Source organism: Mesorhizobium sp. WSM2561, assembly GCF_000513915.1.
GTDB lineage: Bacteria > Pseudomonadota > Alphaproteobacteria > Rhizobiales > Rhizobiaceae > Mesorhizobium > Mesorhizobium muleiense.
Map to the genome: position 1 here is coordinate 113,571 of NZ_AZUX01000017.1, position 50,603 is coordinate 164,173.

Annotated in this window: 42 protein-coding genes and 2 pseudogenes (1 of these 44 only partly in view); 14 read left to right on the top strand and 30 right to left on the bottom strand. The window is 59.9% G+C overall.

What is annotated here, in order from left to right; translation table 11 throughout:
• Positions 1–421, bottom strand: partial view of a group III truncated hemoglobin gene (locus tag M727_RS0116365; RefSeq protein WP_036262401.1) — the 5' portion only. Its footprint begins 44 nt before the window's first position; only the first 421 of its 465 coding nucleotides appear in the window; the start codon lies at positions 419–421; the stop codon falls past the left edge of the window.
• A gap of 107 nt (positions 422–528) precedes the next feature.
• Here M727_RS0116365 and M727_RS0116370 point away from each other — a divergent pair, with 107 nt between their 5' ends.
• Complete coding sequence (locus tag M727_RS0116370) at positions 529–1,044, top strand: potassium channel family protein (RefSeq protein WP_245268671.1); 516 nt, start codon at positions 529–531, stop codon at positions 1,042–1,044.
• Between the two features lie 72 nt (positions 1,045–1,116).
• On the opposite strand, the gene M727_RS0116375 is transcribed toward M727_RS0116370, so the two are convergent.
• The 13 genes from M727_RS0116375 to M727_RS36595 form a co-directional block, all read right to left on the bottom strand.
• Positions 1,117–3,213 carry a 3'-5' exonuclease gene (locus M727_RS0116375; RefSeq protein WP_027153576.1) on the bottom strand — a complete coding sequence of 699 codons (2,097 nt, stop codon included), beginning with the start codon at positions 3,211–3,213 and terminating at the stop codon, positions 1,117–1,119.
• Position 3,214: 1 nt separating this feature from the next.
• Positions 3,215–3,649, bottom strand: a complete 435-nt coding sequence (locus M727_RS0116380; protein WP_027153577.1) for a type II toxin-antitoxin system VapC family toxin — start codon at positions 3,647–3,649, stop codon at positions 3,215–3,217.
• Positions 3,646–3,891 carry a type II toxin-antitoxin system Phd/YefM family antitoxin gene (locus M727_RS0116385; RefSeq protein WP_027153578.1) on the bottom strand — a complete coding sequence of 82 codons (246 nt, stop codon included), beginning with the start codon at positions 3,889–3,891 and terminating at the stop codon, positions 3,646–3,648. Before M727_RS0116385 ends, M727_RS0116380 begins: the two co-directional genes overlap by 4 nt.
• Positions 3,892–4,973: 1,082 nt before the next feature.
• Entirely contained in the window at positions 4,974–6,755 is a 1,782-nt protein-coding gene (locus M727_RS36580) for a DUF262 domain-containing protein (protein ID WP_051505629.1), read from the bottom strand.
• A gap of 18 nt (positions 6,756–6,773) precedes the next feature.
• The gene (locus M727_RS0116400) at positions 6,774–7,145 is read right to left on the bottom strand and encodes a DUF4357 domain-containing protein (protein WP_027153580.1); all 372 of its coding nucleotides are present in this window, start codon (positions 7,143–7,145) and stop codon (positions 6,774–6,776) included.
• 2 nt (positions 7,146–7,147) lie between these two features.
• A complete protein-coding gene (locus tag M727_RS43040) occupies positions 7,148–9,472 on the bottom strand; it encodes a site-specific DNA-methyltransferase (RefSeq protein WP_245268677.1) in 2,325 nt (774 codons plus the stop codon).
• Positions 9,472–10,263 (bottom strand): hypothetical protein, encoded by a 792-nt coding sequence (locus M727_RS43045; RefSeq protein WP_245268678.1) that lies wholly within the window; start codon positions 10,261–10,263, stop codon positions 9,472–9,474. Before M727_RS43045 ends, M727_RS43040 begins: the two co-directional genes overlap by 1 nt.
• Positions 10,263–11,252 (bottom strand): hypothetical protein, encoded by a 990-nt coding sequence (locus M727_RS0116410; protein WP_036262406.1) that lies wholly within the window; start codon positions 11,250–11,252, stop codon positions 10,263–10,265. Before M727_RS0116410 ends, M727_RS43045 begins: the two co-directional genes overlap by 1 nt.
• The gene (locus tag M727_RS0116415) at positions 11,252–11,842 is read right to left on the bottom strand and encodes a hypothetical protein (RefSeq protein WP_027153582.1); all 591 of its coding nucleotides are present in this window, start codon (positions 11,840–11,842) and stop codon (positions 11,252–11,254) included. The genes M727_RS0116410 and M727_RS0116415 overlap by 1 nt, the downstream gene beginning before the upstream one ends.
• Positions 11,843–11,850: 8 nt before the next feature.
• Complete coding sequence (locus M727_RS39165; protein ID WP_051505630.1) at positions 11,851–12,657, bottom strand: PD-(D/E)XK nuclease family protein; 807 nt, start codon at positions 12,655–12,657, stop codon at positions 11,851–11,853.
• The gene (locus M727_RS0116425) at positions 12,650–15,688 is read right to left on the bottom strand and encodes a DEAD/DEAH box helicase family protein (protein ID WP_027153583.1); all 3,039 of its coding nucleotides are present in this window, start codon (positions 15,686–15,688) and stop codon (positions 12,650–12,652) included. Before M727_RS0116425 ends, M727_RS39165 begins: the two co-directional genes overlap by 8 nt.
• Before the next feature lie 397 nt (positions 15,689–16,085).
• Complete coding sequence (locus M727_RS0116430; protein ID WP_027153584.1) at positions 16,086–16,541, bottom strand: NUDIX domain-containing protein; 456 nt, start codon at positions 16,539–16,541, stop codon at positions 16,086–16,088.
• A 94-nt stretch (positions 16,542–16,635) separates the two neighbouring features.
• On the bottom strand, positions 16,636–17,802 hold the full coding sequence (locus tag M727_RS36595) for a glycosyltransferase family 1 protein (RefSeq protein WP_051505636.1): 1,167 nt from the start codon (positions 17,800–17,802) through the stop codon (positions 16,636–16,638).
• 271 nt (positions 17,803–18,073) lie between these two features.
• Between M727_RS36595 and M727_RS0116440 the strand changes: the two genes are divergently transcribed.
• Positions 18,074–19,645 carry a DUF4214 domain-containing protein gene (locus tag M727_RS0116440; protein ID WP_084646762.1) on the top strand — a complete coding sequence of 524 codons (1,572 nt, stop codon included), beginning with the start codon at positions 18,074–18,076 and terminating at the stop codon, positions 19,643–19,645.
• A 162-nt stretch (positions 19,646–19,807) separates the two neighbouring features.
• Here the strand turns inward: M727_RS0116440 and M727_RS36600 are convergent, their stop codons facing one another.
• Positions 19,808–20,713, bottom strand: a complete 906-nt coding sequence (locus M727_RS36600) for a glycosyltransferase (protein ID WP_051505631.1) — start codon at positions 20,711–20,713, stop codon at positions 19,808–19,810.
• Positions 20,714–21,145: 432 nt separating this feature from the next.
• Between M727_RS36600 and M727_RS0116450 the strand changes: the two genes are divergently transcribed.
• Entirely contained in the window at positions 21,146–22,387 is a 1,242-nt protein-coding gene (locus tag M727_RS0116450) for a glycosyltransferase family 1 protein (protein ID WP_084646757.1), read from the top strand.
• A 668-nt stretch (positions 22,388–23,055) separates the two neighbouring features.
• Positions 23,056–23,451, top strand: coding sequence for a glycosyltransferase family 4 protein (locus M727_RS40025; RefSeq protein ID WP_084646758.1), 396 nt, complete (start codon positions 23,056–23,058; stop codon positions 23,449–23,451).
• Here the strand turns inward: M727_RS40025 and M727_RS0116460 are convergent.
• The 5 genes from M727_RS0116460 to M727_RS0116480 all read right to left on the bottom strand — a co-directional run bounded on the left by M727_RS0116460 (position 23,364) and on the right by M727_RS0116480 (position 28,485).
• Positions 23,364–25,448: an oxidoreductase gene (locus M727_RS0116460; protein WP_245268679.1), complete on the bottom strand. Its 2,085-nt coding sequence runs from the start codon at positions 25,446–25,448 to the stop codon at positions 23,364–23,366. The two genes, M727_RS40025 and M727_RS0116460, sit on opposite strands and share 88 nt — an antisense overlap.
• 154 nt (positions 25,449–25,602) lie before the next feature.
• Positions 25,603–26,328: an FkbM family methyltransferase gene (locus M727_RS0116465; protein WP_245268680.1), complete on the bottom strand. Its 726-nt coding sequence runs from the start codon at positions 26,326–26,328 to the stop codon at positions 25,603–25,605.
• 254 nt (positions 26,329–26,582) lie between these two features.
• On the bottom strand, positions 26,583–27,047 hold the full coding sequence (locus M727_RS43050; RefSeq protein ID WP_027153589.1) for a VCBS repeat-containing protein: 465 nt from the start codon (positions 27,045–27,047) through the stop codon (positions 26,583–26,585).
• Positions 27,048–27,137: 90 nt separating this feature from the next.
• Positions 27,138–27,539, bottom strand: a complete 402-nt coding sequence (locus M727_RS43055) for a hypothetical protein (RefSeq protein WP_027153590.1) — start codon at positions 27,537–27,539, stop codon at positions 27,138–27,140.
• Positions 27,540–27,660: 121 nt separating this feature from the next.
• Positions 27,661–28,485, bottom strand: coding sequence for a PIG-L deacetylase family protein (locus M727_RS0116480; protein ID WP_027153591.1), 825 nt, complete (start codon positions 28,483–28,485; stop codon positions 27,661–27,663).
• 89 nt (positions 28,486–28,574) lie between these two features.
• Here M727_RS0116480 and rfbF point away from each other — a divergent pair, with 89 nt between their 5' ends.
• Complete coding sequence (gene rfbF / locus M727_RS36610) at positions 28,575–29,414, top strand: glucose-1-phosphate cytidylyltransferase (RefSeq protein ID WP_036262410.1); 840 nt, start codon at positions 28,575–28,577, stop codon at positions 29,412–29,414.
• Complete coding sequence (locus M727_RS0116490; RefSeq protein WP_027153592.1) at positions 29,350–30,393, top strand: SDR family oxidoreductase; 1,044 nt, start codon at positions 29,350–29,352, stop codon at positions 30,391–30,393. Before rfbF ends, M727_RS0116490 begins: the two co-directional genes overlap by 65 nt.
• Before the next feature lie 580 nt (positions 30,394–30,973).
• Here the strand turns inward: M727_RS0116490 and M727_RS36615 are convergent.
• Both M727_RS36615 and M727_RS0116505 read right to left on the bottom strand, forming a co-directional pair.
• On the bottom strand, positions 30,974–32,263 hold the full coding sequence (locus M727_RS36615; protein WP_051505632.1) for a glycosyltransferase family 4 protein: 1,290 nt from the start codon (positions 32,261–32,263) through the stop codon (positions 30,974–30,976).
• A 23-nt stretch (positions 32,264–32,286) separates the two neighbouring features.
• Positions 32,287–33,312: an NAD-dependent epimerase/dehydratase family protein gene (locus M727_RS0116505; RefSeq protein ID WP_051505633.1), complete on the bottom strand. Its 1,026-nt coding sequence runs from the start codon at positions 33,310–33,312 to the stop codon at positions 32,287–32,289.
• Between the two features lie 259 nt (positions 33,313–33,571).
• On the opposite strand from M727_RS0116505, the gene M727_RS0116510 reads away from it, so the two are divergent.
• Positions 33,572–34,912 carry a nucleotide sugar dehydrogenase gene (locus M727_RS0116510; RefSeq protein ID WP_027153594.1) on the top strand — a complete coding sequence of 447 codons (1,341 nt, stop codon included), beginning with the start codon at positions 33,572–33,574 and terminating at the stop codon, positions 34,910–34,912.
• A 212-nt stretch (positions 34,913–35,124) separates the two neighbouring features.
• Here M727_RS0116510 and M727_RS0116515 read toward each other — a convergent pair whose 3' ends face one another.
• Entirely contained in the window at positions 35,125–37,404 is a 2,280-nt protein-coding gene (locus M727_RS0116515; RefSeq protein WP_245268681.1) for a VCBS repeat-containing protein, read from the bottom strand.
• 1 nt (position 37,405) lies between these two features.
• A complete protein-coding gene (locus tag M727_RS43060) occupies positions 37,406–37,858 on the bottom strand; it encodes a hypothetical protein (RefSeq protein ID WP_348627167.1) in 453 nt (150 codons plus the stop codon).
• Between the two features lie 334 nt (positions 37,859–38,192).
• Here M727_RS43060 and M727_RS0116525 point away from each other — a divergent pair, with 334 nt between their 5' ends.
• The 4 genes from M727_RS0116525 (at position 38,193) to M727_RS0116540 (ending at position 43,176) form a co-directional block, all read left to right on the top strand.
• A complete protein-coding gene (locus M727_RS0116525) occupies positions 38,193–38,453 on the top strand; it encodes a hypothetical protein (protein ID WP_027153596.1) in 261 nt (86 codons plus the stop codon).
• A gap of 10 nt (positions 38,454–38,463) precedes the next feature.
• Positions 38,464–39,717: a class I SAM-dependent methyltransferase gene (locus M727_RS0116530; protein WP_036262416.1), complete on the top strand. Its 1,254-nt coding sequence runs from the start codon at positions 38,464–38,466 to the stop codon at positions 39,715–39,717.
• Complete coding sequence (locus M727_RS0116535) at positions 39,714–40,937, top strand: class I SAM-dependent methyltransferase (RefSeq protein WP_245268683.1); 1,224 nt, start codon at positions 39,714–39,716, stop codon at positions 40,935–40,937. The genes M727_RS0116530 and M727_RS0116535 overlap by 4 nt, the downstream gene beginning before the upstream one ends.
• Positions 40,938–41,730: 793 nt before the next feature.
• Positions 41,731–43,176 (top strand): lipopolysaccharide biosynthesis protein, encoded by a 1,446-nt coding sequence (locus M727_RS0116540; protein WP_027153599.1) that lies wholly within the window; start codon positions 41,731–41,733, stop codon positions 43,174–43,176.
• A 26-nt stretch (positions 43,177–43,202) separates the two neighbouring features.
• Here M727_RS0116540 and M727_RS0116545 read toward each other — a convergent pair.
• A pseudogene (locus tag M727_RS0116545) lies at positions 43,203–43,446 on the bottom strand (transposase); the annotation flags it as partial.
• A 9-nt stretch (positions 43,447–43,455) separates the two neighbouring features.
• Between M727_RS0116545 and M727_RS42370 the strand changes: the two are divergent.
• Together M727_RS42370 and M727_RS0116555 are read left to right on the top strand one after the other, a co-directional pair.
• Entirely contained in the window at positions 43,456–43,602 is a 147-nt protein-coding gene (locus M727_RS42370; RefSeq protein WP_198032650.1) for a hypothetical protein, read from the top strand.
• A gap of 35 nt (positions 43,603–43,637) precedes the next feature.
• Positions 43,638–43,961 carry a hypothetical protein gene (locus M727_RS0116555; protein WP_245268684.1) on the top strand — a complete coding sequence of 108 codons (324 nt, stop codon included), beginning with the start codon at positions 43,638–43,640 and terminating at the stop codon, positions 43,959–43,961.
• Here the strand turns inward: M727_RS0116555 and M727_RS39180 are convergent.
• From M727_RS39180 to M727_RS0116575, 4 genes are all read right to left on the bottom strand, one after another.
• A complete protein-coding gene (locus M727_RS39180; RefSeq protein ID WP_027153602.1) occupies positions 43,948–44,937 on the bottom strand; it encodes a DUF707 domain-containing protein in 990 nt (329 codons plus the stop codon). The genes M727_RS0116555 and M727_RS39180 overlap by 14 nt on opposite strands.
• Before the next feature lie 28 nt (positions 44,938–44,965).
• A complete protein-coding gene (locus M727_RS0116565; RefSeq protein ID WP_027153603.1) occupies positions 44,966–45,925 on the bottom strand; it encodes a glycosyltransferase family 2 protein in 960 nt (319 codons plus the stop codon).
• Between the two features lie 25 nt (positions 45,926–45,950).
• Positions 45,951–46,934, bottom strand: coding sequence for a class I SAM-dependent methyltransferase (locus M727_RS0116570; RefSeq protein ID WP_027153604.1), 984 nt, complete (start codon positions 46,932–46,934; stop codon positions 45,951–45,953).
• Positions 46,935–47,167: 233 nt separating this feature from the next.
• Entirely contained in the window at positions 47,168–48,484 is a 1,317-nt protein-coding gene (locus M727_RS0116575; protein WP_027153605.1) for a glycosyltransferase, read from the bottom strand.
• Positions 48,485–48,839: 355 nt separating this feature from the next.
• On the opposite strand from M727_RS0116575, the gene M727_RS0116580 reads away from it, so the two are divergent.
• Positions 48,840–50,276, top strand: a complete 1,437-nt coding sequence (locus M727_RS0116580; RefSeq protein ID WP_036262418.1) for a polysaccharide biosynthesis/export family protein — start codon at positions 48,840–48,842, stop codon at positions 50,274–50,276.
• A gap of 62 nt (positions 50,277–50,338) precedes the next feature.
• Here M727_RS0116580 and M727_RS40035 read toward each other — a convergent pair.
• Positions 50,339–50,603, bottom strand: a pseudogene (locus M727_RS40035) (IS5/IS1182 family transposase); the annotation flags it as partial.

Consider the following 50,603-nt stretch of genomic DNA (forward strand, 5'->3'; position numbering starts at 1 on the left):
CACCACGGCTGAAGGCGACCGCGAGGCGGAAACTGTGTGCGATGCGCAGCGCCCGATCCATGAACAGCGCCGCAACCTCAGGTGGGCAGATGCGATGCACAGCTGCGCGAAACAGCTTCAGCCAACGCCGGAAATGCGCCTCGCCAAGGCCGGAAATCGCCAAATGTGGCGGCAATGGCCGGCCTTCGTACCGGGACGTCCGGAGCAGTGTCGCGGACCAGAAGTCGCACATCTTCGCGAGATGGCGCGGCCAGTCACGGGGTTCGATCCTGTCGTGGAAAATTGGGCCGAGAAGTTCGTCGCGGCGAATTTCGTCATAGAAGCCGTGAACCACACGCCGGATCATGGCCTCGTCAAGCACGTCCGGCAACGGGACGCCGTCGACAACGATCGTTCTCCTGCCTGGACCATTCACGGTCATGTGGGTGCTCCTGTTGTGCCTGCCGTGCGACGCGGATCGATGAACCTGCATCCTACGTAAAAGATATATTGTCAATATGTGTTACCTCGACCGTCGGGCTGCTGGCTGTGAAAGCCGCACGCCGCCAGCGTTCACCGGCCAGGTTTGATTTTGCGCAAGGGAAGGCGCAGTTGCGGTGCTACTCTCAGCGCATGGTCCTCAATCTGCTCATCGGCACCGTGGTCATAAGCCTGACGGTCCTGGTTCACACTTTCGGTCTGATCGCCGTTACGCATGCGATGGGCTACCTTGTCGCGCGGTTTCGCATGCATGGGCGTCGCAGCCGTACAGTCGCGATGATCAGCATCGTGACGGGGCTCTTCGCCGTTATCACGACGGAGGTCTGGCTCTGGGCCGGACTTTACCTGTTACTCGATATCTTTGCCGACTTCGAAACCGCCCTGTACTTCTCGACCATTACTTTTTCGACAGTCGGCTATGGCGACATCGTTCCCGCTCACCAATGGCGCGTGCTGGCGGCCCTCGAGGGCGTGAACGGGTTTCTGCTCATCGGCTGGTCGACCGCCTATCTGGTAGCGGCGGGAACCCGGATCGGCCCTTTCAAGGCCGGGGAGCATTTCTGATCAGAGAAGAACAGCTATGGCAATCCAGCTGCAAAGGCTCATTAGCGCAAACCTTGCCGCCGCAAGCGCCCGCTATATGAGGTCCTCGAGAAACTCCGAACCCGGCTTCACACTCGACAGGAACAGGCGATCCCGTGCCCGGGTCGCAGCCATATAGAGAAGCTGCCGTTCGGTGGCGATGACCTCGTCCAGCTCGAACTCGTCGGCGACGTCCGCCACGCGGGCCGCGAGCGGCAGAATGCCTTCGTCACAGGCGACGACGAGCACCGCCCTGAACTCCAGTCCCTTGGCGAGATGCAAGATGCCGACCAGGGCCGCGTCATCGCTGGCCTTTCCGGAAGATACGGTGCGATACGGCAGTGCGGCGGCCTCGGCAATCGCTCGGGCGCGCGGAACTTCGGCGGCGGAACGGACGAAAATGGCGATCTGGTCGGGCGGGATGCCGTCTTCGAGCGAGGCGCGGATGAAAGCAGCGGCAGCGTCACGCTCCGCGGCCTCGTCGTCGGCAATCACCACCGTTGGCTCGATCCCCTCGAAGACCGATACCGCACCGCGCCGATCGTCCTCAAGCCCATCAACGTCGCGGATAGTTCTGGGAAGCAGGCGGTCGGCCATCTGCCTTATCTGCTGTGACGTGCGATAGTTGACCTTCAGCGTGAAAGAGCGGCCGCGCACGTCGATGCCGAGCCCTTTCCAGGAAAAAGGCTGCTGGAAGATGCGCTGGCCGATGTCGCCGGCGAAGAAAAGCGCATCAGGATTGTCGGGCGCGATTGCCGCGAGGAAGAGCAGTTCCGGAACGCCGAGGTCCTGCGCTTCGTCGACCACGATATGCGTGAACGGTTTTTCTGCGCGCGAAGCGTAAGTGGAGGTCACTGCCTGGAACAGCGAAGCCGGCGTGAACAGCGCCTTCTGTCGAAGTGCATCGCGCACGCGTGAAAACACCTGCCACAGCGCCTCGCGCTGCCTCTGCCCCAGGCGGTTCTTGCGGCCCATGCGCGGCACCTCGGCATAGGTTTCTGCACTGTCGATCCGCCAGGCGTCGATCACGTTCTCCCATTCCGAGACCAGAAAGCGCGTAGAGCAACCCGTGACGGCAGCCTCGGTCGCAGCCATATCGATCAGACCGCGCACGACGTCGCGGTCGGCGATATGGGCCTTGCGTCCGGTCGCGAGCGCATGGAGTTCCTCCGCGATCCTGCGGAAGGAAGCGACGGTGACGCGGCCCTCCAGATCATCACGTCCGGCCGAAAGCACGGCGAGCTTGCGCTTCAGCGCATCGGCCAGCGGATCGGAGAAAGTCGTGAGCAGCACCCGCGCGTCCGGATCGAGGCGAACGATGCGCATGACGCGGTGCAGCGCTACCACCGTCTTGCCCGTCCCGGCGGAGCCGGCGACGCGCGCGGGACCGGAATAGTCGCGCTCGACGACGCCGCGCTGCAGAGGATGCAGGAAAACCGCCCATTTCTCGAACGGCGCGTCGAGCGCCGCCTGAAGTTCGTCCAGCCCTTCCAGCACCCGGAACCGACGCATCGTGTCGGGATGCTCAAGCGGGTCTTCGACCGGTGCGGCGGCGGGTTTCAGGGTTCCCGTGGCGGCATATTCGAGCAGCGCCTCTCCCGCTTCCTGAGGCAGGTGCGTGGCCAGGGCGAAGAAGCTGTCCTCGGTTGCCTCGGCGACGTCGGCCAACCAGTCCTGCGGCACGCCGACGGAGAGAAGATCGTCCGGCGTCAGCCTTGCGAACAGCGGCGGCGCGGGGATGCTCTCCTTGTCCGGAGCGACCTCGAATGGCAGGCCGGCCTGAGCGGCTTGGGTCGCTGGCTGCAAAGCCACTTCCTCGACGCGCTCGCGCACCTCGACAACCTGGATCGCACCGGTCGACGGATGCGTCTCGATGCGGCGTCGTTCCGCCCATTTGTAGGCATCGTCGTGATGGTCGACATAGGCGAGCATCAGGCTGCCGCCCGTCTTGGGGACGATGATGCGGACGTCGCGGGAAACGCGCACTGACCAGAAATTCGGATCCTTCGACTTGTCGATGCGGTGGAACTGCAAGCCCGGCTGGTCCGGGTTGGCCTGCAAGTCGAACGCCGTCAACTTCGCCTGCTTCTGCTCGTCATTGGCGAGTTTTGCGAGGGAGGCTGTGAAGCTGTCGGCGAGGATGGTGGGCATGTCAGCTCACGTTGGAGAGCGGGTCGAGGCAAGCAATGCCTAGCGGTTTGAAGTGGCGAAGGTTGCGTGTGGCGACCGGCATCTCGGACACGAGCGCGGTGGCGGCGATCAGTATGTCGGCATAACCCGGGTTCTTGCCAATGGCGTTGGCGCGGTCCGACAGCGCGCCAGCCTCGAGAGCGATCCTGGCGCTGATTGGAACCAAGAAATCGGAGAAGGCTGCCATCGTCTCCTCGAACCAGAGCGACAGTGTTTCAGCCTTCCGTGACGCGCCCATACGTTCAAGCCGCGCGACGCCCTGCCTGATCTCGCTCAATGCGACGACGGGAAGGTAAAGACTTCCGTCGTTGTCGCGGAACCATTGCGCCGCGGCGTCGCTCACACGGCCCGGCGCAATTTGCGAAAGCACGGACGTGTCGACGAGAAAACCCTTCACAGATCGATATCGCGCAGCGGTGTGGTGTCCCGCTCGAATTCGACGCCACCGGGAAAGGCCAGCAGATGTTCCGCGAAGCTTCTAGCCTCCGTGACAGGATAGAGTTTTTCGGCTTCCTCCACCGGCACCAGCACGGCCGCCGGCTTGCCATGCTTCGTGATCGTGGTCGGCTCGCCGCGTTCGGCAGCCGCGATCAGGGCGGAAAGCTCGGCCTTGGCTTCTCGAACCTGCATGGATTTCATCTTGCCGCCTCCGCTGTGACTACATGAGACTACATTTGGGCTGAACTGGCTGGAGAGTCAAGTGGGGCGCATGCCTGCTTCTGCTCGTCATTGGCGAGTTTGGCGAGCGCGGTGGTAAAGCTGTCGGCGAGGATGGTGGCATCTGTCGCAACCGCTCCGAATCAAGAGACAGGTGGTCCCGCACAGCTCGCGCGGCAGAGGGCACCATCGTCCATTCGTGTTCGCGCCCGGGCGGCCACCAGCCCTCGGCCAGGAGGCTCATCCGGATGGGCGAGCCGTCGTCACGGAGGTCCGGCTCCCATTTAAGCAGCGATGTGAGACGGCCCGCCAGTTTGCCGTAGAGCAGGTTTGCAGTCTTGGGATCGTCTTTGCCCAAGGCCTCTCGCGACAGGACCCGCATTGTCGCGGTGCGGCGAGGCGCACTGGCATGTGCGCGAAGAAACGCAATGTCGCGATCGGTTAGCTTCGCCTGCCCGAATGCGCGACGGAATGCAGCCTCGTCTGGTCTCGGCCGCAAGGGGCGCGGACGCGCCCAGGGCGCGACCAGAGATTCAGGGTCAAGCGTCAGTGATCGCCACCAATAGGGCCCGGCCGGTCGGACGCGGATGACAGGCAATTCAACCTTATGACCAGACGCAATCTTTTGGCTCAGCGTCCGGCGTTCGGCGAGGCTTCGCAGCCCTACGAACTCCGACCCATACCCACCAGCCTCGAGATGGAGGCAGAACAGTTCCCATTCGGTTGGCGGCGCATTGAAGCGCTTGTGAAGCCTGCTGTGGCAGGACTTGCATACGGGATAGGATTGAGGTGGCTGAAACCCAAACGGTTCGGAATAATCCTCCGAATGCCATTCGCCGGGTGGGCGGTCCGGATCGCAGCACATGGCGCAAGGCTCGCCATCAAAGGGGGCGTTCCGGCCTGTCAGTTTGCGATAGGCGGGCATGATCCTCGCCCGCTGCTGCCAGCTGTATCCGTTATAGGGGGCATTGCTCATGTTAAACGCAAAACCCTTTTCAGCACCTTGTCGTCGAGGTGGTTGGCGAGAGTTGCGCTGAAGCTGTCGGCGAGGATCGTGGGCATGATCAGTCAGCGTTTCCAGACGCGGGATCAAGTTGCAACCTGCGAAGGCGCTTTCGGATGAGTTTCTCGCGTTCCTCGATAAACTTGGGAAGCATCAGCACCGTTTGCAGATGCTCCCCCTCCGGAATTCTATGTCGGGAAATAAACCCCGCGTCTCTAGTTCTGATCCAGGTGCTGAATTGTTGTGCGTTCTTTTCCAGATTTTCGGGCGCGGAGAGAAGTTCGAGGTTAGCAAAGCGATTTTCGAGATCGCGCAATTCGTCAATCTTGCTCTGCGACACGTTCAGCGCCATGAGCGCGTTGCGAGACAGCACAGCGTGAGGAAATATGTGATCAATGTGGTGAGGAATGTTGCCCCAACGATGCTCGTCATAGAGCAGTGTGAGCGCGAGGAAGGTTAGTTTCTTGCCATAGCTAAGCTTAAGCACGTCATCGATCGTGCTATCTTCGAAGGCAGACGAACGTCGCAAGTGCTTGGAAAGTTCGGCGTGCAGTTGAAGAAACGGGAAATCACTTCCCGGCTTGGACTTTTCAATGACGTTGCGTGCGACGGTGATCGTCGCATCAGATGCACCGCCAAAGACGGTGTTGATCAAGGCGGCGATGATCCAGCGTCTGATCCTCTCGGCATTCACGACGTTGAAAGGAGTATCCTGCGCAAGCAGGTCGTGCCCTGTTAGGTGCAGATATTGCGCGATCGGAAGGGTCGCATTCAGTGACGTAAGATTTGTTTCGTCCAATCCATAGGTGTTCAGAAGTGCGAATGTTGCGCGTAGAGACTTCTTGACCTTCGGCCATGCGGACTGCATGGAATCGATATTGGCGAGAGTCAGATTGCGAACTTGATACTGGTGATTGAGACCGGACAGCAATAGCGCTGCCTTGATGACATAATCTCGGGTGATGGCGTTTCGACGGGTACCCTCGCTGTTGATCTCATGCACAAGATTGACGATCTCCTCCCGCGCAGAGAATTGCGACCAGCGGGACGATATCATCGACATCATCAGGTCGGATTTGCTGAGCTTTGTCCCTGCATCGTTGGCCCTGACGAATATCCGAAGGACGCGGTCGTAGTCCTGCAGCTTTTCCGTATAGAAGGAGACCGATTCATCCTGCCAGACCATACAGCGTAGCCGATCCAGATTGCGCGCGGCAATTTCCCGTTCAGCCTTGGGTGCGTCTTGGCGAAGCATGCCCAGTTTCTTGGCCTTAAACGTTTCGAATGATGCATCGTCTCGGTGCTCGAGTATTTCGCCAACCCGGATCCACAACTGCCCTGGTAGGTGTGGCGGGGGAATCTCCCGGAATTCGAAGGCAAACAGTTCCTCGTCGTGCTCTTCATCATCCTCGTCAAAGACATCGTCTGGCTCAACGAGAAGGTCGAGGTAGAGTTTCTTGGTCTGCCAAGCGTCAGCGCTAGTGTTGCGCTTGTGTTTGACCTTTTCGGTCAGCGAGCCGCGCAGGCCAATCAACAGCGACGTCAGTCGCTGTTGGCCATCCAACACCAGCGTGGCATCGAGACCGTCCAGGTTTGCGTGCTCGTTGTGGATCTCGCCCTGGCGAAAGTTCTCCGCGAAGCGATAGGTTTGCCAGTTCTGCTTGTTCTCCGTCGCAACATCCCAAAACAGGAATGAACTAATGGGAAAGCCTTTCATCAGGGAATCGAAAAGCCTGACAATCTGCCCGGAGTTCCAGACATAGGGTCGCTGGATGGCCGGCAGGAAGTACCTGCGGTTAATGTTCATGACCGTCTCGGCGACGGTGGCTGCGGAGTATGGCATGACGAATGGAACCCGAGTTTAAGAGGATGGGGAAAGGAAATCCTTCAGCGACTTGCCCGACTTGATTTCAATCCAGAGCTGAGGGCCACTGGCGTTGCCGTCCTTGATGATGCCGGCCGCGCGACTGGCGCTCGTGAATTCATGGTCGCGTGTGAATTTCAGAAGCTCTGAATCGCCAGTCGCCGCGAGGATGCCATGTCTCACCAGTCGATCACGTTCCTCGCGATCGCGCTTCTTGGTCGCCGAACTGTCTTTCACTGCCGTTGAGCCTGCGAGCACCATGAAACCTCCGTCGGGCAGAACCCGGCCGTGCGCCTGCGCGTCATACGGCCGATATCGGAAGGTTAGGCCCAGGAGCTCTGGGTCGATGTTTACCGTCTTCTTTGCCACTTCTACACTCCAAAAACCTTCAGCACTTCATCCCCAAAATGGTTGATCACCTTGACCGCGATCCGTCCCGTGCTTGGCCTCGGGAACGGCCGTGACGTGTCGGAGTAGAGCGTCGCCCAGGCGTCCTCGTCGATTTCCGCCCTCAGCGCCGTCTTCAGCGACTTGTAGGGATCGTTCGCGCCGAGGAAATAGGCGTGGCGGACGAAGAAGCTCTCCTCGTTGTAGTCGGTGTCGATGAACCAGGCGGCGATGCCCTTGACGTCGTCGGAGCGGATTTCGCCCGTCGACGGGTCAAAAATGTCGACGCCGTTGACCTTCACCTGAAGCTCGCCTTGCGCCGTCTCGATCAGGTCGACATCCGGCTCGCCGAAGACGACGAACAGGTTGCCCTTGCCCGTGTTCTTCAAATCCTCGGCCATGTGCAGGTCGGGGTTCATGCGCGCCTTCAGGATCGCCAACGGGCCGAGCCGGTTCAGGTCGCTGGCCTGGGCCTCGAAGTTGAAGGCGCAGGCGATCAGCGCGTCGAAGCGGGCGTCGGAAGCTTCGCGGGCGGCGGCGGTGATCTGGCTGCGGGTCAGCGTGCCGAATTCCGGGCCGATCAGAATTCCCGCGCGTTTTTCGCGGCCATCCCCGTCGTTATAGCGGCCTTCGGCGGCCAGCCAGTTGCCTGGCCAGGGCTCGACCGAGTTGAAATGGATGGTGTCGCGCTTTTCCTGCTGATGGACTCCGGCGGAACGCAGATGGTCGAGCACCATGTGGCCGAAATCCTGCTCGGGCACGTTCTTCGGCGCGGGCTGCATCGTGCCCTCGCCCGCCGAAATCTCCGCGCCCAGCGTGTCGTCGCGGGCGGTGACGACGCGGTGCGGCGACAGGCTTTCCACCGTGAACGGCCCGGCGACGCGCACTTTTGTCCGGTCCTCGTAGGGGCGATCGAAAAGCATCTCGACGTCGGCCGCCTTGGCGATCGAGGCGTCGATCTCCTTCTGCCGCGCGATGCGGCCTTCCCACCAGCGCGCGTGGAACTCGCGCACACGGGCGCTGACGAGCCCGGCCTTAGGCGCGCCGTCCTTTGTCTCCAGCCATTGGTCGAGGTCGCGCGGGATTTCCCACTCCTGCCAGCCGGGCGCGGCGCTTCCCTCCCCCTTGAGGGGAGGGTCAATCCGCGCAGCGGGTTGGGGTGGGGTCGCCGCGGCAGTCCTCGACGTATTTGCGGTGCCTCCTGAGGCAACCCCCTCTGGCCGCTTCGCGTCCATCTCCCCCTCAAGGGGGGAGAAAAGCAGCGCATTCATCTCCGCCCTAATCGGCTCCAGCACCGCCTGCCACTTTTCCCAGATGACATCGATCTCGGCATTGTTGGCGATGGATTTCAGCGTGATGTGCGGCGCGCGCTCGTAGACGAATCCTTGTCGTATGTCGCCGGAGGTCGGGGCCTGCGCCTGGATTTTTCCCGAAACCTTCTGCTCCTGCGCGCGTCCGTCCGCGCTGTCGGCGAGCAGGTAATAGGGATAGCGCGCCGACATCAGCCGCGTGCGGGCGAGCGCCAGCGCGACGCGAGAGGTGTCGATGGTGATCCAGCGCCGGCCCCATTGCTCGGCGACCGCCGCCGTCGTGCCCGAGCCGCAGGTCGGGTCGAGCACGAGGTCGCCCGGGTCGGTGGTCATCAGGATGCAGCGTTGGATCAACAGTTCAGATGACTGTACGACGTAGACCTTATCCTCCCGTCGACTGGAAAACCTGACATCGCTCCAGATATTGTTGATGGGCGACACTGGGTAGTCTCGAAAGAACCTCACATAGCGAAGGGAAGTGCCTCGTGTGTCAATTCGGTTCGCTGCGATCAACCGACGGAAACCGATTTCACCCGTCTTCCAGTATCCGTTCCCGGGCGTATACCGTCCGCCGCAAAAGCTAACTGGGAACGATCCCGGGGGGCGGCTGGACGTCGTCGTGTCCTTTGAGAAAACGCGGTTCTCAGCCTCAAAGGCACGCCATTCCTCGGCCGAGTTAATTCCCTTCATTCGGCCACGTACTAGATTCGAATCCTCGTAGTTGGAGTATTCGTTCATCATGCTGTCTGTCGGCTCTTTCGTTCGCAATATATCGCGGAATTTAAGGGCGTCCTTCCGCCTCGCGTAGAACAGGATGTGGTCAGTGCTTTCCGACAGATAGTCGCTCGTTTGAGCGCTGGTCTTCTCGACAGTGATTTGAGCAACAGCGTTTTCCTCCCCAAACACCTCGTCCATCAGCGCCCTTACGCGATGCACGTTCTCGTCGCCGATCTGGACGAAGATCGAGCCGCTTTCGCTCAGCAGCTCGCGCGCGACCATCAGGCGGTCGCGCAGATAGGTGAGGTAGGAGTGAATGCCGTCCTTCCAGGTATCGCGAAAACCTTCACCTGTTCGGGCTCGCGCGAGACGTCTGATACCTTGCCGTCCTTCACGTCGCGCGACAGCGTCGAGACCTGCCAGTTCGAGTTGAACTTTATGCCGTAGGGCGGGTCGAAATAGATGCACTGCACTTTTCCGCGCATCGCCTCGCGTTCGGCCAGGCTCGCCATCACCTGCAGCGAATCGCCAAGGACAAAACGGTTCGTCCAGTGCTGGGAGTGCTGGTAGAACTCGGCCCGCGCCTCAGGGTCGGCCAGCCCGTTGAAATCGGCGAACAGATCCGGCGCATCTGTTTCGCTCGCCCGTTTCGCGCTGGTGCTGCGCTTCAACTCATCGATGATCGCCTTCGGGTGCACCTTCTCCTGCACGTAGATCGGCGGCGCGTTGACCACGAGGTCGGACCAGTCCTGCGTATCCTTGCCCTTCCAAACGAGCTGGGCGTCGCCGATCTCGATCTCGCCGGTCTCGGCGAGTTTTCGCATCTGCTCGCGGGTGATTTTTATCCGCGCGCCATTCCAGACGATCTGCGGGTCGAGGTCGCCGTCGCGCTGCCTGGTCTCGGCATGCATCAGCGGCCGCGGGCGTGGCAGGCTCATCGAGCGCTCGGTCTCGCCCAGCATCTCCGCCTGCTGCTCGAACAGCGAGGCCATCTCGGCGGTCGGGTTGTTGATGCGCCGCGCCTGGTCGTGGGTGAGCGCGTCGATGGCTTTTTGTATGGGCGTTTTGGCCATCAGGATTTCTCGTCTTTTATGTCGGGCGCCAGGAAAGAATAGCGGCCGCGAAGGTAGTTCGCCCAAGCATCATCGGCCGGCGTTTCGAGGATCAGCGGCAAGAACAGGGCTTCGGTCGAGCGGCTGATGAAGTCGTCGGGTTCGACCAGCAGCGAGCGATAAACCTTGAAGGCGTTGTCGCCAAGCGGGCGCATCGCGGGCGAAGTAACGCGGGTCAGCCGCCGGTTCGCAGCGGGCGCGATGTGGAGCACGCGGACGCGCTCGGCCCCGTCCTCTTGCTCGGCCTGCATGCGAGACGCCAGCATCTGCTGGCGGAAAAGCTGGTAGAACGGTTCCCAGAACAGGTCAGTGAATTTTAGGCCCGCATCGCTGCGGACAGGGCCGAACGGCGCGAATGCGATGCTCTGGTAACGGCGAAGACGCTCCGCCTCGCGCTTCGGTTCGGGCGGTGCCCCGTAGGACTCCGTATATTTCCATTCGACCAGCAAGGTTTCGATTCGGCCAGCCTGACGGAAGCGCAGCATCGCATCGGCGCTGGTGACGTTGGCTCCACGCTTCGGCGATCCGGTTCGCGGCCATTCGTTGAGGTAATCCCTGCGGCCAATCCATTCGAACCCAACGAACCAGGATTCGCCGTCAGGTCCTTTCTCGACCTCCAGCATTTCGGGAAGATCACCGCCGACCGCCTGCTGGACGAGGCGCGCCAACATCTCCGGGCGCATCGCGAGAGGCATCAGGAAATTCAGGCAGCAGGCCTGCGAGGAGAGGCCATGGGCCGCGTGCTGGTGCCAGGCGACGGCGTTGTCGGAGAAATAGCGCGCGGTAACATCGCGGATTTGAGGATTGAGGTTCGAAAGGCGGTTCGCAGGAGCAAGGCGATAGGCGCTGCCCTCGAAGCCGCCTTCGCCGGGGAGGTATGCCGCGAAGAAGGCAGACTGCCGCGTGCGCTCCTGCAGTATGAAGTGAGGCTCGCGTGAATCTTTGAGCATCAGGCTTTCCTCGCCTTAGCGAGCAATGTTGAAAACAGAGATTGGGCTTTGACTGCTCGTCCCAACGCCTCCAGTAGTGGCGTCATCGCCTCTTCAAGACGGTCATCGGCAAGCGCGGCCGCAACTGCTTTCGAATCAAGGCTGCACACCGTGTAGAAATTGCCGCTATCGCTGAGATGGAAACCGCTCTCGACCAAAACCCGGGCGTTATCTCTCGCGAGGGGTTTCCATTTCCTTATGCCCGTGGCGTTTTGCCCGAACCAAAGACAAAGTTGGCCGCCTGCGACACCAAGATAGCGGGAGGCCCAGAAGTAAGGCTCCTGACCTATGCCTTCGCCGGAATCGTCCGGTCCTTTGTCCGGGTAGAACCAAGCCTCTGGCTGGTCTTTCAGCAACCACTCCTGGGGAGCCGTCCAAAGATCATCTCTTTCGAAAGCTCCTTTCCAGCCTTGCTTCTTTGCCCAGTCATCAAGATGCTCGACGATCGACTCCCAAATGTTTTCACCAATGACTTCAATTCGCTTTGCAGCGGCATCGAGGTCCAACAAGTTTTCTACGATCAATCCATCAAGTTCAGCGTTATCGGTCATTCAGACTCCTAGTGAAATCGGGCAACGTGCGCTGCGAAAAGCAGCGCTAGTCGCGTGGAGAAGGTTTCCGCGCCGCGATTCCGCGCGACGGATTTGATCGCCCTCGAAACGTCTGTCCACCGAAGCTGGATGCAATTTGCCGGATCTGAGGGCGCGGTCTCTGAGAGGTACAGGACGGCCCAATGCTGCTTGCGAAGGCTCACAGCCTTGGTGGCTGCCAACTGCGCGTATAGAGCTACTTGGTCCCGTTTGCTTTCCAAAGCATCAATCTTGACTTCCAGGAACAGTAGGAAGTTCGCACCCGTAATCTCGATATCGACCGGGTGATCCCCATTGCCAAGCGGATAGCTCTCACGAACCGCGCCTTGAACATCCTTGAGCAGGAAGCCCGCCTTGCGTGTTCCCTCGATTCGGTTCCAAATCTCAATCAGGTAGGCATCCCCAGCTCCGTGAGAGCCACCGGGATCGAGCAGCCATGTTAGAACCCTTGCTGTACGGACCTCATTGCGACCAAGCCCCGCGACAGACCAAACGTCGATTGCATCGCCGCGCTGTCGGGCCCGTAGAAGCGCGGGCGACAGTGTGGTCAGCACTTGGTCGAGTTGCGCTAGCACAAGCGTTTCAGGGACGGAGACGATGGGGAGGCGGTTGGCTTTCAACCCGGGTCGGATCCGGAGAAGGATGTCGCGCACATTCTCAATGTCGACTGTTCTGTGCGGCTCTCGGTTTTCGCGCCAGTCCTTCAGAAATGAAGCGAGCCGTGCAAATTGCTCCGAGGGCTGAAGAATCGGGCTGGGCAACGGATTGTCAGGCATCAGCCGTACACTCAGCAAATCTCGCCACCAGCTTCGCCCATTCATCCTTGATCGCGAACGCATCGCGGAACTCGGCGAAACCCCAGCGCCCAAAAGTCTTCAAATTGTTGACACCCGGAACCCAGAGCGTCTCCATCGTCTGGGCTTTGAGCTGCGCGTCGAGGCCGCGGAATCCTTTTACTTCGACCACGAGGTTGAGCGGGTCGGCGGCGCCGCGCCCGTCATCGATCTGGACAATGAAGTCGGGCAGGTATCGGCGCGTCACGGAGCCGGCGAGATAAGGCACTTCGAAGCCGAGCGCCTGGTTCTTTACATAGGCGATTGTCGCGGGATGGCTCTCGACGACGCGGGCGAGTTCCGCCTCCCAGTCGGAATCTAGCACCACCGCGTTGACGTGGCACTTGTCCGGCGCAGTCCATTGCACAGGCTTGGTGGTGTTGAAGGCGACGTGATTGGTCGAGCCGTGCGGATTGTAGGGGTCGAGCATCGCCTTGACGATCGGTTCGCCGCCGGCGCTCGCCTCGCGCACGATGCCGGCATAGATAAGGCTGGCCGCCTTGTCGGCGATCTCGGCATAGGTCAGCATGCCGATCCTGGTGCCGCCGACCGTCTTCAAATGGTCCCTGATCCAGCGCCGTGTGATCGGCTGGATGAGGTTGTAGAGGTGATAGGGCGGGTCCTGGTCGCCGTCGCGGAAATAGCGCTCGACCAGCCGTTTGGTCAGATGCACGGCGACCGTGTTCGGCCGCATCTCGTCCAGGGCGTCTGGCGAGATGTCGTGGCCTTCGCCGACGAGCCCTTCGAGCCTGGTTTCGCAGGGACCAACCAGTTCCGGCGTGAGCGTCAGCGTCGAGTCGGCATTGAAGGTCGCCTGGATGCGGTCCGGCGGCAGTTCGGTGCGGTAGCCCGCGACACGCGGAAAGCGGATGCCAAGACGCTCGCGCTCACGCACCGCCGCGACGCGCGTGACGGGCTTCGGCGGCTTTTTGGTCACTTTCTGCGGCTCGGTGGCGAAGTCGAAGGGAATGCCGAGGATGTCGGCATACTCCGTCTCGAACAGCTGGGTTTCGGGATTCAATTCGTAGGACTGGCGGCGCAGGCCGCGGCCGATCACCTGCTCGCAAAGAAGCTGGGTGCCGAAGGCGCGGACGCCGAGAATGTGGGTGACGGTGTTGGCGTCCCAGCCCTCGGTCAGCATCGAGACGGAAACCACGCAGCGGATCTGCTCGCCGAGCCTTCCCTTCTGCCCAACAGTGTTCATCACCTCGCGCAGCAGTTCGCTGTCGGAGATGTTGCCGGCGGCGGCTCCCTCGCGTTCCTGCTTCTCGCGGCGGAACTGTTCGATCTCGGTCGCCGCCATGTCGCGGAATGTCGCGTCGAGCGCCTCGCCGGACTCGATCTGCTGGGAATCGATCAGCAGCGTGTTCATGCGAGGCAACGGCTCGCCAGTGTTTTTGTCGAAGTTGCTGAACAGCGGGAGATGTCCGTGATGGATCGTCTGCAACTGGCCTTCGCGCTCGCGCTGCCAGCCGGAAACCCACTCGTAGACGAGCTTCGAGCTGGCGGTATTGTTGCACACCACGATGAAGACTGGAGGCACGCCGATGCCTACGCGCTGCCATTCGTCGAACTCCTTCTCGTAGTGGCTGTAGAGGGAGATCAGCGCCGTCTGGAGTTGAGCGGGGATCGAAAGCGGGTCGAGTTCGCCGGACTTGCCCGCCCCCTTCTTTGGCATTGCCTTGCCGATGTGCTCCCACAGATTCCGGTAGACGGGCGTGTCGGCATTGACCGCATTGTCGGCGACGGGCACGCGCGGCAGTTTGACGATGCCGCACTCGATTGCGTCGACGAGGCTAAAGTCCGACACCACCCAAGGGAACAGTGTACCTTCCTCGTAGCCCGAGCCGCGCAGGAAGAACGGCGTGGCGGAAAGGTCATAGACCGCGCGCAGACCGACCTTGCGCTTCAGCGCCTCCAAGCCGGAGATCCAGAGCCGGGCGGCCTCGTTGTTCTTTTTCGCCTCTTCCTTCTCCTCGCCCTTGGCTTCGGCTTCCTCGTCGGTGCCGGGCCGTTCCCGGTAGCAATGATGCGCCTCGTCGTTGATGACGACGATGTTCTTGAGGGGCAGGAGTTCGCCGCAGGCGCGGGCGAGCATTTCGCCCTCGGTCTCCTGCTTTTCGATCGGCTGCCCGGTGCGTCCCTGCATCAGCCGTTCGCCGACCGGGTTCAGGTCGTGCGCCTTGCGGCGCTGGAAGGCGTGGTAGTTGGTGATGACGATCTTGGCCTTGCCGAGGTCGATCATCAATTCAGCCGGGACCAGCTCGCGGGTGCGGTAGTAGTTGTCCGTGTCGGAAGGATTCAGAACGCGGAGGCGATCCTTGATGGTGATACCCGGCGCGACGAGCAGGAAACCGCGCGAAAAGAGGGATGAGTTGGGCTGTCGCGCCGCGTTGATCGACTGCCAGGCAATCAGCATGGCCATGACGGTCGTCTTGCCCGCACCGGTCGCCAGCTTCAGCGCCAGCCTGAACAGGTCCGGGTTGGCGTCCCGGTTGGCTTCCTGCAGGTGCCGAAAAATGTGCGCGTACTGCTTTCGTCCGCGGGCAACCTCGGCCAGCCAGATTGCCGTCTCGACGGCCTCGATCTGGCAGAAAAAAGGTATCTGGTGGGAGAATTCGTGGTGCCGCCAGTGCAGCAGCAGGCGCTGGGTGACAGGCGTCACGCCCCAGTCGTTGGGATTTGGCAGCGCACGCCAGGAATTGAGGTGATTGCGGATTTCGTTGATGATCGGAGTTGGGTTGTAACCGCTGGTGCCCCTCTCATCGGCATCAAATGCAAGCGACGTCTGGCTGCGCGCGGCTGCCGCCTGCGTGCGCCGCGCCTTCGGGACCGGCGTGACATACTTCGACCGCCGTCGACCTTCGATCGGAGGATGTTCGAGCGGCTGGCCGTCCTCCCCAAGCGCGTGATGCCGCGTCGGCGGCAAGTACGGAGAGTTGAGGATCGGCTCGGCATAAAAAGGTTTCGTCATGCTCCCCCCAGAGCGAATCCTGCGCATATTGCATGGGATGGAATTCGTTTATCAACCTTGAGCGGGCTGTTTTTCCGGAAAGTTGGTTTTCAACTGGAAAACGGCGCCATCGGCCGAAGGTTCTCCTCGAATTTGGTGGAGGACCGAATTATGGTCCGAAACAGTCAGCCCAGTTACCACACACTACGACCCGAAGCAGCTACTTCCTCTGCACAGCGATTTTGACAGATCGGCGATCGGCATCGAACGGGGAGTCAGTGGCGAATCGCAAACCTCGCTTCGTCATCCCAGGGCAAGCAAGGAGCGAAGCGACGCGGCCCAGACCCTGGGATCCATGCGTACGCCAGGCATGGCCTGTGGCGTTGGATCGGCGGGGGTTGCAGATGTCGGTCGACCCTTAGACAGACACCACAAGCCGGTCGAGAAAAGGCCGCTGGCCGACAAGCAACTTTTCCCGGGCCATTTCGAGGCCGAACCACCCTGCGCGATCGATCTCAGGAAAAGTCTGCATGCGGCCGCTGCGCGGCGGCCATCGCATCTCGAACATGTTGCTGCGCAAGGTGCCGGCATCGAAATCGCCTTCGGCGCCGAAGGCCGTAACAAGCTTGCCGCCGGGCTGGCGCAGTTCCCCTAGCGGAAGCAGTGCTCCCGAGAGCTGCCAGCCGGTTTCCTCCTCAAATTCGCGACGCGCCGCGGCTTCCGGCTGTTCGTCATCACCATACTCGCCCTTTGCGATCGACCATGCGCCGAGATCGCGGCTTTGCCAGAACGGCCCGCCCGGATGGACAAGCAGCACCTGCAGTTCGTTGGTCGATCTGCTGTAAGGCAGGATGCCCGCACTTCTTTTCGCCATCGCCTCATGCCTCCGGAATCCAGCCTGTCATCGCAGGCAGGCTGAACGGGACTGATGCGCCTGAATTGCAGATGCCTTTAGACTCGAGATTACCTCAATTGATACTGGCCGCCGCCGCAGGTCGCTCATTCGGATTGCATTCGACTTCCCGAAGCGGTGGTGGTGACACTTCTGGAAATCCATCCACGCTGGCCATCAGCTCCAGATACCGCTGAGCCGACGCGGCCCACTGAAATCGCGCCGCCCTGGCGCGACCGCGTGCGATCAAATTGGTTCTGAGGCCTTCTTCGTGGACCAGGCGCATAAAACAATCGAACCATGCATTCTCATCGCAAGGTGATGCGTACAAGACCGCATCGCCGCCGATTTCGGGCAGGCTGGCACGGTCCGACATGACCACCGGACATCCCAGTGTCATGGCCTCGAGGGGCGGCAGCCCGAAACCCTCGACCAAGGAGGGGAACGCGAGGCATAGGCAATCGCCCAGAAGCGCGCCGAGTTCCGCGTCCGACCTTCTTCCCAGCCAAATGACGTTCGGCGATTTCTGGTCGCCGCTGCTGGCGAAAACGCGGGACGTTGAAGCGCCGACAACAACAATCTGCAGCCCCGCCGCGGCAAGACGCTCGTGCAAGCCGATGATCAAGCCGACATTTTTGTGCGGGATAGAACTGCCAAGCACGACGATCGTACCAGGGCCGGCCACTGCCAGTGTTTGTTCCGAGTGGCAAGGAGCCCATCGCAACGCATGTTCATGCCCATTGCCTACAATTTCGACCTTTGCCGCCGGGCACACGCCATAGCGCGCCAGTTCACCCGCAGAGTATTTCGACACCGTCGTAATCTTATGCGCGGCCCGGCCCAAGGCAGGAACCAAGGTGCGGTAGAGAAGCCGAAATGGAAATGAATAGCTCTGCGGGCATGCCCTTGTATTGACGTCGTGAATGCACAGCACTTGTCGACGAACCGTCACAGGGCCCGTATTGCAGAGGCTAAGCAGCCCGCCGCGAAGACAGGCCGGAAGCACAGCCTGTTCCCATAAATGCCCGCCAAAGCTGCCGACAGTCCGGACACGGATCGCTGCCAAGGGCAAATTGTCAAGCGCCCCCGGCGGGACCAGCAACTCGACCGTCAGATCCCGTGTCAAGGCAGCCTGGCCAACGACCAAGGCGTCCAGCGCCGAAACGATCTCGCGTGCGTAGCGCTGAACTCCGGTGGTCGGCTGCGCGAGAAAGCGGCCGTTGATTGTCCAATGTCGTGTCATCACAGGGTTTTTGATCACCAGCGCCATGCCTCAGTTCCACGACTTTGGACGACCAGGACAGCAGGGTCATCCTGGCCTTTGGGACGTACCCGGTCGTTTGCTTCAGAGGCTTCCCGGCAGCTCTCATCCGAATGGCGAGGCCAATCATGGGCGTTTACGCCAAATGTGTGAGGTTCTGCGTGGCGCGGTTTTGCTAGACTGCGTCGGGCAGTGCGGCAGATCTCAATCGTCGCGCTCGGATGGATGTCAAGCGAGTTCAGCGAGTGGAATGATGCCGCATGATGTCTGGCGCAAAACAAGCAAGTTCGCGCTGACCAATCCATCGCAACCAGGTTCCGTTGGACGGGCCGTCGCCGCGACCAGACGTCTGTGGACAACCCTGGCATGCCTGCTGGGCATGACAGCTTCGGGCGCAGCGGATCTGCTCTGGGGGGTGAATGGCCATCCCTTCAACGCCTATCCCGGGATATCGATCGAACAGCAACTCGACTATGTCCGCGACCTCGGCATGAAGTCGTATCGCGTCAACATTTCCAGCGCCGACAGCGCCACCAAACTTGCCGAACTGGTCAAGGCCGGCAAGGAGCGCGGAGTCCAGATCCTACCGGTAATCATACCCGATCTGGACCTCGACAATGAATCCGTCGATGACCTCTATGCGCAGGCCTACCATCTCGCGTCGACATTGGTATCCCGCTTCAAGGACGACATCCGCGTTTGGGAGCTTGGCAACGAGATGGAGAACTACGCCATCTTGATGCCCTGCGAGATGCGGGACAGCGGAATCCAATACAACTGCTCCTGGGGCCCTGCCAGCGGCACCGAGACGTCCCACTATTTCAGTCCGCGCTGGGCGAAGGTAAGCGCAGTTCTGCGCGGTCTGTCGGATGCAACCATCGCAGTGGATCCGACCATAAGAAAAGCAATGGGAACGGCAGGCTGGGGTCACCGCGCAGCGTTCACCCGCATGCTGCAGGACGGCATCAGATGGGACATATCGGTCTGGCACCTTTACGGGGGCGACCCCGAGGAAGCATTTAAGTTACTGGCCACTCTCGGTCGTCCAATCTGGCTGACCGAATTCAACCACGCTGGAGGCAGCCAGGAGGGAGAAAGTCAGCAGGCGGACGGTCTCGTCCAGATGATGACGCTACTGCGCCGATATCAATCTCCATATGGATTGGAAGCTGCCCATCTCTACGAACTGCTCGACGAGCCGTACTGGGCGCCAAGCTACGAGGCCTTTATGGGTCTCGTGCGCCTGAAGAAGCGCGGCGACGGGCTATGGGGGCCGAGCGGGCGAAAGCCGGCATACGATGCCGTAAAGAAGACCATTGCGAACGGCAATGCAGGCTCCAATTCGCCGACGGCCTCGATGAAAAGCTCGCCGCCTGCGGACCAGACGTCGGTGCCCCGCGTTCCCAGCATCAGTGGATCTCACCCCTGCTCGCTTGATGCGTTCGACAAGTCTGTCTTCAACCACGCCAACCAGATTGCATATGCTTACTGCCTAATCTTGCGTCGCATGCCGTCTCCGGCCGAGCAGTGGCGCGAGGTCGTCGCGATGAAGAAGGATCCATCTATCTTTCCGACACTGACGAAGATGTTGCTATCGGTCGAATTCAGGACTGACAATCAGCCGGTTGGGCTTGGAAATGCGCAATTTGTGGCCCTTCTCTATCGGACATTGCTGGGACGGGAGCCAGACGGCCACGGGCTTTCTGCTTACGTGTCGAAACTGGACAGCGACGAGGCGAGTGGAGAACAGATCGTGGCGGAATTCATCCATTCCTATGAGTTTCGCTCCAGACATACGGTTCTGTTTCCCAACGAGCCTCAATAGTTCAGTACACTCCGCAAGATTGTCGTTGGGCTTGGACAGCGGTCGAACATGATGCTGGCAGTTCGTCGTGAGCACCATCTTTGCGCATTGTCCTGTGGCCCGAGCGGTGCCCCGGCGGCCTTTTTCGCGACTACCGGAACGAGCAAACGCCAATTACGAGGATTATGCGCGCGGATCTCCGGGATGGCGGATTCTGCCCATATCAAGAACATATTCGGGTTCGATACGCCCCGTCAGGACATGAAGCATGGCAAGGATGTTGCCACGCAGCCTTCCGCGGCGGTCGATGTAAGACTCTGGCCGCACGCTGCGCACAAGGTTGGCGGCGACATTGCGCGCCATCAGCGGCAGAGCGAATGTAGCGGGCATGGTTCCCTTCTTGATCAGATAAACCGGATTGACGATCTGCGAATATCCGAACCGCTCGCCGCTCACGCGCCCGGTCTTGATACCAAGATGGATGCCGCGGATCGTATTCACCGCGACGACGCGGCCGCATGACCTCAACTGGCTGGTGAAATCTATGTCCTCCTGCCAGCCGTAGAGAACCAGGCGCTCGTCGAAGCGCAACTTGCCAATCTTGGCCGCCCGAATGGACATGTTGCAACCATATGCGCCGAGATGATGGACGACCTCGGGCTGTGGCGGCGGCTCCTGCTCCGACTGGCGGAGAGCCAGCATGGCGTCGTGCCAATCCAACCCCGCGTTAACGGCGCCGTCCTTGACCACTCTGCCCATGACCACAGCCCAGTCAACATGCTCTTCGAAAGCTCTCTTGACGCGCTCGAGATAGTCGTCGGCCGGCACGAAATCGTCGTCGAAGAAGGTGACGACATCGAAACGCCCGCTCGCGTGGTCGAGCGCGCTGTTGCGTTGCACGCATGACCCTTTCTTCCCGAAGACAAGGGAAACCGGGAAGCTAATCGTCTCAGGAAGCTCGACATGCGTGGCATCGGGCGCGGAAACGACGACTTCGTCAGGTGGTTGCGTCTGGCGCTGCAGATGCGATAGCAATCGGCAAAGTTGGCTGCCGCGGCCAAGGGTTGCAATGATCACGACGAGCTTCATGCGCAATCCAGCTAGAGGCGACAAGGGCGATTTCGCTGCGATGGTAAGCCCTGGGATGGGGGCAGACAGCCTGTTAAAAAGGGGGCTGCGGGGCTAATCCGGCGCTACCACCTGCCTCGATGGGTGTAGCAACGCCATCTTCGGGTCGCATGCCTCTCCTTTGGGCTTAGCGGCCCCGCAGGTTCACAGCCTTCCACGATTAGTGCCCGTAGTGCCCGAATCTTCACAGGGTGAACGCCTCACGCGGCCGGACAGGTGGCACGGCCAATTTCATTTCAATGTCGCGGGCATGGCTCTGCTCCGTCAGCAGCGCGAGGGCAGTGCGGACCTCGGATTAACGCCAAGGGATAAGCTCATACTTCGAAGGTGCAGAGGTTCGCACTGTCTCCAGGGTGCTAGGTTGAATATGGATCACGCGACATGGTGCACTTTATGGGACTGCGAAATTACGGAAAATCTGCGCCCGTGGCCGCCAGGGCGGCCGGAATAATCGGCACCGATCCGCTTCCCGAGAGGTACGGCAAGAGCTCATTTCCGGCGGTTCCCGCTGAGGACGGGGGGGCCGGCGGTGGCCGCACCAGGCGCTGGACCATAAATGGGGATTTCGTCGCGCTGCCTCCAAACGGCGTTGCGCGTTATGCGCGCGAGGTAACCCTTGCGCTCGACGCTCTCCTGGACGAGGGCCATCCGTTGGCGCGGGGACTTGAACTCGATCTGGCGGTCCCGCGTCGGGGGCAATTGCCGCTGCAGGCGATTGGCATTCGGGTCATCCCCGAATTCAACAAACCGCGCCTTCCGCAGTTCTGGGTGCAGATGCAACTGCCACGCCACGTTGAGGGCGGGTTGCTCAGCTTCTGCAATCTGGCGCCGGTGGCGCTGACGCGGCAAATCGCATGCATCCACGACCTGCATACCAGGCTGATGCCGGAGAGTTATGGGCGCGGCTTCCGATGGGCCCACCGTTTCATTCTTCCGCTCCTTGGCCGACGGGCTGCACATATAACCACCGTCTCGCAGCTTTCGCGGCAGCATCTCATCAAATACGGCATCGCACCGCAGGAGAAGATCACCGTCACATATAACGGCAGCGACCATGCAGAACGATGGGATGCCGATCGATCGAAGCTTCAAATCCGGCCCGACCGCCCCTATGTGCTATGCCTGGGACGTGATCAAAAATACAAGAACGTCGAATTGCTGGTCCGGCTTGCTCCGCTGCTTGACGCGTTGGGCTTTAACCTGTGGATGGCGGGCGAAATCGACGAAGCGCAGATTTCCCGGTTTGCGCAGCCGAAGCCAGACAATCTCCGGCTCCTCGGACGGATCAGCGACGATGATTTCAAGAAAGCTCTGTCGGGTGCATTGTGCTTTCTTTTTCCGTCCAGGATCGAGGGTTTCGGGTTGCCTGCCGTCGAAGCCATGAGGATCGGATGCCCGGTCGTGGCCTCGACATCGCCTTGCCTCCCCGAGGTCTGCGGGGACGCAGCGCTCTATGCCGATCCGGATGATTTGGCACATTGGGCCAGAGCGGTACGCGACATCCAGCGATATCCGGATTTGCGCCAACGTTTGATCGAGGCAGGCCATAAAAGATCCCTCAGCTATTCCTGGCGCTCCATCGCTGAAATCTACCTCGAGCTGATGCTGCAGGTGGACGCAATGGCTCTGCGCTGACCAAGGTCCGCTGAGCCTATCGAACGACTCGAACCGGAGGCCGTTGATCGGGGGCGGCATGCCGGTCGCGTCAAAGGGCGGCCGCCTGGCGGTCTTGACGTTGGCTGCTTCGACCCTGACGTCTTGGCCGGACCCGTCCGCGCAACCTCGAAGGCGAACGAAAGCACCAGCTTTGGCCAGCTACGGCGGTGTTAACGTGAAAGTCTCCGCCAAGGTGGATCCATGTCAGACGAACCTGCCGCGCCCGCGATGGGCCAAACCGTGCCCTCGTCTGGCTTCGGGCGACACCGGCGTTCTCACATCACCCTTCTGCAAACATTCCTCAGTTGCATGGAGAATCGGATTAACGACTCGTCCCATGGCCTCTCCGCTATATTCAACCGCTTTTGCTGCCCGAAGCTATCATGTCTGGTCCATTATTCTTCCAGGTTTGCTGCGGACAGTGCTGACAAATAGATTAGGCGCCAGATCCGGAGGTCTTGGCCTTTCACGGTTCTATCCCGGGGAGGCGCTTTCAGAGGTTCTTACGAGACGGCTCTGCGCGAAATGATACCTCCGCAGTTCGCCCACACGGTCACTTTCACCGGTATGGAACCGTATGAAAAAGTCATCGAGCGCTGTGCCGGGGCCTCGCTCCTCGTCAATCCGTCACTTAGCGATCCTTCGGCATGAGCCTGATGGAGGCCCTTGCGACCGGGACGCCGGTCGTCGCCACGCGTGTCGGCGGGATGACGGACATTGTGGAAGCAACTGGCGGCGGTGTGCTCGTCGAAAAAAATGATCCGGCCGCACTTTCGTACGCAATCGTCCGCCGTCTCGCCGATCCTGAGTCAAGCAATGAAGTCGGACGCCGGGGAGCCGCGCGCGTCGCCGATCTCTATGCCTCGGAAAAAATAGCCCAGTCGACCCGGGACCTGTATGACAAGGCAATCGTCACCCACGGTTCACGGCTTGAAAAACGAAAACCTTCTTTCGCTCAGCGCCGGGCCTTGAACGACGTGAACACCGAGCCCGTGTCATCTCCCCATTCCCAGTTGACGGCGAGCCCGACCCGCAAAATTTGAAGGGCAGCATCGTCGGGATAGATGTCGGTAAGGCTTCGCTGCATCACCAGTTCGTCGTCGATCAAGATTGCAAACCGATTTCCGTCGAATGCAACGCGCATGCAAAAGCGTTTTCCCCAAACGACCTTGTCCGCCACATTGGTCCAAACCGCGTCATAAAGTTCCTCAAAGCCGAGCCGCTTGATGAACACCGAAATCGAAGCACCCTGGTGGACATCGTCGAGCCAGGTCGTGACACAAACGTAGTTGTCGCTGTCTTGCCAGAAGAGCAGTCCTGCCCGGCTGCGCTGATCTTGTCCTCGGCGCTCCCCAGGAGGCTCGATTGTGACCTCGAGATCGGCGAATCCCGGTAGATCCCATGGCAGCGAATAGAATGTTCGACCCGGGTTCGGTCTGTCCACGCTCGCGCGCACACGGGCGCTGCCCAGCCCGTCGACGTCGATGACCCCGGTGCCCAGTGTTCTCACCCATTGTCCGTCGCCCAGCTCCGACGTGCGGCGATCCAGTTCGCCGGCAATACCGGCAAAGCCGTCGGCATAGCACAGGCTTGCTCCGAGTTGGTTCCAAGGCGCCTCCAGAGGCGCCATCAATGGGATGGGAACTTCGCAAGGATGAGCCTCGAAATTATGCCAGCGCGGCTCGCTGTCGAAGCTTTTCCATATACCTACTCCTGTAGCGTTTTCAACTGAATCGGCATTGACAGACGATTCGAAGAGGCGAACCCCGTCAAGAAAGCAGCTCACCTGACCGTTCCAGTCAAGAATCTGGACCGAATGGATAGAACACTTGCGCAAAGCGTGTTCCGTACCGGTCGCGATCGTAATCTCTTTGCCCGATTGCTTGCGCACCAAGGTCCATCCGAGCGTCGACAGTTTCAGCACCCAGAAATTGTCGTTGTCCCGAAACCGACAGACGAGACCACACACATCCGAGATGGCGCCAATTGCCAGCAGTCCGTGGATCAATCCTGAAGGGCGACCAGGATCGACGACGGATAGGTTATCGCCAGCGTCCTGCGAAAAATGCCACCGCCCCCCGATTGCAGCGATTTGCCCCGGCCAGCCTTCGACGAGTGCATCGGCAGCGTGGGCGGTGCCAAACAGCGTCGAAAATTCAGGTATCCGCCCGACTTGAACCGCTTGGACGCGTGTGTCGACCCGAAACCCGATCTGGCCAAGTGCCGACTGATGAACACCCGCAAACAGCTTTTCGTCCTTGTTGAAAGGATCGATCGCGATCGGACGCATCATCGGAAAAGCGGCAAGACCGTGGGCTTTTTGGTCGGCGGCCGCATAATAGACAGCGCCCTGCTCTCGCAACGCCACGACATAATAGACATGAACGTTCTTTAGGCGCCGAAATGCACTCAGGCATTGCTTTCCTACACGAGCCCACAGCTCGCCGTTTTCGCCTTCGGCGGCATGAACGACAAAGCCGCAGCCCTCTTCCACGGGATTAATCGGCGCCTCACTGGGGAACCAACCGACAGCCAGGTTCTCGTCGATGTTCGATCCCCGGTAGGTTCTGGAGGTGCTAAGCGTCCACCACCAAAAACGGCGAAGGGTGAGCCTCTTTCGCGGCGCACGTATCAGGGAAACCAGACGGCCGGGCCATGGATCAATGCCGGGTCCTCGCAGCCAACGGTAGACTCGCCTGGCGAGGTCATCAGGCAATGGCGATCCCTGCGATGTGTTGTGGCCGTTGGTGATCGAGACCAATAGCACAAGACCAGCCTCTCGCTGAAAGGGACCATAGGAGATCCCCTGCCGGCCCCAACCTGGCCTGACGAGCGGCTGGAAACGAAGGGCGCCGTGATCGATCGCGATCTGGCGTTCGATGTCGCGTCCTCGCCTGACGCCTCCCTTGACTGCCAAGGTGCCAATCACCGCACCGCGGGCGCGTTCATCTTGGAAATCGTCTGCGACAAGAACCTCCGGCCGGGCAACTCCGGACCCAGCCTCTTCAGCAGTTTCTACCCAGTCATGACGGTGCAACAACAAGACCCTCCTCACGTCGTCGTACGAGATTCTTCAAGGCATCGATGTCGTGTCGCAGTCCCGGACAGAAGTCGCGCACTGCCTCGCTCGTCCCGTTGATAAGGCTTTGCTGTCCCTGCATGGAATCCCTGCCATGACGCCGCAAATCTAGTTCTTAAGCGCCCACCGGCTGCGCCAAGACGTGTTCGACCCGCCATTCCCCATTGCCATAGGAGGCTGGCAGCGGTTTCAATGCGTAACCGGCAGCAGTCAGGAGTTCCGCGATCTTTCGGGCCTTGCGGTCGAGCCCCTCGCGCGTTGCATCGTCGACCTCATAAATCACCTTCGGACCGTGCCTCCGCAGCGTTTCCGTCATACCGGCCAGGACGTCGATCTCGGCGCCTTCCACGTCGATCTTGACCAGCGAGGGCGGCCTGAGGCCTCGGTGGGAGATGGCATCGTCGATGGCGACAATGCTGACTTCCAGGCGGCCACTCATGTCCGGCGGTGCTCCCGCCGAGGCAAGCGCGGCGCCACCGATGTGATGGGCGAGCAGAAGCTGGCCACGGCCGGATGTGGCGCCCGCAGCTTCGGCGAACACCCGTATCGTGTCGAATCCACTGAGCCGTGCACTTTCTGCGACAGCTGCGGCGTTGCGGGGAACAGGTTCGAACGCATAGACTTGACCGCGCGGCCCGACGCGGCGCGCGGCGATGAGGCTGAAGAAACCGATATTCGCGCCGATGTCGAAAAAGGCGTCCCCGGGCGCCAGGTTTGCCACGATCGCCTGTTGGATGGGCGGCTCGTAGGTGCCGCGAACAAAGTTCGGGTCGGCGCTCTTCGCCACGATCTTGAGACCGGCGGCTTCGCCCTTGGCTATGACGCGCGCGTCGCCGAACACGCTGAGGAACCTTGCCGTCAATGTCACGCGCTCTTCCCCATTCTCTGTGACGCCTCGGGACGGGGCCAGCCCGTGCCGCTCGCCGCGAAGGTGACAGATTGGGCGCCCGGGATCGAGCCCGACAACGGTGGCCGGCTCCTACTCCCTCCGGCTGATCGCTACTCCGATTGTCGGGCCATATCTCATCTTGGGGGTACCTGCCCGGCCTCCCGGTCCGATGGAACGGTGGCATCGTTGCGCAAGACATGGATCGCTTAGGGAGCATCCCACCCGATCGAAACGATCTCACGATCACCGTCGCCGTCGAGGTCGACCGTGCGGGCGCCGAGATGGCTCTCGACGCCCTCGCCAACCAACTGCTCGATGAACCGCCCGCCGCCGAGATTGCGCCAGAGCGAAAGGCGCAGGGCGCCGCGGTGCTCGCCCATGACGAGGTCTGGCCGGCCGTCGTCATTCATATCGGCCACCGAAAGACTGTTGAGCGAGCCGCGCGAGGTAATTTCCTGCTGCTCCCAGTTTGGCCTGAGGTCGCCGGGATTGCGCCACCAATAGGCCCTCGCATGGTCGGCCTGCCCGTTTTCCTCACTCACGACGATGTCGGTTCGTCCGTCGGCGTCCAGATCGGCGACCGCCACGCGGTCCGGATAGACCATGTTGGGGACATTGGCGACGTCGCGGCGCCGCCAGTCGGCAGAGCCATCCCCGGATTGCCCCACCATGCGATCTCCTTTGCGTTGCCGGTAGTGGCCGCAAGGTCAAGCAGGATGTCGCCGTCGATATAGGCGAACGCGATCCCCTCGTCAGAGGCCTCAGGGCAAATGCGGGTTAGCGGCCCCCGCCGCCGTGTCGTGGGGATGGGAAAGTAGAACACTCCGACACCGCTTGCACCGCAACCTCGGCCGGCCGCCTTCGACGATCTGCGCCAGTGCATGGCCCTGAGCCCCGAGCTCGTGGCTGCCGGCCTCGCCGATTGCACGTTCCTCAAAGCCCCGCGCTGACGCCTGCTGCGCCTGAAGCCACGCCAGGTTCAGTGTCTCGCCCCCGCCGCGCTGGGCGATCACTTCCGCGCGTCCGTCGTCAACATCGATTGCCGCGATCGCATCCACTCCCTCGCCGAGCCGGATCTGTTCCCATTCACCTTGCCAGGGATCGGCCGGCCGGCGATACCAGAACGGACCCGAGGCTCTGTCTTGGATGGAACGGCGGCGCATCCAAAACGGGCCGCAAGTAAAGTCGCAGAGGGATCGAAGCCGCACCGCAGCTTTGGGTCGAACCCGAACAGGTCATGGCCACCCCGCCGACTCCTCCCGAGACGCTTCAGGCCGCCTACGTTTACGCATTAAGCTCGTATCGCGTGAACATCTCGTGCTCGCTCAGCAGCCGATTCAGCAAATCGCCCCCACCTACATCCGCCAGGATAGGCCAGTCGTCGAGTCCCGCCGGCCGCTCCATCTGGGACCGGTGAGCTGCCAGCGCGTGACGTTTTACATCTATCACGTCGCCGATAAAAGCGTGGGAGTTGAACAACTTAACGCCCCGCAAACCTGCAAGGGTCCGGACCGTTTGCCGCAATGCGGTGCGATTGAATCCAAGCACTCGATCGTGCAGACGAACCCACGGCCACTGATACCAGTACCAGACGGGATATTCGAACACGGTCACGCGCCGGCCATACAGTTGCAGCGCGCCTCGCGCGCCAAGATTGGTGGCAACATGGTCCGCCGGCGGCTCTTTTGCATGGGTGACGAACACGCTCTGTGGTTGCCAAGCGAAAAGCAACTCAGCGATCGCGTCTGCGATCTTGCCGACATGATGCTTAGCCATGCCGTCGGGAACTCGCAGAAATCTCACCCGATCAGCAGATCCGCCCAACCGGCAAACCGCCTCGATCGCTTCACCCTCACGGATGATCCGTAGGGCCTCGCCGTTAACCCGATTTGCATGCGACGCCGAGCCGTCGGTGACGAAAATAAACTGGACATCGGCGCCCGAGCTAAGCTTCTTGCTGGCGACCCCTCCACATCCCAGCGTTTCATCATCGGGATGGGGTGCGATGATGACCGCCGATGCCTGCCAGTCTGCTACGTCGAATGGATGAGACTGGTTACACATCGCTCTATCGAGCATAGCGCCAATCGTATGCCTGACGTCATGCATCGATGGTTCCGATCATCCCTTCTTCGGTGTGGTTCAACCCGACCTGCGCATGGTAGCAAAACACTGTAGGCGATTGGGGTGAGAAAACAATGAAGGTAGGAATTCTTGCTGGCGGACTTGGAACACGGCTGGCGGAAGAAACCGAGATCCGGCCGAAACCAATGGTCGAAATCGGAGCAAAGCCGATCCTTTGGCATATCATGATGCATTATTATGCCTATGGACACCGCGAATTCGCCGTCGCGCTGGGATACAAAGGCGAATACATCAAACGCTGGTTCAGCGACTATGTCGCATTCGATGGCAGCTTGACTGTCAATGCTGCATCGGGAAGCGTCAAGCGCCACTCGAACTCGCTGCCTGACTGGTCCGTCGATCTTGTGGAGACGGGACTGAATACGCTGACGGGCGGCCGCATAAAACGCCTGATCGACTGGATGGGCGACGAGACGTTCATGCTCACCTGGGGCGATGGCGTTTCGGACGTCAACCTTGATAGGCTGATCGCCTTCCACAAATCGCATGGCAAGCTTGCAACGATGACGGCGGTGCGTCCGCCAGCACGCTACGGGCACATCGAATTCGATGGCCATCGCGTCGTCGACTTCACGGAAAAGCCACAGGCCTCGGAGGGTTGGATCAATGGCGCCTTCTTCGTGCTCGAGCCGGGCATAAAGGACTATATCGACGGCGACGATGTCATGTTCGAACACGCGCCAATGCAGCGGCTCGCGACTGACGGCCAACTGATGGCATATCGCCACGAATCCTTCTGGCAATGCATGGACACCATCCGCGAAAAGCATCTCCTTCAAAAATTGTGGGACAGCGGGCAAGCGCCCTGGAAAACATGGGAATCGATCGATGAAAGTTCTGGTTACAGGCCACCTCGGCTACATCGGTTCCGTCCTGACTCCGATGCTGCTTGAACGCGGCCATGACGTCACCGGCCTGGACAGCGACATCTTCCGGTCATGCACTTTCGTAGGGACGTTGGCCGAAGTGCCGACGATCGAGAAAGACATCCGCGACATCGAAATCGACGACGTCGCCGGCTTCGACGCGATCATCCATCTCGCCGGACTGTCAAACGATCCGTTGGGGGACTACCGACCCCTGCTTACCGAGGAAATCAACTGCGGCGCTTCGGTAAGGCTTGCGCAGCTCGCCAAGGCCGCCGGCGTCCAGCGGTTCCTGTATGCCTCCTCTTGCAGCAATTACGGCGCGGCCGGCGACAGCTTTCTAACTGAAGATGCTCCCTTCAACCCGGTTACGCCTTACGGCGCCTCGAAGGCAAATGTGGAGCGAGCGGTCGCGCCGATGGCAGATCAATCGTTCAGCCCGACATTCCTGCGTGCTTCCACTGCCTACGGCCTGTCGCCTCGCATCCGCTTCGATCTGGTGGTCAACAACCTGACCGCCTGGGCCTACACGACCGGCCTGGTCTATCTCAAGAGCGACGGTTCGCCATGGCGTCCGATCGTCCATGTGGAAGACATTGCGCTGGCCTATATCGCGGTACTCGAGGCCGAGCGAGAGCTGGTCCACAACGAGGCATTCAATGTCGGCTTGACCACGGAAAACTATCAGATTCGGGAGATCGCGGAGTTGGTGCAAACGATCGTTCCCGACAGCCGGGTGAAGTTCGCGCCCGACGCCGGGCCAGACAAACGGTGCTATCGCGTCGACTGCACCTATATTGGTCGCCGCCTGCACGGGTTTAAGCCGCAATGGACAGCGCGGCGCGGTATCGAACAGCTCTATCACACATTTCGCGCGGCGGGCCTTGCACTTGGGGATTTCGAGGGCGAGCGGTTCAAGCGCATCGCCCATGTGCAGAAGCTGATCCAAGATGGCGAACTGGATACCGATCTGCGCCGCACGTCGCAGTTAGCGGTAGCGGTTTGAACAAACACAGCCGGGAGCCATGGCCATGATGATTGCTGGTGCAGGCTCTGTAACCGAGCAGGTTTGCCGCTCCTGCGGCGGAAGTCACATCGACATTTTCCTGAAGCTCGGCACGACGCCCCTAGCCGATAGGCTTTCCCTCAAGGTCGAGTAGCTCAGCCATTCGGCTTTCGCCCTCACAGATCCGGGCGTGCGGCTTTCCCGCACTCGGCTCTTCCCGACCCGCGCGCCGTCAGGGTCTCGAACTCCGACCAGCCCATACGCCGGCTTTTCTGGATGCGTCGCGCAAAATCTGGTCGCCGTGTCGCGTTACGATCCCGAGGCCACCGCCTCGCCACCAGCAATGTGTTGCGAATTGTAGAACAGGTTCACTCGGCCTCTCTCCGCCCTTTGGGCTGGGTGCCCTGACGCCCGTTAGGGAAAAGAACGGCGGGCCTGACGGGCCCATTTCAATCCGACACGGGTTGGCCGTAAACCGATACTCCCACCGGGTTGAGCGCTACACTGAGGGTCGCCGCATGCTCATCACATCGGCCTACATGCTGCGAGGCACTTGGCGAGCGCCGCCCACCGCTAAGGCTCAATGGCTCACGATCTTTGTGGAAACATGGACCGGCGTGCCTGGGCGCAGTTTCTGATAGACTGACCTGAGCCGTTCTGCGCGCGCCTCCCACGAATACAGCTCGACGGCACGCTTGCGCCCTTCGCTTCCCATTTCGCTTGCCCGGACCGTATCCTCCAGCATCGTGATCAATGCCTGGGCGAGCTCGCCAGGAGCATCGACTTCGACCAGCATCCCGGTGCTGCCAGCTAGAATGGATTCACACATCCCGCCCACGCGCGTTCCAACCACCGGTATCCCGCAGGCCATGCCCTCCACGACCGATATTCCGAAGCTCTCACTGAGTGACGGATTCACCACAATGTCGGCCTCATGGTACGTCGCTACGAGGTCCTTGTGGGGCACGTTGCCCACGAAGTGAACTCGATCACGTAACCCGTGGCTCTCGATGAGTTCTTCTAAGTGTTCCCGATATTTGCAATTGCCCCAGCGATCGTAGAAACGGTTCAATGCGGTAACCCGCGGATCCGACGAGAGACTGGTCAGGAAGTCTACCGAAAGCGGCGATTGCGGCCCTGCGATCCGAAGGTCGACGTCCGCAAACCTGGCCGCAACCTCACTGAAGGCCTCGATCAGTGTGTGAAGCCCCTTCTCTGGCGATACCCGCCCAACGAACAAGATGGCACGTCGGGTTCTGGTGGATGCGGAGGCCCGCTGCTCGCTCGGCCGAAAGTAAGAAACGTCCACGCCATTACCGACAGTGGCAACGACGCCAGGATAGTCCGGGAATGCAGAACGAAAGGTGCTTGCGATGTGGTCGCTGACGGCGACCACCGCATCCACCACCGTGAGCTGACGGGCCACCTGATGGCGGTCACGCTGTGACAGCCACTCACACTGCATCTCAAGCACGAGCCGATGAGATGAGCTGGCTGCCTTCAGTTCCCGGCACCATGCCCAGTAATTCATCAAATGGACGATATCTGGTCGATCGACGGCGAGGTAGCGACGAACCGTGTTACGATATTGCGAGTGGTCATCGGCCTTCCGATCCAGCCGCAGCCAGCGCGCCAGGCGCGGAAACTGGTGGATGATCCGCTGCAACGCGCGGTCACGCCGCGCCGCAGCCCGCCGCACCGCGAACGGCAGGTCCGCGGGCACCGTGTCGTCTCGATAATGCTTGCCATAGAGCGTAATCTGCAGGCCTTCGCCGAGCCGCAGCGCCGTATTGTAGACGATCAGACCGATTGAGTTTTGAACAGGCGGAAAAAGTCTATCGTACGGCTGACCGACGTATACGAGCTTCATGTCACTCCCCACCGTCAGCTCGTTCAGGCGACTCTTCTAAGTGCAGGGCGGTCTTCCGGTCGGGAGAGGTGGTCGGCGAGGCGGCGAATGCCCTCTTCGAGCGGCACCAGGGGACGGTTCAATATAGCCTTCATCTTGTTCGTGTCAGGACAGCGGCGCGTCATGTCGCCCTCCGCAAGGGGCGGTCGGAATTCCAACTTCGATGACGAGCCCAGCACTTCGATGACAAACTCGGCCAGCTGTCGAATGCTCATTTCCACGTCGCTGCCCACGTTGATCACTTCGTTCTCGTGCGCGCGCGTTCGATGAACCGCGATGCAAGCGTCAACCGTGTCGTCGACATAGCAGAAGGTGCGGGTCTGCGAACCGTCCCCGTAAATCGTCAGGGGCTCGCCGCGCTGGGCGGCACGCACAAATCGCGGCAGAACGAAATCCTCGCTCTGACGTGGTCCGTAGGTGTTGAAGAAACGAAAAATGGTAAATGGCAGTCCAAACTCACGCTGAAAAGTGCGCAGATAGACCTCTCCAAGATTCTTCACCACTGCATACGGCAGACGAGAGTTAAGCGGCGTGGTGCTCTCGTTTTGGGGAATCTCGAAAGGCTCGCCATATACCTCCGATGACGAAGCGAAGTAGACACGCTCGGCGCCGGTGTTCTTGCATAGCCTCAGCACGTTCTCGATACCGGTGATGTCGCGCAGCACGAGCAACGGATTTGCCAAAGTCCGCTGCACACCGACCACGGCTGCGAAGTGGAAGACGTGGGTGAAATGGAAGCGGTAGAACAACGACGAGATGTCGTCGAAATCGTTCGCATCCGCCTTTACTACGGTCAGATTGCCCGCGTCTATTTGTACCTTGTCTCGACTTCCGGTCGACAGGTTGTCAGCGACGACCACCTGGGTCTGAGGTAGCTTGACCAACGCGCGAGTGAGGGCGCTGCCGATATTGCCCGCTCCACCAGTTACCAGGATCGATTGCGTCATATTCCCCACCTCAACCAGTTTAATCGACTGACGCAGTGTGCGTCCCTTCGCCAAACGCGGCATCTTCGATCTCGCGAGCGAAGGTGGCTCCCAGATCCCTTTAGGACGTCGCTTGAAAGTCAAATGTGGCAGGGCCAGGTTTATTTGACAACGTGGCTTGGGGTAAGCATTTCGGCTGTTCTCCCAATGGTTCAATCCATGCTATTTTCAGCTCTGGGGCTGGCTAAGCGCATACATTTTGCTGATTGCTGTGAACTGCTTCCCCGCGGTAATTGAGGCGATCCTTTATTGTCGACATTCAAGCGAAAGTTGCCAGCATCTCATGCAGACTGCTCCAGACCTTCAGGAACTGGTTAACCGCATCCGAACGCGGGATTACACCATTGGCATCATGGGCCTCGGCTACGTTGGTCTGCCGCTCGCCATGATCTCGCTGGACGCGGGGTTCAAAGTCATCGGTTTCGACATCGACGCGTCTCGGGTTGCACTTCTTAACCGCGGAGAAACAGGCATAGATCATTTGCCTGGTGCTGCCATCAAAGTGGCTGTCGACAGCAAGCGGTTTCGCGCCACCAGCGATTTCGCCGACCTAAGCGAACCCGACGCGATCTTGATAGCGGTGCCAACGCCGCTTACCAAAAACCGGGAGCCGAACCTGTCGTTCGTCGAAAACAGCGCACGTGCGATCGCGGAGCGGCTGCGCCCTGGTCAACTTGTCGTTCTGGAGTCGACGACCTGGCCAGGAACGACGCGAGAGGTCGTGCAGCCGCTGCTCGAGGCGACGAACCTTTCTCTAGGAAAGGACTTTTTTCTCGCCTATTCGCCCGAACGGGTGGACCCAGGCAACGACGTACACACCACCGCCAAAGTTGCAAAGGTGATAGGCGCCGACGACCCATCGTCCCTACAGGTTGCCAAGGAACTGTATGACCAGATCATCGTGCAAACCGTTCCCGTGGCCTCCACCGCTACGGCAGAGGCTGTGAAGCTGACAGAGAACATATTTCGCTCTGTGAACATTGCGTTGGTCAATGAGCTAAAGGTGATTTTTGACAGGATGGGCATCGACGTCTGGGAGGTGATCGAAGCCGCCAAGACCAAGCCGTTCGGATATATGGCGTTTTATCCAGGCCCCGGCCTCGGCGGGCACTGCATCCCGATCGACCCATTCTACCTGACCTGGAAGGCAAGAGAGTACGAAGTAACAACACGCTTCATTGAGCTTGCCGGTGAAATCAACACGAATATGCCGCATTATGTGGTTGACCGCCTTGTGGAGGCCTTGGACCGGCGAGCCAGCCGCGGCCTGAGCGGTTCGCGGATCTTGGTGATCGGGATGTCCTACAAGAAAAACGTGGGTGACACACGAGAAAGCCCATCGTTGAAGCTGATCGACATCATGGAGCGACGCGGGGCAGTCGTTGATTACCACGACCCCTACGTACCGGAGATACCCGGAACAAGAGAGTACGCCACCCTGGCAGGTCGCCCCTCTGTGGATATCTGCGCTAGCAGTTTGGCATCGTATGATGCCGTTGTCATCTCGACAGATCATGATGCGATTGATTGGCAGAACATCACCAAGCACGCAAAGCTGGTGATCGATACCAGAAATGCTTGTGCGCGTAGTCAGTCACGCACCGACAACGTCGTAAAGGCATGAGCGGCCCGACTTGCGCACTGGCTTGGTCAACCTGCTAGCGACAACGTCGAATGGTTTAACATAACACGTCGAGCGGTTGAATTCATTCAGCGCAGCGCATTTTCCCGGACTTGAGCGTCGAGGCATGAGCGCCCGCGCAGCCGTGTAAACAGGTGGAGCCGGCCGAGGTCGCTACGGTTCATGCGGCGCCGGCCGATGCTCACCCCTCCTCGTCAGCGGGCCTTTTGGTCGCCATCAGCATCCTTGCCGACCGCGTCATTCCGCCAGACATGGATCGCTTCGAATGCGTCCCATGCGATCGACACAATGTCGAGATCCCCGTCACCGTCGAGGTCGACCGTCCTTGCTCCCAGATGGCTTTCCATCCCTTCGCCGACCAGCTGCTCGATGAACCGTCCCCCACCCAGATTATGCCAGCTCGAGAGACGAAGTGCGCCGCGATGCTCGCCCATGATAAGATCCGGCCTGCCGTCGCCAGTCATATCGGACACTGAAAGGCTATTAAGGGAACCGCGCGAGGTGATTTCGTGTTGCTTCCAGTCGGAGGAGCTGTCGCCGGGGTTGTGCCACCAATACGCCTTAGCGCTGTCGGCTTTGCCATTTTCCTCGGTCACGACGATGTCCGCACGTCCGTCGCCATCAAGATCGGCGGCCGCGACGCGGTCGGGATAGACCATTTCAGGAACTTTTCCAACATGCCGAAGCTCCCAGTCTGGCGAGCCGTCACCCGGATTGCGCCACCATGCGGCCGTCTTTGCATCGCCGGTCGTGGCGACAAGGTCAAGTAGACCGTCCCTATCGATATCGGCGAATGCGATCCCTTCATCAGACGCTTCGGCGCAGATGCGGGTGCGCGGCCATGGCTCGACTGTTGGATCGTCAGGAATCTTAAAATAGAAAACCCCACCGCCACTCGAGACCGCCAGCTCCGGCTTCCCACCTTTTACGACCTGGGCTAGCACATGGCCCTGAGAGCCGAGCTCATGACTGGCGGCGGGAACCTCTCCGATCTCGTGCTCTTCAAAGCGGTGCGCTTCAATGTCCTCGGCATGGAGCCACACCAGGTGCAGCGCCCTGCCTCCGCCGCGCTGTGCTATGACCTCCCCGCGCCCGTCACCATCGAGATCCAGGGCTGCGACCGCGTCCACACCCTCGGCAAGCGGGGTCCGTTCCCATTCTGTGTTCCAGGCTTCGGACGGTTGACGGTACCAGAACGGACCCGAGATGATGTCAGTGAGATCATCACCATCCATGGCGGAAAAAGCGATCCCAAAGGAGCGGACGTGCCCGTTCGTGATGCGATGATAGTTCCAGCGGTCGAGGCGGACCGATGCAGGCGGATCCAGCCGATTGATCCACACTCTGACAGGCGGGTTGCCCACCCAGTTCGCCCCATAGATGTCAAAATCACCGTCCCTGTCGACATCGGCGACGACGCCGTTGTGGAGACCCACATCGTCGATCACTTGACGGACCCAGCGCGTTCCTCGCCCGTCGACATTGTAATGGATCGCGAGCTTGCGCTCCTCGGTCGTATGCATCTGCCCGACAACGACATCGTTGTCCCCGTCTCCGTCCATGTCGGCGGCCTGCAGCGTATGGGCACCCGCGACAGAAGGCTGAATGACATGGCGGATCCAGCGGCCCGTCGGTCCGGCGAGAGGCTGGAACCAGGCAACGTCGTCAGTGTGCTCGGAACTTGAAGTCAGAATGTCGGCGCGGCCGTCCTGGTCAAGGTCGGTGACGAGCGCCTTGAATGCAGGATTGAACGGACCAAGCTCGTAGCTGCGCCATAGTGCTGCATCGCGTGCTGCCGCTGCCCCTGGATTCGACGCCCATACTCCGTGCAAGACGAGATCGACATCAGCATCGCCGTCAATATCGCCGATTGCCATTCCCTCTTCGCCAAGGTTGAAGAACAAGCCCACGCGGGCCCAGGAACTGGGGCTTTCCTGGAAGAAAATCATCACTTCGCCAGGCGCTCGAACGACGATATCAACGAGGTCGTCCCCGTCGAAATCAGCCGCCTTGATGTCTTTGCCCCAGCTGCCGACTGCACCGATTTCCCGACGCTTCCAGCTGGGACCGTGGGTCGGGTTACCATTCGGCCGCGGGTTCTCGAACCAGACGAGATTGACAGCATCGGGCCCATCGGCCGTGACGATGTCGGGATCACCGTCCCCATCGATGTCGGCAAGCACTCCGTCGGTGGTGAACTCGACGCGGGGCCTCGCGATTACGGTGTGAACCAGATCGGGCCACCGCCACCAAGACATCGCATCCTCGGGGAAGCCGCCAAGAACGAAATCTAGTCGACTGTCACCGTCTATATCGCCAACAAGCTTTACGTCTCCTGAATAGGGGGCAATCTCTTTGCGTTCAAAAACAAGACCCGACTGTAGAATTTCTTCGGGAGGTCCCTGTCCCCGAGCGGCTTCGCAACTTGCGAGGGTGTACCCGATCATCAGGACCGCGATCAGGCGGCCGAACATGCTAAATGTTGATTTCGTAGCGTGTGAACATTTCGTAGTCGGCCAGCAACCGCCCGACGAAATCTCCCCCCGATAAGTCCGACAGCGTCTGCCATTCATCTTGGTTCTCCAGGCGCTGCGTCTGCGACGCATGCGCCGCCAGCGCTTCCCGCATTACGCCGATAACATCGCCAAGACAGGCGAGGCTATTGAGCGCGGACGACGCAATGGTACCAATCCAGACTGGATACTCGAATACCGTAACAGGGCGACCATAAGCACGAAGCGCCGCGCGAACTGCTGCATTGACGGCGACATGATCGGAAGTCGGATCCTTTGCATAGTTCCCGAAAACGCTCTGCGGCCGCCAAGAGTTGAGCATCGACACGACCGCATGTGTTATCTCATGAACGTGATGATTGGCCGCCCCGCCTGGAAGGCGTAAGAATGTAACACTTTCGGATGATGCGCCCAAACGATGAACTGCTTCTATGGCTCCGGCCTCGCGTGTCGTCCTGCCTAAGGTCGCGATGAGGACGCGGCGCCATCGGTGACAAAAACCAAAACGGACCTAGGCACCCGAGGCCGGATGCGGCGCAACAATGACAGCCGACGCTGACCAGTCGCCTACTTCAAACGGCCTAAGTCGCAGTCGCAATTGACTATCAAGCATGGTGCTGAAGGTCCGCCTAAAGGTCCACATTGGTGCGCTTCCATCATCCGTTCGCTCGCGTTGTTGAACGCCGATCGCCCATGGTAACAGAACTCACGGACGTTCGAGACGTGTGTTTGTTGGTGGGGAAGACTTTATGAAAGTGGGTATCCTCGCGGGCGGATTTGGGACACGGCTGGCCGAGGAAACAGAGAGCCTGCACGCGTTCAAGCCGCAACGGACGGCCCGACGCGACGTCGCGCAGCTCTACGAGGCATTCGGCACTGTTGGTCTCTTGCTTGAAGAGTTCGAGGGGGAGCGCTTCAAGCGCATCGCCCACGTGAAAAAGCTGATCCGCGATTGCGAACTGGACGAGCACCTGGTCGCGTTCCCGTTCTGGCCAAAGCAGACGGGCTAAGGGGGACGATATGGACATGATGTGCCTAGATGCGAAGTCGGTAACCGAGCGGGCCTGCCGATCTTGCGGTGGAACTGGCATTGAGACGTTTCTCGAGTTCGGTAAAACGCCACTGGCCGATCGCCTTCTCACCAGCAGCGACATCGGCGAACCGGAGCCCATTTTTCCGCTGCGCGTCGCGTTCTGCAAAGACTGCAGCCTCGTCCAGATCACCGAGACGGTGAATCCGATAATTCTTTTTGCCGATTCTTATCCATATTATTCTTCTTTCTCCCCTGCTCTCTTAAAGCATTCGCGTGCGAATGCGCTTGATCTGATCAACCGCCGCGGTCTTGGCCCGGAGAGCCTTGTCATCGAATTGGCGAGCAATGATGGTTATCTGCTGAAGAACTACGTCGAGGCGGGAATTCGGGTGCTCGGAATTGATCCGGCCGACGGACCTGCCGCCGCTGCCGAGAGGGTCGGCGTGCCCACGCGCTGTGCATTCTTCACCCGCGATCTCGCTGAAACGCTGCGCGCGCAAGGCATGCGCGCGGACATTATCCATGCCAATAACGTGCTCGCCCACGTGGCCGACACCAACGGATTTGTGGCAGGAATTGCCCGACTTCTCAAGGATGACGGTGTGGCGGTTATCGAGGCACCCTATGTCGAACCTTTGATCGAACATTGTGAGTTCGACACGATATATCACGAGCATCTTTGCTACTTTTCAGTTACTGCACTGGATAAGCTCTTTCGCCGCCACGGGCTTTACCTCAATGAGGTCAAGCACCTTTCAATCCATGGCGGTTCGCTGCGCCTTTATGTGGAATCGCGCGAGAACGTGGGTGCGACAGTAAAGGAACAGCTTGCCCATGAAGCCTCGCGCGGGATCGATGCGATCGGCTATTTCCGCGATTTCTCCACCAAGGTCGACGCGCTGAAGCGCGACCTTTCCACGCTCTTACGCCGGTTAAAGTCGCAGGGTGCCACGATTGCCGCCTATGGAGCGGCAGCCAAGGGAGCAACGCTGATTAACACCGTCGGCATCGGACGCGACCTCGTGGACTTCGTCGTGGATCGCAACGTCTATAAACACAACAAATATATGCCCGGACAGCGCCTGCCGATCCGCTCGACTGAAGCGCTTCTCGAGGTGCAACCCGACTACGTCCTTCTCCTTGCTTGGAATTTCGTAGACGAAATTGTCGATCAACAGGCCGAGTATCGTGCACGCGGCGGAAAATTCATCCTCCCCGTCCCAACGCCGAGAATCATATGACAAAACAGGCGGACCGCGCACAGATGGCTTGCCTGAAAGCCGATGGACCGACGCAGTCGACGGGTTCCATTCGAACCGATTGCTTGGTCTGCGGTCAGCGAAATCTGCTCAATTCGGTGCTATTCGAAGCGTTGCCCCTGCTCTGCAACGCGCTTTGTGCGGACGCGGCATCGGCGCGCGCGGCACAGACCGGCAGATTTGCGACTACCTTCTGCCTCGGCTGCACGCACGTCTTCAACGCCTCATTCGAGGAAAATCGCATCGGTTATACGCAAAGCTACGAGAATTCGCTTCATTTCTCCCCCCGTTTCGTGGCGTTTGTTGAAACGCTGGCCGAGCGCCTGAGCAGGACCTACGCGCTCTCGGGGAAGACGATCGTCGATATAGGATGCGGCAAGGGGGATTTCCTGAAGCGGCTAAGCTTGATCAGCGGTGCGCAGGGAATCGGTTTCGACAAGAGCTTCGAGGACAATCGGGGGGACGCGGTCCCTGGAGTACGATTTATCAACGACTGGTTCGGCGATTCCTACGCGGATCTGCGTCCTGACCTGGTGGTATGCCGCCAGGTTCTCGAACATATCGCCGAGCCGGTGAAATTCCTGCGCGCCCTTCGCGCCCATCCGGGCATCGGACCGGAGACGGTGTTCTTCTTTGAAGTCCCGAATGTCCTTTACACGCTCCGGGATATGGGAATCTGGGACCTCATTTATGAGCACGCCTCCTATTTCACGCCCGCTTCGCTGAACGCGGTGTTCGAGACGGCTGGCTTTCGAGTGCTGGATGCAGGGACATCTTTCGGCGACCAGTATCTTTACATTGAGGCGCGGCCGGCTGCCCCCAAGTACGCTACTTCCGTTGACAGCCGCGAAATCGAGATGCTCGTCCGCGATTTCGAACGCGCCTATCGCGACAAGATCGAGCGATTGGGTGGTTACATCGCGAGGCGCAATCCCCAGCAGATCGTCGTCTGGGGAGGGGGATCGAAGGGCATTACATTCGTCAACGTGGTGCCAGGCGCTGATCGGATCCGCGCGATCATCGATGTGAATCCGTACAAGCAAGGTCGTTTTGCGCCAGGAACCGCCACTCCGATCCTTGCTCCGGAGGAGTTGCGCGGCCAGCCAGTCGAATCAATCATCGTCATGAACCCGCTCTACCGCGAGGAGATCACCAGTCTCGTAGCGGAACTCGGCTTCACACCCGAGATTGCGGTTGCATGAAAGTTCAATTCAACCGCGGCGGCACGAAAGCGCAGAACGGGATTGGTAGGGGATACTCCAATGACCGTGCCGGTCGAGATCAACATGGCCATTACACCAAGAATCATCGGACTTTCTCGCCTCGTTATAGCCCGACAATCTGGCAGAGAGGCGCTCTCACTTTGATTGCCGCGGCGCACCTCGTTTGCCCTTGAATATCAGCCAGCGCTGAAAGAGGTAGCCCCCGCTTCTTGATCGCCTGCGCGGATGGGCGTGTGGGACGCGGGATGGTCCATCGGTAATCGGACTGCACCAAACTGCCCCGGGTGCGTAAGACATACGTCGTTTGGGGACGTTTACGTTCCCACGCTCCGGCGTAAGGTTTGCAAGATGCACTCGAACGAATTCGAATCCCGGCAACGCGGCCGCAGCGATAACATCAGGATATCAGCTAACACCGCCTAATTTGATTGCGCTACAAAGAGGATTTCCAGAGGAGCTGCCTATGACCAATAAGAACTGGATGCAGCCACCGTTCCTCGCCAACCACAGCATCCTCAGCCGTGCGTGCTTGTGGGTGGTGGAATAGAATGACGAGCAAACATGCGAAACGCCATCTGTGTCCCGCGACGACTCTGCGTTCGCGAGATTCCAGCTCGATAAACGATGGCCGGAGAGAGATCGACGGCTCTCCTTTTTATTCACGTAGACCAGGCCAGATCGCTAGCGGCGCAGCCGTGAGACGAAGACGGAAAGCCTTGACTGCGCGATCGAAGGTCGCAGTTCCGTCCTCCAACGGGCAAAGAGACATGCGATGACATCGATCGGCGCGAAGATTGTCAGCGGCGCAGCTTGGACAGCAGTCGAAACATGGGGGCGGCAAGCAGCCATGTTTGCCATTTTTGTCGTATTGGCCAGGCACCTCGGACCTGAGGCATTCGGCCTCGCCGCCCTCTCGATGGTTGTACCCGTCATTCTTGCTGTTCCGGTCACGATCGGAATACCGGAGGCACTCATTCAGCACCCTAAAATTGAGTCCTTACACTTTGACTCGGCCTTCTGGCTTCTCGCCGCGAGCGGCGCAGTGATTAGCGGGCTCATCTGGATGTCTGCCGGTTTGATTGCTGCAGCGTTCGGACAGCCCATTCTCGAAGATCTCATCCGCTGGAGCAGCGTGGTCGTCGTAATTCAGGCCCTCTCGTCGGTACCTGCGGCTGTGTTGAAGCGCCAACTCGAGTTCCGCTTGTTCGCGTTGCGTACACTTGCCGGCACCGTCGTCGGCGGCACACTCGGCATCGTCTTGGTAATAGCCGGTTTCGGCGTATGGAGCATGATTTGGATGCACCTTGCAAAAGCGGCTGTGGAAACCGCTGTCCTTCTCGTTGGCAGTTCTTGGCGGCCCCGTCTGACCTTCTCCTATGCAAAGGTTCGTGACCTATTAGGATTTGGCGGCCCGCTTATCGTCCAGACTTTTTGGAGTTTTTTGAATGAGGAAATTCCAAAGGTCCTACTCGGCACGTTCCTCGGCCCCCACGCGGTCGGAGTCTATGCTCTCGCCCGTCGTCCGCTCGACCTTCTGGTGCAAGTATTCCTCAGTCCGCTGATGGCTGTCACTATGCCCACTGTGGCACGGATTCAAGATCAACCCGAAAAGATCGACCGTTTCTTCAACACGACCGTCCGCATCGCTGGGATAGCGGGGTTTCCTGCATTCGTCGGATTTGCCGCGATCGCACCGATCGCGGTTCCCTTTATCTTCGGCCCGCAATGGGCCAGCGGGGTCGTCGCTGTCCAGATACTCATGCTGCTGGGCCTGCAACGCACGATTGACAGCCTCTGCGCGTTTACGATCCTTGCAATGGGTCACTCCAGGTTGATCCTGAAGTTGAACATAGCCTACTCTGTTGTCGCAACGATGCTGTTGTCCGTCACTGCGCAGATCAGCCTTGAGATGACAATGGTGGCGCTCGTAGCCTGCGGCCTGGTCCTCCTACCAGTCTTCCTCTTCTACGCTCAGCGCATCGCGCGTATCGACGTGCTGAGACCCCTTGAGATCTTCCCACGACTGGCTCTCGCCGCCCTCCTGATGTTCGGCGCCGTCAGCGCGTGGCTAAGCAGCGCGCCTGAGCACGCCGCGCAGGAGACGCTTCTTATTAGCGCAATTGGCCTTGGAGCCGCTGTCTATTGTACGGCTCTCTTCGTGCTGGTGCGCTCTGACCTGTTCAATGCGCGAGACTTGTTCCTCAGGCTTCGCGGCTAGTTTGGTGTCGGGCGCGACCTCTAGAAGAACCCGGGGAAATAGGAGCCCTTCCTGAGCTTGGGGATGCGCAGCTCAGCTCGACGGTGCCGGCGCGCGTCTCCCAGTCGCGCTCGCGATAGCCGTTGCGCTGGGCCGTGCGCAACGGGCTTCTCGCCATAGCCGGCGCCGGTGGCGGCCCCAACCTCCAGCTCCATCAGCCGCTCGGCGGCAAAGCCAATCATCTCGCGCAAGAGATCGGAATTCCGGAGTCTTCTCCACGAGCGCGCGCAGGTTCTGTTGATGACCACCGCAAAGCCGCTCGCTCGCTACAGCGCTATCGAGGGCGCGCTCGCGAGCGGCTTCGCTACCGCCGAGCTACACCACCTGTGGGGACGCGACCGTGACCAGTATCTCTTCATCGAAGCAAGCCTCCCGAAACCGGGATGAACGCTGGTCTTTCAAGCCCTGGAAGGATTGACACCTTGGTCCGCCGCTTCGACCAAAACTATCGCGACAAAGTCGCCCCTGGTGGCGCGATTACCCATTACCTTGTCTGGGGTGCGGGATCAAAGGGCATCACTTTCGTCAACGTCGTTCCCGAGGGCGCGCGGATAAGCGCTCTCGTCGACGTCAACCCGCACAAGCAAGGGCGCTTTGCTCCAGGCACAGGCACAGCTGTGGTTGGGCCGGAGAGCCTGCGCGGCCGACCCGTGCGGTCAATCATCGTGATGAACCCGCTCTATCGAGACGAAGTTGCCCAGGCGGCACACGAGCTTGGTCTTGCCCCCGATATCATCGTTGCCTGATCCTGCGATCCACCCTTTGCGGCTGATGGCCTGACTTTATCACTCCATCGACGTCGATCCGTTGCAGGTTGACCGGCCTCAGCCAGCAGTGTCGCGTATAGTCGGTCGAGCGGCGCATAAACTGCGGCCATCTAAGTGGCGTCTTGGACAGCGCCCGCCAAAGGGACAGGGAGTTAAGGCCGATCAGAAAACGAGACCGGATGAGCTGGCCGCGCCGGTCCACCGCTGCATAGGTTACGAACCCGCGAAACGCAGCGCCGAACCTCTTGAGCACAGCATCAATCTGCACGTCATAACTCTCGTTGGCGGCGAAACCTTGAAGCGACTTTGTTGTCCCGACCGGCCGCGTGTGTCTTACAACGACATCGTCAACGATGGCGTACCGCAACCAAGGCATGTCAGTCAGGCGGGTCCAAAGAAGGTCTATTCCCGTCTCGTAGCCGAGCCCGAACAAATTCAACGCCGTTTGCAGGCACCTGGCGCTGAACACCGGGCACATCATCTCGACCGTGTTGGTATATCGCAACACGTATCGCTCGCCGCTGACAAGCGTCGCTGCGTAGGAGAAATAGCTGTCCCAAGACAGTGCTGGCTGAAACAGATCAAGTTTATAGCGGCGGCCGATGGCGAACAGACGATTCAAGTCCAGCTTCGTCGTCTCGATGTCATCGTCGATCAGTGCAATGAGATCATATCGCGTCACAATTTCAGGGTAGCATTGAAACAAGGCATGATAGCCGGCGATCTTGCGTCCCGGGAGAAATACGCTGAAATCGTTCTGTCCATGGGAGACGCCAGCCTCGTAGGCGGCGACGAGAAGATCGAAGTCGGCGTCGCCCGCCCCCTCAGTCCAGCCGGCATGCAAAGAGCTACGCCCCGCCCGGACGATCACTAGATTTCTCTTGCCCGAGCTCTCTGGCAATTTTCGGAAGGCTGACACTGCTGCGGCCGCGGGCGTGACTTGGCGAAGGTTCATACAAAGCCTCCCGGCGGATCACTCGTTTCTAGGCAGGCGATCGGTTTGACACGGCATGAATGCGTTTCAGAGCTCCCAAGCCGGCGCCGCGGAGCTTGGTACGAAGCTGCGGAGAAACAGCGCCTACAAGTTCCAGGAACAATCTCGCGATAAGCAGCGGATCCAAGATCCACGCAACCAGATGAAGCAGTGTCATGCCCAACGGTGCTGTGCGCCTGTGCCGATAGGCAATTGCGACGAGGTGTTTTAGCCGCCTTGACAATTCAAAGGCATTCGCCGTGGAGCCATCAGGATTTTGCCAAGCCAATCGCTCGGAGCTTGGCAATCGCACCGAGCGCGTCGGATGGTCACGGCTGTATAGTATCGCGTTGGGCGCATGAACAAACGTCCCGAGAAGAGCCAACTCGGCCAGAAGCGCACAATCGGAGCCGTAGTAGGGCTCGTGCAGTGTCGTTTTAGCTAACGACGCCCGGCGCCAGAGGCCGAACATCGCAGCGTCCCAACCGTGCGCAGCAACCATCAACCGGAAGCGGGATGCGGGCGTCGATCCTCCCATGTCCGGCAGCACCCTTTCGACATAGGAAGTTAGCTGACCGGTCTCGTCGATCCCCAGCAGTCGCGGGTAGGCAATGACGTGGCGGGCATTCGCGTCAAGCGCACGCACGCAGTCTGTCAAGAAACCACTGCTCAAGCGGTCATCGTGCGCGCACCATTTGAAATATTCCCCTGTGCTTAGTTGGAAAGCTCGATTGAAATTGGCACCGGCTCCCAGGTTGCGAACGTTTCGGACATAGCGTATGCGCCTGTCCCGCTGCGCAAATTCCAAGCATATATCCGCTGTCCTGTCCGTCGAAGCATTATCGGTGATGACAAGTTCGAAATCGCCGAAATCCTGATCGAGGATCGATTGAATCGCATCGGACAGGAAATTCTCGCCGTTGTAGACGGGTAAACCAAGGGATACCTTTGGCGACTTGGAATGTTCCATTTCCAGGCTCCTTCTGGGGTGGACGTCAGACCGCGACGACTTCCGGTCGCAGGTCCAGCGCAATCAAGGATTGCGCCACTTCGTTGAGGTATATCGGGTTCATGACGATGACGAGATCAGGCGGAGTGTCCAACAGGTCGCTTGGCGCGATGACCGGATGACCGGTCCCGGGCGTAAACTTGCCTTGCTTGTAGGGGTTGATGTCGACTGCTGCCCAGACTTCGTCTCCAAGCTGCAAGGTCGTCAGGAACGACACTGCCTTGGAGCCGCCGCCCCACAGGACGACCCGCCGGCCGGCGGCGTATGCGGCGCGGATGCGCTCCTGCCAGAAATCCTGAACCGCACGCACGCGAGCGGGAAAGGTTTCCGCCAAACGGTGCATCACTTCCAGATCGTGCTCGAGCGGTAGTCTCGGCATCGTCCGGCCGGCTGACGGCCGGGCGTACTGAACGATGTACTGGTTGTCATATACGAGCTCCAGATCAGTAACGTCGAAACCTTCCTGGCGAAACAGGCGTGCGTGCGCGCCAGGACTGAAATAGGAGCAATGCTCATAGTAAATGTCCCAGAACGCGCTCTCCACGAGCACACGTTTTGCATCCGGCGTCTCGAAGACCGCCCAATCCTGGGTCCTTTTGCCGATCATCTTGCGGATCAGCCGCACGAAACTCGACACCGAGCTGACGTGTTCGAGCGTGTGGCGACAGAGGACCGTATCCGCCTGAAGATGCTGGTAGTCCGGTCCGAAATAGTCGACGATGATCTTGACGTCGCCGTACTCATCATTGCGGCCTTTGTCGGCTCGATAGGCTGGATCAATACCGAGCCCGGTGGCGCCGCCCGATATGCAAAGTTCGCGGAGAAATTCACCCTTGCCGCAGCCGATCTCCAACACGTGCTTGCCGGCTATCGCACATTTTTGTGCAATCTCGCGTGCAAGTCCTTTCGCGAAACCGTTGAAGGTGCTGGAAAAGTGCTGGGATTCCTCGAAATTGGTCGAGTAACCCATGATCGTCTCGTCAAAGGCCCTGTTGAATATGAATCCGCATGCGTCGCAGAATGCGAGGTCAAGGTCGCGGCGGGGAAAGGCGTGGGCTTCTCCGGCCGAGTTCAGCAGGACACAACTATGCACCGGGATGGATTCGACCCGGTAGATTGACCGGCTGACTGGCGCCGAGCAGCACGGGCACGCGGCCGGTCGAAGCGCTTTTCTGTTGCTTGCCATGTGAAGGTCAACTGAATTCATTGTAAAATTGGCTCGACAACTGAACCGGTTATATCGCGCGTCGAGCTCTCGGCTCCGAAGAGTTCATTGTACTCGGTCGCGCGAGCGAGTTGGACAGACTGGGCCAGGCCAAGGGCGTCGAGTATCGCCAGGTCGAACCTTTCCTCGGAGAACCGGGTCGCGTTCACGCGACAGGCGTGCGGCGTAATGGACAGCGCATTTTTCTCGAATAGATCAATGGCCCCAGCTACGGAATCGATGGCCTGACGGTCGAAGAGCACACCTGTCGGATGGGCGCTCTCGCCAAGCGGCCGGACAATGTCGCGCGCGCCGCCGCGGCCGAAAGCGATCAATGGCGTGCCGCACGCCTGGGCCTCGGCAAGCGTTATCCCGAAGTCCTCGCATCCAGCGAACACCATCGCACGAGCATTGGCGATTTTTTCGATGTATTCATGCCGCGGCAGATAGCCGGTGAAGACTATGTTGGGGCCGGCAAGCGATCGCAAATGCCTGGATTGTACTTCGTCGCCGACAACAACCAAGCGACGCGACGGCGTTTTGCTGAACGCCTCGATTATCAGATCCGTACGTTTATACGGGGCGTGGAACGCGGCCGTGACGTAGTAGTCATCCTTGTTGACGACGAGTTTAAGATCCTCGGTGGCGACGGGCGGATGGACGACCCGCGCGTCGCGGCCGTAAATCCGTTCGATTCGAGAGCGGACATAATTCGAGTTTGCCAGCATCAGGTCAGGACCGTGCGCCGTTCTCGTGTCCCAGGTCCGCAGCCTGTGAAGCATGTAGCGAAAGGCGAGGCCCTTCGGCCCAAATCCCAAGCGGGCCTGTTGCAAATAGGAGAATTGCTCGTCCCACGCATATCGCACCGGACTGTGCACATAGCACAAATGTAGTTGGTCCGGGCGGGTCAGAACGCCTCGAGAGAATGCGGCCGAAGAGGAAATTACCGCGTCATAACCCGTGACATCAAATTGTTCGATCATAAACGGGCAGAGAAAGAATAGTGACCTGTAGTACTTTTCCACGAAGGGAAGTCGATTCATGCCGGAAACGTGGAAAATTACGCCTGGAAAATACTCTTCCTTGATCTCCTTCGGGAGAAAATCAAACAGGGTGAAAACCTCGGCTCTCGGAAAAATCTTGCAGATCCGGGCAAGGACCTGCTCCCCTCCCCGAAAGTTCGGGCACCAATCATGCACGACGGCGATGCGCGCATTGCGGTCGATGCCGGCAAATGGCTTCTTGCTGATGGATCGCAAATGTTTGGCATCACGGCCCACCATGGTGGTTGCTTTCGGCTGTCGCACATGGCGCATGCATTGCCCTCCCCGGAATGTTGCCACCTTTTTCCGGAATTCTTGTTGCCCGGATGTTCAGCGACTGTGTGTCGTCCGCCCCGTCCAAACAAGCTGCCTATCGGGTTAAGCGCCGCACCCTGCCGAGGCTGGATGTACTCCAACGAGGTACACCTCCTACTTCGATGGGCCTAAGCCCGCATCAACGCTAACCTTATGCGCAGGCTGTATCGGCGCGGCCGGCGGATTAGGATTATAGCGCGCTCATTTCGCAAGCAGTGGTCGCACGCCTGCGCGGCAAACTAGCCCTTCCACATGTCGCAAGGGGTTGGGTGGAGCCCGAGTATAATCTGAAGATCTAGTGCAGAGGTAAGAGATGCTCCAGGAACTGCCCCTTTCAGTCGACAGCGGCGCTCGTTCAAATCATCGGGTTCGGCGCCTGGGCAAGCTGCCGGCTCGGCGCGACGGTTGGCGCATTCTCCACGTCGTGGCGTATGCGGGGATGTCCCTGGCCTGCATGTTGGGTGCCTCGGCTGCAAACGCCAAAGAGTATGTGCTCGGCCCGCAGGACAAGCTCCGCGTCAAGGTCTACGAATGGCGTGCGTCACGCGACAAGATTTTTGGCTGGGATGCTCTCAACGACGAATACACGGTCGGTCCCAATGGCTCCGTTTCGCTACCGCTGGTCGGCGAAATCAAGGCTGCCGGTCTCACGGCCGGCCAAGTTGCGAATTCGATCGGCGACAGCCTCATGAAAAGTGTCGGCCTTGCCAGAAAACCGAATACGGCGGTGGAGATCGTCCAGTTCCGACCGTTCTACGTTGTCGGCAAGGTGACGCAGTCGGGAGAATTCGCATACCGGCCCGGGCTGACCGTCTTGCAGGCATTGAGCATCGCGGGCGGGTTGCGGACTCGAGAGGACAGGGATGCCAGGTTCGAGCGCGAAGTGATCCAGGGCCAAGGGGATGTGAGGCTGCTCAGACTGAGCGAGGCCAGTCTCCTCGCTCGCAAGGCGCGACTGGAGGCGGAACTCTCGCATGCCAGCGACATTCAGTTTCCGGCCCAGTTGACATCGCGCACTCAGGACGACGTATTTGCCATGCTCTTGAAGCAGGAGCGCTTGATCTTCCAAGCGCGCAGCGAGGGATTGGACACTCAGGTCAAGGCGCTTCGTGGTCTGCGCGAGTTCCTCCAGAAGGAACTTGCCTCGCTGGAAGCGCAACTCGTTTTCCTCGACAAGCAAATCGGCTCAATCCAGAAAGAGTTGACAGCGGTTTCGACGCTTGTCGTCAAAGGTCTTGCGGCGGCGCCGCGAGAGTTTTCTCTAGAGCGGGCCCTTGCCCAGGTGCAGAGCGAGAGGTTGTCGGCGGAAACCAGTCTGCTGCGCGGGCGTCAGGAAATCAGTAAAACAGACATATCAATTCTCGAGCTCCAGGACGGGCGCAAAAATGAGGTGACGATCGACCTGCGTCAAACGCAAGCTGAGCTCGATGCTCTCGAAAGCAAGACAAAAACAGCAAGGCGGTTATTGTACGAGTCAGCGGTATCTGCCCCGACCCTTTTTGCCCGCCGAGCCGACGCGGAGCTGGCTGCGCCGATCTACACGATTTTCCGGCCATCGGCGGACGGTTCGACAGTGCAAATCCAAGCGAACGAAACGAGCGCCATCGAGCCCGGAGACACGATCAAGGTTGAAATACCACTGGCTGCGGATGAAACGGGCGCGCTGGACCTGACATCGAGCGAGCGGCACAAGGCGCCGGGACTAGAACTCAAGGCAGAAACTGCCGGCGATACTGTAGGCATTCCGTAGCCTTCCGTGCGGACTTTGCTAGAATGATTAGGTAAAGCTGTAGATGTTGCGGCCGCGCTGGCGACCCGCACATAGGTCTGGCGCAAATCCAGCCCCGCCCGTTTGGCCAGCCGCACCAGCCGTCCGTGGGCCCGGTGGATGAGCTTGGCGTCGGTCGGGACCATCACGTTCTTCGACTGCACGGTCATGTCCACGGTCACTTGGCACGTGTCGGTCGGCTTCATCGCCCCGGTCTTGACCGCAATGCTGAGGCTTCCCTGCAAAAGCGCGACGATCCGCTCCTCGCCCATGCGGCTGCGCCAGCGCGTCATCGACGAGCGGTCGAAG

Excerpts from the sequence above, each read along its gene's own strand:
- M727_RS0116375 (WP_027153576.1), bottom strand. The coding sequence starts at position 3,213 with ATGCCCACCATCCTCGCCGACAGCTTCACAGCCTCCCTCGCAAAACTC.
- M727_RS0116385 (WP_027153578.1), bottom strand. The coding sequence starts at position 3,891 with ATGAAATCCATGCAGGTTCGAGAAGCCAAGGCCGAGCTTTCCGCCCTG.
- M727_RS36580 (WP_051505629.1), bottom strand. The coding sequence starts at position 6,755 with ATGCCATACTCCGCAGCCACCGTCGCCGAGACGGTCATGAACATTAAC.
- M727_RS43040 (WP_245268677.1), bottom strand. The coding sequence starts at position 9,472 with ATGGTCGCGCGCGAGCTGCTGAGCGAAAGCGGCTCGATCTTCGTCCAG.
- M727_RS43045 (WP_245268678.1), bottom strand. The coding sequence starts at position 10,263 with ATGGCCAAAACGCCCATACAAAAAGCCATCGACGCGCTCACCCACGAC.
- M727_RS0116410 (WP_036262406.1), bottom strand. The coding sequence starts at position 11,252 with ATGCTCAAAGATTCACGCGAGCCTCACTTCATACTGCAGGAGCGCACG.
- M727_RS0116415 (WP_027153582.1), bottom strand. The coding sequence starts at position 11,842 with ATGACCGATAACGCTGAACTTGATGGATTGATCGTAGAAAACTTGTTG.
- M727_RS39165 (WP_051505630.1), bottom strand. The coding sequence starts at position 12,657 with ATGCCTGACAATCCGTTGCCCAGCCCGATTCTTCAGCCCTCGGAGCAA.
- M727_RS0116425 (WP_027153583.1), bottom strand. The coding sequence starts at position 15,688 with ATGACGAAACCTTTTTATGCCGAGCCGATCCTCAACTCTCCGTACTTG.
- M727_RS0116430 (WP_027153584.1), bottom strand. The coding sequence starts at position 16,541 with ATGGCGAAAAGAAGTGCGGGCATCCTGCCTTACAGCAGATCGACCAAC.
- M727_RS36595 (WP_051505636.1), bottom strand. The coding sequence starts at position 17,802 with ATGACACGACATTGGACAATCAACGGCCGCTTTCTCGCGCAGCCGACC.
- M727_RS0116440 (WP_084646762.1), top strand. The coding sequence starts at position 18,074 with ATGCCGCATGATGTCTGGCGCAAAACAAGCAAGTTCGCGCTGACCAAT.
- M727_RS36600 (WP_051505631.1), bottom strand. The coding sequence starts at position 20,713 with ATGAAGCTCGTCGTGATCATTGCAACCCTTGGCCGCGGCAGCCAACTT.
- M727_RS0116450 (WP_084646757.1), top strand. The coding sequence starts at position 21,146 with ATGGGACTGCGAAATTACGGAAAATCTGCGCCCGTGGCCGCCAGGGCG.
- M727_RS40025 (WP_084646758.1), top strand. The coding sequence starts at position 23,056 with ATGAGCCTGATGGAGGCCCTTGCGACCGGGACGCCGGTCGTCGCCACG.
- M727_RS43050 (WP_027153589.1), bottom strand. The coding sequence starts at position 27,047 with ATGGTGGGGCAATCCGGGGATGGCTCTGCCGACTGGCGGCGCCGCGAC.
- M727_RS43055 (WP_027153590.1), bottom strand. The coding sequence starts at position 27,539 with ATGCGCCGCCGTTCCATCCAAGACAGAGCCTCGGGTCCGTTCTGGTAT.
- M727_RS0116480 (WP_027153591.1), bottom strand. The coding sequence starts at position 28,485 with ATGCATGACGTCAGGCATACGATTGGCGCTATGCTCGATAGAGCGATG.
- rfbF (WP_036262410.1), top strand. The coding sequence starts at position 28,575 with ATGAAGGTAGGAATTCTTGCTGGCGGACTTGGAACACGGCTGGCGGAA.
- M727_RS0116490 (WP_027153592.1), top strand. The coding sequence starts at position 29,350 with ATGAAAGTTCTGGTTACAGGCCACCTCGGCTACATCGGTTCCGTCCTG.
- M727_RS36615 (WP_051505632.1), bottom strand. The coding sequence starts at position 32,263 with ATGAAGCTCGTATACGTCGGTCAGCCGTACGATAGACTTTTTCCGCCT.
- M727_RS0116505 (WP_051505633.1), bottom strand. The coding sequence starts at position 33,312 with ATGCCGCGTTTGGCGAAGGGACGCACACTGCGTCAGTCGATTAAACTG.
- M727_RS0116510 (WP_027153594.1), top strand. The coding sequence starts at position 33,572 with ATGCAGACTGCTCCAGACCTTCAGGAACTGGTTAACCGCATCCGAACG.
- M727_RS0116515 (WP_245268681.1), bottom strand. The coding sequence starts at position 37,404 with ATGTTCGGCCGCCTGATCGCGGTCCTGATGATCGGGTACACCCTCGCA.
- M727_RS0116525 (WP_027153596.1), top strand. The coding sequence starts at position 38,193 with ATGAAAGTGGGTATCCTCGCGGGCGGATTTGGGACACGGCTGGCCGAG.
- M727_RS0116530 (WP_036262416.1), top strand. The coding sequence starts at position 38,464 with ATGGACATGATGTGCCTAGATGCGAAGTCGGTAACCGAGCGGGCCTGC.
- M727_RS0116535 (WP_245268683.1), top strand. The coding sequence starts at position 39,714 with ATGACAAAACAGGCGGACCGCGCACAGATGGCTTGCCTGAAAGCCGAT.
- M727_RS0116540 (WP_027153599.1), top strand. The coding sequence starts at position 41,731 with ATGACATCGATCGGCGCGAAGATTGTCAGCGGCGCAGCTTGGACAGCA.
- M727_RS42370 (WP_198032650.1), top strand. The coding sequence starts at position 43,456 with ATGACCACCGCAAAGCCGCTCGCTCGCTACAGCGCTATCGAGGGCGCG.
- M727_RS39180 (WP_027153602.1), bottom strand. The coding sequence starts at position 44,937 with ATGAACCTTCGCCAAGTCACGCCCGCGGCCGCAGCAGTGTCAGCCTTC.
- M727_RS0116565 (WP_027153603.1), bottom strand. The coding sequence starts at position 45,925 with ATGGAACATTCCAAGTCGCCAAAGGTATCCCTTGGTTTACCCGTCTAC.
- M727_RS0116570 (WP_027153604.1), bottom strand. The coding sequence starts at position 46,934 with ATGGGTTACTCGACCAATTTCGAGGAATCCCAGCACTTTTCCAGCACC.
- M727_RS0116575 (WP_027153605.1), bottom strand. The coding sequence starts at position 48,484 with ATGCGCCATGTGCGACAGCCGAAAGCAACCACCATGGTGGGCCGTGAT.
- M727_RS0116580 (WP_036262418.1), top strand. The coding sequence starts at position 48,840 with ATGCTCCAGGAACTGCCCCTTTCAGTCGACAGCGGCGCTCGTTCAAAT.